Origin of the sequence: Bartonella sp. AA81SXKL (assembly GCF_042196945.1) — a bacterium.
Lineage (GTDB): Bacteria > Pseudomonadota > Alphaproteobacteria > Rhizobiales > Rhizobiaceae > Bartonella.
Genome location: NZ_JBHIRH010000014.1, coordinates 1 through 48,858, shown reverse-complemented (window position 1 = coordinate 48,858; position 48,858 = coordinate 1). Strand labels below are relative to the sequence as shown.

The 48,858-nt window shown below is 37.4% G+C and carries 49 protein-coding genes and 2 pseudogenes; 43 read left to right on the top strand and 8 right to left on the bottom strand.

The window, feature by feature from the left end; all coding sequences use genetic code 11:
• From ACFINZ_RS07275 to alaS, 32 genes and pseudogenes are all read left to right on the top strand, one after another.
• Positions 1–65: pseudogene (locus tag ACFINZ_RS07275) on the top strand (elongation factor Tu); the annotation flags it as partial.
• Between the two features lie 61 nt (positions 66–126).
• Positions 127–435 (top strand): 30S ribosomal protein S10, encoded by a 309-nt coding sequence (gene rpsJ / locus ACFINZ_RS07270; protein ID WP_005773267.1) that lies wholly within the window; start codon positions 127–129, stop codon positions 433–435.
• Positions 436–462: 27 nt separating this feature from the next.
• Entirely contained in the window at positions 463–1,200 is a 738-nt protein-coding gene (gene rplC, locus ACFINZ_RS07265; protein WP_273791404.1) for a 50S ribosomal protein L3, read from the top strand.
• Between the two features lie 2 nt (positions 1,201–1,202).
• A complete protein-coding gene (gene rplD / locus ACFINZ_RS07260; RefSeq protein WP_375613145.1) occupies positions 1,203–1,823 on the top strand; it encodes a 50S ribosomal protein L4 in 621 nt (206 codons plus the stop codon).
• Complete coding sequence (locus ACFINZ_RS07255; protein WP_273723987.1) at positions 1,820–2,113, top strand: 50S ribosomal protein L23; 294 nt, start codon at positions 1,820–1,822, stop codon at positions 2,111–2,113. The genes rplD and ACFINZ_RS07255 overlap by 4 nt, the downstream gene beginning before the upstream one ends.
• A 20-nt stretch (positions 2,114–2,133) precedes the next feature.
• Positions 2,134–2,967 carry a 50S ribosomal protein L2 gene (gene rplB, locus ACFINZ_RS07250; protein ID WP_375611474.1) on the top strand — a complete coding sequence of 278 codons (834 nt, stop codon included), beginning with the start codon at positions 2,134–2,136 and terminating at the stop codon, positions 2,965–2,967.
• Between the two features lie 15 nt (positions 2,968–2,982).
• Positions 2,983–3,261 (top strand): 30S ribosomal protein S19, encoded by a 279-nt coding sequence (gene rpsS, locus ACFINZ_RS07245; RefSeq protein ID WP_375617719.1) that lies wholly within the window; start codon positions 2,983–2,985, stop codon positions 3,259–3,261.
• Between the two features lie 2 nt (positions 3,262–3,263).
• Positions 3,264–3,653, top strand: coding sequence for a 50S ribosomal protein L22 (rplV, locus tag ACFINZ_RS07240; RefSeq protein WP_375701278.1), 390 nt, complete (start codon positions 3,264–3,266; stop codon positions 3,651–3,653).
• Complete coding sequence (rpsC, locus tag ACFINZ_RS07235) at positions 3,653–4,363, top strand: 30S ribosomal protein S3 (RefSeq protein WP_273791408.1); 711 nt, start codon at positions 3,653–3,655, stop codon at positions 4,361–4,363. Before rplV ends, rpsC begins: the two co-directional genes overlap by 1 nt.
• 36 nt (positions 4,364–4,399) lie before the next feature.
• Positions 4,400–4,813: a 50S ribosomal protein L16 gene (gene rplP, locus ACFINZ_RS07230; protein WP_375611475.1), complete on the top strand. Its 414-nt coding sequence runs from the start codon at positions 4,400–4,402 to the stop codon at positions 4,811–4,813.
• 12 nt (positions 4,814–4,825) lie between these two features.
• A complete protein-coding gene (rpmC, locus tag ACFINZ_RS07225; protein ID WP_375606714.1) occupies positions 4,826–5,026 on the top strand; it encodes a 50S ribosomal protein L29 in 201 nt (66 codons plus the stop codon).
• An 11-nt stretch (positions 5,027–5,037) separates the two neighbouring features.
• On the top strand, positions 5,038–5,277 hold the full coding sequence (gene rpsQ / locus ACFINZ_RS07220) for a 30S ribosomal protein S17 (RefSeq protein WP_012231991.1): 240 nt from the start codon (positions 5,038–5,040) through the stop codon (positions 5,275–5,277).
• A gap of 144 nt (positions 5,278–5,421) precedes the next feature.
• Positions 5,422–5,790, top strand: coding sequence for a 50S ribosomal protein L14 (rplN, locus tag ACFINZ_RS07215; protein ID WP_004855715.1), 369 nt, complete (start codon positions 5,422–5,424; stop codon positions 5,788–5,790).
• Positions 5,791–5,802: 12 nt separating this feature from the next.
• Positions 5,803–6,117, top strand: a complete 315-nt coding sequence (rplX, locus tag ACFINZ_RS07210) for a 50S ribosomal protein L24 (protein WP_375701277.1) — start codon at positions 5,803–5,805, stop codon at positions 6,115–6,117.
• Positions 6,110–6,667, top strand: coding sequence for a 50S ribosomal protein L5 (gene rplE / locus ACFINZ_RS07205; RefSeq protein ID WP_375611477.1), 558 nt, complete (start codon positions 6,110–6,112; stop codon positions 6,665–6,667). Before rplX ends, rplE begins: the two co-directional genes overlap by 8 nt.
• Positions 6,668–6,691: 24 nt before the next feature.
• Positions 6,692–6,997, top strand: coding sequence for a 30S ribosomal protein S14 (gene rpsN, locus ACFINZ_RS07200; protein WP_273791412.1), 306 nt, complete (start codon positions 6,692–6,694; stop codon positions 6,995–6,997).
• Between the two features lie 14 nt (positions 6,998–7,011).
• Entirely contained in the window at positions 7,012–7,410 is a 399-nt protein-coding gene (gene rpsH, locus ACFINZ_RS07195; protein ID WP_375629006.1) for a 30S ribosomal protein S8, read from the top strand.
• A gap of 39 nt (positions 7,411–7,449) precedes the next feature.
• On the top strand, positions 7,450–7,983 hold the full coding sequence (gene rplF, locus ACFINZ_RS07190) for a 50S ribosomal protein L6 (protein ID WP_273791413.1): 534 nt from the start codon (positions 7,450–7,452) through the stop codon (positions 7,981–7,983).
• A 12-nt stretch (positions 7,984–7,995) separates the two neighbouring features.
• The gene (gene rplR / locus ACFINZ_RS07185) at positions 7,996–8,358 is read left to right on the top strand and encodes a 50S ribosomal protein L18 (RefSeq protein ID WP_273791414.1); all 363 of its coding nucleotides are present in this window, start codon (positions 7,996–7,998) and stop codon (positions 8,356–8,358) included.
• A 111-nt stretch (positions 8,359–8,469) separates the two neighbouring features.
• Complete coding sequence (rpsE, locus tag ACFINZ_RS07180) at positions 8,470–9,018, top strand: 30S ribosomal protein S5 (RefSeq protein WP_375617727.1); 549 nt, start codon at positions 8,470–8,472, stop codon at positions 9,016–9,018.
• Between the two features lie 31 nt (positions 9,019–9,049).
• Positions 9,050–9,256, top strand: a complete 207-nt coding sequence (gene rpmD / locus ACFINZ_RS07175) for a 50S ribosomal protein L30 (protein ID WP_375611481.1) — start codon at positions 9,050–9,052, stop codon at positions 9,254–9,256.
• Positions 9,257–9,276: 20 nt separating this feature from the next.
• Positions 9,277–9,744, top strand: coding sequence for a 50S ribosomal protein L15 (gene rplO, locus ACFINZ_RS07170; RefSeq protein WP_375617728.1), 468 nt, complete (start codon positions 9,277–9,279; stop codon positions 9,742–9,744).
• 161 nt (positions 9,745–9,905) lie between these two features.
• The gene (gene secY / locus ACFINZ_RS07165) at positions 9,906–11,252 is read left to right on the top strand and encodes a preprotein translocase subunit SecY (RefSeq protein ID WP_375617729.1); all 1,347 of its coding nucleotides are present in this window, start codon (positions 9,906–9,908) and stop codon (positions 11,250–11,252) included.
• Positions 11,249–11,827 (top strand): adenylate kinase, encoded by a 579-nt coding sequence (locus ACFINZ_RS07160; RefSeq protein ID WP_375617730.1) that lies wholly within the window; start codon positions 11,249–11,251, stop codon positions 11,825–11,827. The genes secY and ACFINZ_RS07160 overlap by 4 nt, the downstream gene beginning before the upstream one ends.
• A gap of 180 nt (positions 11,828–12,007) precedes the next feature.
• The gene (gene rpsM / locus ACFINZ_RS07155; RefSeq protein WP_026500557.1) at positions 12,008–12,376 is read left to right on the top strand and encodes a 30S ribosomal protein S13; all 369 of its coding nucleotides are present in this window, start codon (positions 12,008–12,010) and stop codon (positions 12,374–12,376) included.
• 114 nt (positions 12,377–12,490) lie between these two features.
• Positions 12,491–12,880: a 30S ribosomal protein S11 gene (gene rpsK, locus ACFINZ_RS07150; RefSeq protein ID WP_007347762.1), complete on the top strand. Its 390-nt coding sequence runs from the start codon at positions 12,491–12,493 to the stop codon at positions 12,878–12,880.
• Positions 12,881–12,974: 94 nt separating this feature from the next.
• Entirely contained in the window at positions 12,975–13,988 is a 1,014-nt protein-coding gene (locus ACFINZ_RS07145) for a DNA-directed RNA polymerase subunit alpha (RefSeq protein ID WP_375611485.1), read from the top strand.
• A 24-nt stretch (positions 13,989–14,012) separates the two neighbouring features.
• Positions 14,013–14,441 (top strand): 50S ribosomal protein L17, encoded by a 429-nt coding sequence (rplQ, locus tag ACFINZ_RS07140; RefSeq protein ID WP_273791421.1) that lies wholly within the window; start codon positions 14,013–14,015, stop codon positions 14,439–14,441.
• Positions 14,442–14,708: 267 nt separating this feature from the next.
• A complete protein-coding gene (locus ACFINZ_RS07135) occupies positions 14,709–16,103 on the top strand; it encodes a DegQ family serine endoprotease (RefSeq protein ID WP_375617731.1) in 1,395 nt (464 codons plus the stop codon).
• Between the two features lie 8 nt (positions 16,104–16,111).
• On the top strand, positions 16,112–17,437 hold the full coding sequence (locus tag ACFINZ_RS07130; protein ID WP_375633791.1) for a replication-associated recombination protein A: 1,326 nt from the start codon (positions 16,112–16,114) through the stop codon (positions 17,435–17,437).
• 970 nt (positions 17,438–18,407) lie between these two features.
• On the top strand, positions 18,408–19,451 hold the full coding sequence (recA, locus tag ACFINZ_RS07125; RefSeq protein WP_273791424.1) for a recombinase RecA: 1,044 nt from the start codon (positions 18,408–18,410) through the stop codon (positions 19,449–19,451).
• A 206-nt stretch (positions 19,452–19,657) separates the two neighbouring features.
• On the top strand, positions 19,658–22,324 hold the full coding sequence (alaS, locus tag ACFINZ_RS07120) for an alanine--tRNA ligase (protein WP_375697141.1): 2,667 nt from the start codon (positions 19,658–19,660) through the stop codon (positions 22,322–22,324).
• Between the two features lie 1,239 nt (positions 22,325–23,563).
• Here alaS and ACFINZ_RS07115 read toward each other — a convergent pair.
• Entirely contained in the window at positions 23,564–25,345 is a 1,782-nt protein-coding gene (locus ACFINZ_RS07115; RefSeq protein ID WP_375701276.1) for a glucan ABC transporter ATP-binding protein/ permease, read from the bottom strand.
• A gap of 206 nt (positions 25,346–25,551) precedes the next feature.
• On the opposite strand from ACFINZ_RS07115, the gene ACFINZ_RS07110 reads away from it, so the two are divergent.
• From ACFINZ_RS07110 to ACFINZ_RS07085, 6 genes are all read left to right on the top strand, one after another.
• A complete protein-coding gene (locus ACFINZ_RS07110; protein ID WP_375633788.1) occupies positions 25,552–26,535 on the top strand; it encodes an RluA family pseudouridine synthase in 984 nt (327 codons plus the stop codon).
• Positions 26,536–27,332: 797 nt separating this feature from the next.
• On the top strand, positions 27,333–28,352 hold the full coding sequence (locus ACFINZ_RS07105; protein WP_375636967.1) for an ATP-binding cassette domain-containing protein: 1,020 nt from the start codon (positions 27,333–27,335) through the stop codon (positions 28,350–28,352).
• Positions 28,327–29,151: an ABC-2 family transporter protein gene (locus ACFINZ_RS07100; RefSeq protein ID WP_375701275.1), complete on the top strand. Its 825-nt coding sequence runs from the start codon at positions 28,327–28,329 to the stop codon at positions 29,149–29,151. Before ACFINZ_RS07105 ends, ACFINZ_RS07100 begins: the two co-directional genes overlap by 26 nt.
• Positions 29,135–29,923 carry an ABC-2 family transporter protein gene (locus tag ACFINZ_RS07095; RefSeq protein ID WP_375633785.1) on the top strand — a complete coding sequence of 263 codons (789 nt, stop codon included), beginning with the start codon at positions 29,135–29,137 and terminating at the stop codon, positions 29,921–29,923. The genes ACFINZ_RS07100 and ACFINZ_RS07095 overlap by 17 nt, the downstream gene beginning before the upstream one ends.
• A 2,197-nt stretch (positions 29,924–32,120) precedes the next feature.
• Entirely contained in the window at positions 32,121–32,480 is a 360-nt protein-coding gene (locus ACFINZ_RS07090; RefSeq protein WP_375701279.1) for a hypothetical protein, read from the top strand.
• Positions 32,481–33,024: 544 nt separating this feature from the next.
• Complete coding sequence (locus ACFINZ_RS07085) at positions 33,025–33,390, top strand: response regulator (protein ID WP_345096953.1); 366 nt, start codon at positions 33,025–33,027, stop codon at positions 33,388–33,390.
• Between the two features lie 312 nt (positions 33,391–33,702).
• Here ACFINZ_RS07085 and rpsI read toward each other — a convergent pair whose 3' ends face one another.
• Both rpsI and rplM read right to left on the bottom strand, forming a co-directional pair.
• Positions 33,703–34,188 (bottom strand): 30S ribosomal protein S9, encoded by a 486-nt coding sequence (gene rpsI, locus ACFINZ_RS07080; protein WP_015856545.1) that lies wholly within the window; start codon positions 34,186–34,188, stop codon positions 33,703–33,705.
• 2 nt (positions 34,189–34,190) lie between these two features.
• Positions 34,191–34,655: a 50S ribosomal protein L13 gene (gene rplM / locus ACFINZ_RS07075; RefSeq protein ID WP_015856544.1), complete on the bottom strand. Its 465-nt coding sequence runs from the start codon at positions 34,653–34,655 to the stop codon at positions 34,191–34,193.
• A gap of 295 nt (positions 34,656–34,950) precedes the next feature.
• Between rplM and recJ the strand changes: the two genes are divergently transcribed.
• Positions 34,951–36,735 carry a single-stranded-DNA-specific exonuclease RecJ gene (recJ, locus tag ACFINZ_RS07070; protein WP_375684005.1) on the top strand — a complete coding sequence of 595 codons (1,785 nt, stop codon included), beginning with the start codon at positions 34,951–34,953 and terminating at the stop codon, positions 36,733–36,735.
• 17 nt (positions 36,736–36,752) lie between these two features.
• Here the strand turns inward: recJ and parE are convergent, their stop codons facing one another.
• From parE to ACFINZ_RS07050, 4 genes are all read right to left on the bottom strand, one after another.
• Positions 36,753–38,819 (bottom strand): DNA topoisomerase IV subunit B, encoded by a 2,067-nt coding sequence (gene parE / locus ACFINZ_RS07065; protein WP_375633783.1) that lies wholly within the window; start codon positions 38,817–38,819, stop codon positions 36,753–36,755.
• Positions 38,820–38,899: 80 nt separating this feature from the next.
• A complete protein-coding gene (lipB, locus tag ACFINZ_RS07060; protein WP_375633782.1) occupies positions 38,900–39,637 on the bottom strand; it encodes a lipoyl(octanoyl) transferase LipB in 738 nt (245 codons plus the stop codon).
• A gap of 146 nt (positions 39,638–39,783) precedes the next feature.
• Positions 39,784–40,635: a TPM domain-containing protein gene (locus ACFINZ_RS07055; protein ID WP_375633781.1), complete on the bottom strand. Its 852-nt coding sequence runs from the start codon at positions 40,633–40,635 to the stop codon at positions 39,784–39,786.
• The gene (locus ACFINZ_RS07050) at positions 40,635–41,261 is read right to left on the bottom strand and encodes a LemA family protein (protein WP_375633780.1); all 627 of its coding nucleotides are present in this window, start codon (positions 41,259–41,261) and stop codon (positions 40,635–40,637) included. The genes ACFINZ_RS07055 and ACFINZ_RS07050 overlap by 1 nt, the downstream gene beginning before the upstream one ends.
• A 417-nt stretch (positions 41,262–41,678) precedes the next feature.
• Here ACFINZ_RS07050 and ACFINZ_RS07045 point away from each other — a divergent pair, with 417 nt between their 5' ends.
• The 4 genes from ACFINZ_RS07045 to ACFINZ_RS07030 all read left to right on the top strand — a co-directional run bounded on the left by ACFINZ_RS07045 (position 41,679) and on the right by ACFINZ_RS07030 (position 47,888).
• Positions 41,679–42,455 carry a class I SAM-dependent methyltransferase gene (locus ACFINZ_RS07045; protein ID WP_375633779.1) on the top strand — a complete coding sequence of 259 codons (777 nt, stop codon included), beginning with the start codon at positions 41,679–41,681 and terminating at the stop codon, positions 42,453–42,455.
• A 1,319-nt stretch (positions 42,456–43,774) separates the two neighbouring features.
• Positions 43,775–45,313: a histidine ammonia-lyase gene (gene hutH, locus ACFINZ_RS07040; RefSeq protein ID WP_375633778.1), complete on the top strand. Its 1,539-nt coding sequence runs from the start codon at positions 43,775–43,777 to the stop codon at positions 45,311–45,313.
• A gap of 398 nt (positions 45,314–45,711) precedes the next feature.
• Entirely contained in the window at positions 45,712–46,071 is a 360-nt protein-coding gene (locus ACFINZ_RS07035; protein WP_375701274.1) for a hypothetical protein, read from the top strand.
• Positions 46,072–46,520: 449 nt separating this feature from the next.
• Positions 46,521–47,888 (top strand): amino acid permease, encoded by a 1,368-nt coding sequence (locus tag ACFINZ_RS07030; RefSeq protein ID WP_375634743.1) that lies wholly within the window; start codon positions 46,521–46,523, stop codon positions 47,886–47,888.
• Between the two features lie 84 nt (positions 47,889–47,972).
• On the opposite strand, the pseudogene ACFINZ_RS07025 reads toward ACFINZ_RS07030, so the two are convergent.
• A pseudogene (locus ACFINZ_RS07025) lies at positions 47,973–48,858 on the bottom strand (tyrosine-type recombinase/integrase); the annotation flags it as partial.

Genomic DNA, 48,858 nt, shown 5'->3' with positions numbered 1-48,858 from the left:
GTTTTGCTATTCGTGAAGGTGGTCGTACTGTTGGTGCCGGTATCGTCTCTAAGATCATTGAATAAATAATGCTTGTTGAGTGCTTTGATTATTGAAGGCACTTTGTATAACAGGGAAATAAAGAGCATGAACAGTCAGAATATTCGCATTCGCTTGAAAGCGTTTGATCATAGAATTCTTGATACGTCGACGCGTGAGATCGTATCGACTGCTAAACGTACCGGTGCAAATGTCCGTGGTCCCATTCCGCTTCCGACGCGGATTGAGAAGTTTACGGTCAATCGTGGACCGCATATCGATAAGAAAAGTCGTGAGCAGTTTGAGATGCGAACACATAAGCGTCTTCTTGACATTGTTGATCCAACGCCGCAAACAGTGGATGCGCTTATGAAGCTCGATCTTTCTGCTGGTGTGGATGTAGAAATTAAGCTCTGAGGTTTGAGGACAGAAGGAACAGACCCGATGCGTTCAGGTGTAATAGCACAGAAGCTGGGCATGACCCGTATTTATAATGATGCTGGTGAGCATGTGCCGGTGACGGTACTTCGTTTGGAGAATTGTCAAGTCGTTGCTCAGCGTACAGTTGAAAAGAATGGTTATACTGCTGTTCAATTAGGTGTAGGCTTTGCTAAGGTTAAGAATACTTCACAAGCTCTTCGTGGACATTTTGCTAAGGCTTCTGTTGAGCCTAAAGCCAAAATAGCAGAGTTTCGTGTGAGTCCCGACAATCTTCTTGATGTTGGTACTGAGATTACAGTGGAACATTTTGTTCCAGGACAAAGAGTTGATGTGACTGGTACCAGTATTGGTAAGGGGTTTGCTGGTGTTATGAAACGACATAACTTTGGTGGGCATCGTGCTTCTCATGGTAATTCGATTACACATCGTGCTCATGGTTCTACAGGGCAGTGCCAAGATCCTGGTAAAGTTTTTAAAGGTAAAAAAATGGCTGGCCATATGGGGCAAGTGCGTGTAACAACACAGAATATTGAAGTTATTTCCACTGATAGTGAGCGTGGTTTAATTTTAGTGCGTGGTGCTGTTTCTGGTTCTAAAGGTTCTTGGATTTTGATACGGGATGCTGTGAAGAAGCGTCTTCCTGATAATGCTCCAAAGCCTGCTGGTATTCGCCGTCTTGTGAAGGAGAAAGCGGAAATGGTTACTCCGGTGACGGAAACCTCTGAGGTTGAGGGAGCCTAATAATGGATCTTGTAATTAAAACTCTTGATGGTAATGAAGCTGGCAAATTAAAGGTTTCTGAAGCTATTTTTGATCTTGTTCCGCGTGAGGATATTTTGCAACGTGTTGTTCGTTGGCAGCTTGCACGTCGTCAGCAGGGAAGTCATCAATCCCAAGGTCGTTCTGATGTGTCGCGAACAGGGGCAAAAATGTTTAAACAGAAAGGAACTGGGCGTGCTCGACATTCATCTGCACGTGCACCGCAGTTTAGGGGTGGGGGTAAGGCACATGGACCGGTGGTTCGTAGCCATGCGCATGATCTTCCTAAAAAGATTCGTGCTCTTGGGTTACGTCTTGCTTTATCTGCAAAATTAAAAGCAAAAGATTTAATTATTGTGGATGAGTTGACTGTTAAGGATGCTAAAACGAAAATGCTTGTTTCTCATTTTTCTAAGCTTGGATTTAATAACGCTCTCTTGATTGATGGTAAAGAGATTGATATTAACTTTTTTCGTGCAGCCTCTAATATCCCTAATATTGACATTTTGCCTATTCAGGGAATTAATGTTTATGATATTTTGCGTCGCAGCAAACTTGTTTTATCAAAAGCAGCTGTTGAGGCTCTTGAGGAGCGTTTTAAATGACAGATCTTCGCCATTATGATATAATTATTAGTCCAGTTATTACTGAAAAGGCGACTATGATTTCTGAATATAATCAAGTTGCTTTTAATGTCGCGCCGAAAGCGACGAAGCCTGAGATTAAGGCTGCTATTGAAGCGCTTTTTAGCGTAAAAGTTAAAGCAGTTAACACGATAGTCCGTAAGGGTAAAGTGAAGCGTTTCAAAGGTATAGTTGGTCGGCAGAGTGATGTCAAAAAAGCGATCGTAACTCTGGCCAGTGGTCAGACTATCGACGTTTCGACAGGTCTTTAAGAGGCTCGGAGATAGGAATAATGGCACTTAAGCAGTTTAATCCAACGACACCTGGGCAGCGTCAGCTTGTTATTGTGGAACGTTCTTGTCTTTATAAGGGAAAACCTGTAAAGATGTTAACTGAAGGTTTGTCTTCAAAGGGTGGACGTAATAATCGCGGTCGTGTTACTGCTCGTTTTCAGGGTGGTGGACATAAACGTAGTTATCGGTTTGTCGACTTTAAGCGTCTTAAACGTGATGTTTCAGCAAAAGTTGAGCGTTTAGAATACGATCCTAATCGTACCGCTTTTATTGCTTTAATCCGCTATGAGGATGGGCAATTGAGTTATATTCTTGCACCACAGCGTCTTGGTGTTGGTGATTCTGTTATGGCTGGTTTAAATGTGGATGTTAAACCAGGTAATGCTATGCCTCTTGCTAATATGCCTGTAGGTACAATTATTCATAATGTTGAGATGAAGCCAGGGAAAGGCGGACAGATTGCACGTTCAGCAGGTGCTTATGCGCAGTTGGTTGGACGAGATCATGGTATGGCTATTCTTCGTTTAAATTCTGGTGAGCAGCGTTTGGTTCCGAGTAGCTGTTTTGCAACTGTTGGCGCTGTTTCAAATCCTGATCATGGGAATATTAATGATGGTAAAGCAGGTCGGTCACGTTGGCGTGGTAAGCGTCCACATGTTCGTGGTGTTGCTATGAACCCCGTTGATCATCCACACGGTGGCGGTGAAGGTCGTACATCGGGGGGGCGCCATCCAGTATCTCCTTGGGGTAAACCTACGAAAGGTAAGCGTACGCGCTCCAATAAAGCTACTGATAAATTTATTATGCGTACGCGTCATCAACGCAAGAAATGAGAAAGGTAGTCTGAGGTGGTTCGTTCAGTGTGGAAAGGTCCGTTTGTTGACGGCTATCTTCTTGGTAAAGCAGAGAAGGTACGTTCAAGTGGGCGCAACGAAGTTATAAAAATATGGAGTCGTCGCTCTACTATTTTACCGCAATTTGTTGGTTTAACTTTTGGTGTTTACAACGGTAATAAGCATATTCCTGTTTCTGTTTCTGAAGAGATGGTTGGGCATAAGTTTGGTGAGTTCGCTCCTACCCGAACTTATTATGGTCATGGTGCCGATAAGAAAGCGAAGAGGAAGTAGGAATGGGAAAAGCTAAAGTTTCGCGCCAGCTTAAAGATAATGAAGCAAGAGCTGTCACGCGGACAATTCGTGTTAGTCCGCAGAAGCTTAATTTAGTTGCTGCAATGATTCGTGGTAAAAGAGTTAATGTAGCGCTCGCTGATTTGATGTTTTCACGCAAGCGTATTGCTGCTACTGTGAAAAAAACGCTTGAATCAGCAATTGCAAATGCAGAAAATAACCACGATCTTGATATTGATTCGCTTGTTGTGGCGGAAGCTTATGTTGGTAAGTCGATAGTGATGAAGCGCTTTCATGTTCGTGGTCGAGGGCGTGCTAGTAGAATTGAACGTCCATTTTCGCATCTTACTGTTATTGTTCGTGAAGTTACCAAAAAAGTGGAGGCCGCGTAATGGGGCAGAAGATCAATCCAATAGGACTTCGTCTTGGTGTTAATCGGACTTGGGACTCTCGTTGGTATGCTGATAGTGGTGAATATGGGCGCCTTCTTCATGAAGATTTGAAAATTCGTTCATATGTGCTTGAGGAGCTTAAACAGGCAGCTATTTCTAAGGTTGTTATTGAGCGTCCTCATAAAAAGTGTCGTATTACGATTCATTCTGCACGTCCTGGTTTGATTATTGGTAAAAAGGGTGCTGATATCGAAAAGCTTCGTCGTAAGCTATCAGAAATGACGGATGCTGAAACTTCATTGAATATTGTGGAGATTCGTAAACCGGAGATTGATGCGACAATTATTGCGCAATCAATTGCTCAACAGTTAGAGCGTCGTGTTGCTTTTCGTCGTGCAATGAAGCGTGCTGTTCAGTCTGCTATGCGTCTTGGTGCGGAAGGTATTCGTATCAATTGTTCTGGCCGTCTTGGTGGTGCTGAAATTGCTCGTATGGAATGGTATCGTGAAGGTCGTGTTCCACTTCATACCTTGCGTTCTGATGTTGATTACGGTACAGCAGAAGCTAAGACCGCTTATGGTATTTGTGGTATTAAAGTTTGGGTCTTTAAGGGTGAGATTCTTGAGCATGATCCGATGGCTTCAGAACGTCGTGCTACGGAAGCTGATCAATCTGGTTCTTCATCGAATCGTCGCCGCGAAAATGCTTAGTTTTTGAGATTGAACTAAAATTTGGAGTAGAGAACAATGTTGCAGCCAAAGCGCACAAAGTTCCGTAAACAGTTCAAAGGCCGTATTCACGGTTTTGCGAAGGGTGGTACGGATTTGAATTTCGGTGCCTACGGTTTGAAGGCTGTTGAGCCGGAGCGGGTCACTGCTCGTCAAATTGAAGCGGCGCGTCGTGCGATTACACGTTATATGAAGCGTTCTGGTCGTGTGTGGATTCGTATTTTTCCAGATCTTCCGGTTACATCTAAACCGACTGAAGTTCGTATGGGTAAAGGTAAGGGAAGTGTTGATTATTGGGCTGCACGTGTTGCTCCTGGGCGCGTCATGTTTGAGCTTGATGGAGTTCCGGAGGATGTTGCACGTGAAGCACTAAGATTGGGTGCTGCAAAGTTGCCTATAAAAACGCGTTTCATCCAGCGTATTGCTGAATAGTGAGGTTAAGCGATGAGAGCCACAGAATTACGGGCGCAAACGCTCGACCAAATGAAAGATGAATTGGCTAAGTTAAAGAAAGAGCAATTTAATTTGCGTTTTCAAAAAGCAACAGGTCAATTAGAAAAGACTGCGCGCGTTAGACAAGTTCGTCGTGATATTGCGCGTATTAAAACTTTTCTTCGTCAAAAGATAAGTGAAAGTAAGGTTTAAGGAAATAAGAGATGCCTAAACGCGTTTTGCAGGGTGTTGTTATTAGCGACAAAAGTGATAAGACTGTTGTTGTCAAAGTTGAACGCCGTTATTCTCATCCGCTTCTTAAGAAGACTGTTCGGCAGTCTAAAAATTATAAAGCGCATGACGAAAACAACCAATTTAAGATTGGGGATCAAGTTTCTATTCAAGAATCTAGACCAATTTCGAAAGATAAATGTTGGATTGTTGTAAAAGACAATGTAGCGTAATGAGTTAAGCTTATTGTTTTAGAATTTAACAGTGTGGTTATCATTGATAAATTTGAAGGCGATAACTTTATCGTTATTTGGCAGGCAAATCCGAGTGTGTAAAAGGTACAATCGGATATATGTGTTAAGAGAAGGTGGCCAGTCATGATTCAGATGCAAACAAACCTCGACGTTGCTGATAATTCTGGAGCGCGTCGTGTCATGTGCATCAAAGTGTTAGGCGGTTCAAAGCGGAAATATGCTTCGGTCGGTGACATTATTGTTGTTTCGGTTAAGGATGCAATTCCTCGTGGCCGTGTTAAAAAAGGTGATGTTATGAAAGCTGTTGTGGTTCGTACTGCTAAGGATATTCGTCGCGCAGATGGTAGTGTCATTCGTTTTGATAGTAATGCTGCGGTTTTAGTGGATAACAAAAAAGAGCCGATCGGTACTCGTATCTTTGGACCTGTTCCCCGTGAATTGCGTGGTAGGAATCATATGAAGATCATCTCGCTTGCTCCTGAAGTTCTGTAAGGAGTAAATGTTATGCAAAAGATTCGAAAAGGTGATAAAGTTGTTGTTTTGTCCGGTAAGGATAAAGGATGTAGTGGTGAAGTAATTAAGGTTAGTCCAAAAGAGAATAAGGCTTTTGTTCGTGGGATTAATATGATTAAACGTCATCAACGTCAAACGCAGAAGCGAGAAGCTGGAATTATTTCTAAAGAAGCTCCGATTCATCTGTCTAATTTGGCGATTGCTGATCCTAAAGATGGTAAGCCTACACGTGTAGGCTTTCGTATGAATGCAGATGGTAATAAAGTTCGTTTTGCCAAGCGTTCGGGAGAGTTGATTAATGGCTGAGGAAAGACAAATACCGCGTATGAAAGCGCATTATTTCGAAGTGATTCGTAAAGTGCTTCAAGAGAAGTTTAATTACAGAAATGCGATGCAAATTCCACGGATTGATAAAGTTGTAATAAATATGGGGATAGGTGAAGCAACTGCTGATTCCAAGAAACCTTCCCTTGCCGCTGAGGATTTAGGGCTAATAACGGGTCAGAAGGCTGTTGTTACGCGTGCGCGTAATTCTATTGCGACCTTTAAGGTTCGTGAAGGAATGCCTCTTGGGGCTAAAGTTACATTGCGTAAAGATCGTATGTTTGAGTTTTTAGATCGTCTTGTGACGATTGCTCTTCCGCGGGTTCGTGACTTTCGTGGTTTAAATCCAAAGAGTTTTGATGGTCGTGGCAATTTTGCTATGGGTATTAAAGAACACATTGTGTTTCCAGAAATCAACTATGATAAAGTTGATCAAATTTGGGGCATGGATATTATCGTTTGTACGACAGCAAAAACGGATGATGAAGCTCGTGAGTTATTGCGTGCTTTTAATTTTCCTTTTCGTTCGTAACGGCAAACGTAGTGAGGTGAAATTATGGCCAAAGTAAGTGCCGTTGAAAAAAATAAGCGTCGTGAGGTGATGGTAAAGCGCTATGCTGCCCGTCGTGCACGTTTGAAAGCAATAGTTATGGATCAGAAGGTTTCTCTTGAAGAACGTTTTAAAGCTTCTGTTCAGTTGGCAGAGTTGCCGCGTAATTCTTCGAAAGTTCGTATTCGTAATCGCTGTGAGGTTTCAGGTCGTCCGCGGGCTTATTATCGTAAATTAAAAATGTCGCGAATTGCGTTGCGTGAGCTTGGTTCTATTGGCTATATTCCTGGTATTGTAAAGTCTAGTTGGTAAGAGGAGATTATTTAATGTCTATGTCAGATCCTCTTGGTGATATGCTAACACGTATTCGTAATGCACTTGGTCGTAAAAAAGGTAAAGTAGTTACTCCAGCTTCGAAGCTTCGTGCGCACGTTCTTGATGTTCTTCAGTCGGAAGGTTATATTCGCGGATATAATCAAATTGATTTAGGTGATGGGAAAGCTGAGATTGAAATCGAATTGAAGTATTTTGAAGGGCTGGCTGCTATTCGTGAGATTTCACGTGTATCAAAACCAGGGCGTCGTGTATATGTTTCTGCTAAGTCACTTCCTCAGGTGGCAAATGGCCTTGGTATTTCGATTTTATCGACTCCTAAAGGTGTCATGGCAGATCATAAGGCGCGTGAACAGAATGTTGGTGGAGAACTCCTTTGTCGTGTTTTCTAAGTTATGTCAAGAAAACGGAAGAAAAAGTAGGTTAGAACAATGTCTCGTATTGGAAAGAAACCCATTTCAATTCCTTCTGGAGTTACTGCTACTGTTGAAGGTCAGCTGGTTAAGGCAAAAGGTCCAAAAGGTGAGCTGAGTTACGTCGTCAATGATGAAGTCTTAGTCAAACTTGAGGAAAATATCATATCAGTTATGCCGCGGGATCAGTCAAAAGATGCGCGTTCTAAATGGGGTATGTCGCGCTCAATGATTGAGAACATTTTTTGTGGTGTGAAAGATGGTTTTGAAAAGAGGTTGGAGATTAATGGGGTTGGTTATCGTGCTGCTTTGCAGGGTAAGGATGTTCAACTATCTCTGGGCTTTTCGCATGATGTGGTTTATAAAGTTCCGTCGGGTGTTACTGTGACTGTTCCTAAGCCAACGGAAATTGTTGTTTCTGGAATTGATAAACAGCAAGTTGGACAAGTTGCAGCGGAGATTCGTGAGTATCGTAGGCCTGAGCCTTATAAAGGTAAAGGTGTTAAGCATGCAGATGAACGTATCTTCCGTAAAGAAGGTAAGAAGAAATAAGGATTTTGTATTATGGTTTCATCTAAGGACATTATCCAACGTCGTGCAAGGCGTGTTCGTCGTAGAATTAAAATGGTTTCTCATGATCGTCCTCGGCTTAGTGTTTATCGTTCAAATCAGAACATTTATGCTCAAGTTATCGATGATTTGCGGGGATGTACACTTGTTTCAGCCTCTACTCTTGAAAGTGATTTGAAAAAATCGTTAAAGAGTGGTGCTGATAAAAAGGCGGCCTTTGCTGTTGGTAAGTTAATTGCTGAGCGTGCGAAGAAAGCGGGTGTTAATGAGGTGGTTTTTGATCGTGGAGCGTATGTGTACCATGGTCGCGTCAAAGCTTTAGCTGAAGCTGCTCGTGAAGGTGGTTTGAATTTCTAAAATTTCTTATTTATGAATGAGTAAGGAGAGTTTAGAGTATTTCGTTTAAGTTCTTCCAGTTTGATGAGGGACTTTGTTATCGTGCTTCCGGAAAAGAAAAAGGAATGAGGAATGGCACAAAAAGAACGTGGTGAGAGAGAAGAACGCGATAATGAATTTGTCGATAGGCTCGTTCATATCAATCGTGTTGCTAAAGTTGTAAAGGGTGGTCGGCGTTTTGGTTTTGCCGCTCTTGTTGTCGTTGGAGATCAAAAAGGGCGTGTGGGTTTTGGACATGGTAAAGCCCGTGAAGTTCCAGAAGCCGTTCGTAAAGCAACGGAATCTGCAAAACGTGGGATGATTTATGTTCCGCTTCGGTCTGGGCGTACATTGCATCATGATCTTGAAGGTCGTCACGGAGCTGGGCGTGTTTTGCTACGTTCGGCTTCTGCTGGTACTGGTATTATTGCTGGGGGACCGATGCGTGCTATTTTTGAAGCTCTTGGTATGCAGGATGTCGTTGCAAAATCACTAGGATCGTCGAATCCTTATAACATGGTTCGTGCAACATTTGATGCATTGAAACATCAAGTGCATCCTAGAGATATTGCTGCTCAACGTGGTATAAAGTATTCGACTTTGCAGGCGCGTCGTCGCCATTTAGTCGACCTAGAAGGGTAGTTTCTGAGATTATCAGAAAAGGAATTAGGAAATGGTTCAGAAAAAATCTCAGAGTGGTAAAACTGTGACTGTGGAACAAATTGGAAGCCCTATTCGAAACTCACAGATTCAGCGTGCAACCTTAAAGGGGCTTGGACTAAATAAAATGCGTCGTCGGCGCGTTTTAGATGATACACTTTGTGTGCGGGGTATGATTGCTCGGGTTCGGCATCTTGTTCGCGTTATAGATGAAGGTTAAGGGTTGCGGGAGTATTAGATATGAAACTCAATGAACTGCGTGATTGCGAAGGCGCAACAAAAAATCGTAAGCGTGTTGGGCGTGGTATTGGTTCCGGTATGGGTAAGACTGGTGGTCGTGGTGTAAAAGGGCAAAAGTCACGTTCTGGTGTTTCCCTTAATGGTTTTGAAGGTGGGCAAATGCCTATCTATCGTCGTTTGCCAAAACGTGGATTTAGGAATTTCTTTGCTAAAACCTACAATGAAGTTTCACTAGGACGTATTCAGTTGGCAGTTGATGCAGGTAAGTTGAATATTGAAAAGCCTGTTGATATGGTTTCTTTGAAAGAGGCTGGTATTATTCGTCGTGAAAAAGATGGGGTTCGTCTTCTTTCTGCTGGTGATTTGAAAACTAAGATTACCTTTCATGTTTCTGGTGCTTCACAAGCTGCTCGTGTTAAGATTGAAAAAGTGGGTGGTCAGGTTATTCTTCCTGATATTGCTCGATAATTTTTTAATATGAATAGAGACCTAAAGAAGAATGATATCTGTTTTGTGGGATCTTTTGTGGAGAATTGTTTAAGTTCTGCATTTGTTTATGTATGCATATATGAATTTTAGGATTATACTTCTGTGATTTAAAGAACTGGAGTGTAAAGTGGAGACGTTTTATGGCATCAGCAGCAGAGCAATTTGCTTCCAATATAAACTTCGGCACCTTTTCGCGTGCAACTGAATTAAAGAAACGTATCTGGTTTACTCTGTTGGCGCTTCTTGTATATCGTTTTGGCACTTACATCTCTCTTCCAGGTATCAATATCGATGCTTTGCGGCAAACATTTGAACATCACGCGTCGGGTGTATTAGGACTCTTTAATATGTTTGCTGGAGGTGCCGTTGGGCGTATGGCTATTTTTGCGCTGGGTATCATGCCTTATATATCGGCATCTATTATTGTGCAATTGTTAACATCTATTATTCCTTCTTTGGAAACTCTTAAAAAAGAAGGGGATTTAGGTCGTAAGATTATCAATCAATATACGCGTTATGTAACAGTCGTATTGGCAATCCTACAAGCTTTTGGTATTGCGGTTGCGCTTGAAAGCGGTATAGGGTCGGGGCTTCAAATTGTTTTAGAACCAGGTCTTATGTTTCGTATTTCTTCTGTTATTACGCTTGTTGGCGGAACGATGTTTCTTATGTGGCTTGGCGAGCAAATTACGTCACGTGGTATTGGTAATGGGGTTTCTCTTATCATTTTTACAGGGATTGTAGCCAACTTTCCTTCTACTTTTGCTCAGCTTTTGACAGCTCATAGTCAGGCTGATTTATCAACTTTTCTTTTAATAGGAATCGTTCTTATTGCTGTTTTGGTTATTGGGCTTATTGTTTTTATAGAGCGTGCGCAACGGCGAATTCTTATCCAATACCCGAAACGTCAGGTCGGTAATCAAATGTTTCAAGGAGATATGTCGCATCTTCCTTTAAAGTTGAATACTGCTGGTGTTATTCCACCTATTTTTGCTTCATCTTTATTATTATTACCTGCCACTATTAATAATTTTTCTGATAAAATGCCACAATGGGTTCAGGAGATTTCTTATGCTCTTGGTCATGGACAGCCACTTTATATGATTGTTTATGCATTTTTAATGGCGTTTTTTTGCTTTTTTTATACAGCTATTGTGTTTAATCCAAGTGATACTGCAGATCAGTTGAAAAAACATTCTGGTTTTATTCCAGGGATTCGTCCAGGTGAGCGTACAGCCGAATATATTGATTACGTTTTGACGCGTATTACTGTTGTGGGGGCACTTTATATTATCTTGGTTTGTTTGTTACCTGAATTTATGATATCTGCATTACAGGTTCCTTTTTATCTTGGGGGAACATCCTTGTTGATTGTTGTTACTGTTACACTTGATACGGTTGCTCAAATTCAGGGGCATCTTGTTGCCCACCAATATGAAGGGTTGATAAAAAAATCAAAACTTCGTGGAGGTAGAAGGAATCGATGAGAGTTATTCTTTTAGGTCCTCCTGGAGCGGGAAAAGGTACGCAAGCAAAAATGTTGACTGAGGAATATAGCATTCCTCATTTATCAACAGGGGATATGTTGCGTGAGGTGATTGCCAAAGAAACGGAGATTGGTAAAAAAGCTAAAGCTATTATAAGTTCTGGTGCTTTGGTACCTGATAGTATTGTTAATCAAATCGTATCAGATCGGATTGATGAAGCTGATTGTGTAAACGGTTTTGTTTTGGATGGATATCCGCGAACTGTAGGGCAGGCAGAAGCGTTGCAACAGATACTGGATTCAAAAAATACGCAGCTTAATGCTGTTATTGAGTTGTGTGTTGATGAAGACGTGTTGATTGAACGTATGAAGAAGCGCGTTGAAGAAACAATAGCGGCTGGTGGACAGGTTCGTTTAGATGACAATCCTGTTGCTTTTGCAAAAAGATTAGTAGAATATCGTGAAAAAACAGCTCCCTTATCAAAATTTTATTCAGAGAGGGGAATGTTGAAGGTTATTGATGGAATGATTGGTGTTGCTGAAGTGACACGTATGATTAGAGGGTTTCTTTCATGAGATTTTTTTAGAAATAAATGAAAAGAGTTGACTTTTGAGATGAAATCTATCAAAAGTGAATTTAATTTATTTTAGTGAAATAATAGGATTCGGAAGAATTTTTTTCTGAGTCTATTTTTTTCTATAAGGTATATCAGGTATTTTATAACAATTTGTCAAAAATAACTAAGGAGAGTAGGCGTGGCTCGTATTGCTGGCGTCAATATCCCGACAAATAAGCGTGTAATTATTGCGCTTCAATATATCCACGGGATTGGACCAAAATTTGCTCAAGAAATTATTGAAAGAGTTGGCATTCCTTTGGGGCGTCGTGTGCATGAGCTTTCAGATGCTGAGGTGCTGCAGATTCGTGAGGCAATAGATCAGGGGTATCAAGTTGAAGGTGATCTTCGTCGTGAGGTTGCTATGAATGTTAAGCGTTTGATGGATCTTGGTTGTTATCGAGGATTGCGTCATCGCCGGTCTTTGCCTGTCCGAGGACAGCGTACACATACGAATGCTCGTACGCGTAAAGGTCCGGCTAAGGCAATCGCCGGTAAGAAGAAATAAGGGCCTTTGTGGAAGGTTTTTATATATTCTTTTTCTTGTTTGATTTGTTTGACAAGGAAAAAAAGGTGGAGCTGCTGATGTTACGGCAGTGATGAGATCGTTGAAAGGGAAATTATGGCCAAGGAAGCCACACGTGTTCGTCGTCGCGAACGTAAAAATATTTCATCGGGTGTTGTTCATATTAATTCAACATTTAATAACACAATGATTACTATTACTGATGCTCAGGGTAATGCAATTGCTTGGTCATCTGCGGGAGCTCAGGGGTTTAAAGGTGCGCGTAAATCGACACCTTTTGCTGCTCAAGTTGCTGCGGAGGATTGTGCAAGAAAAGCGCAAGAGCATGGTATGCGTTCTTTGGAAGTTGAAGTTTGTGGACCTGGATCAGGGCGTGAATCTGCTCTACGAGCATTGCAATCTGTTGGTTTTGTCATTACTTCTATTCGCGATGTAACACCAATTCCTCATAATGGATGTCGTCCGCGGAAAAGGCGGCGTGTTTAATTGGGTGTTGTTTTTTGTTGTCGGAGATTTCTCTGATGTTCACATTGGTCGTTACGATTGAATGGTAACGGAACTAAAGAACGGGAATAAAAATATGATCCAGAAAAACTGGCAGGAACTTATTAAACCCAATAAGGTTGAATCATGTGCACATGATAATCCAAATATTATAAGTGTGATTGCTGAACCTCTTGAGCGTGGTTTTGGTTTAACGTTAGGAAATGCGCTTCGTCGCGTTTTGTTATCTTCGCTTCGTGGTGCTGCTATTACTGCTGTGCAGATTGACGGTGTCTTGCATGAATTTTCATCGATTCCAGGTGTGCGTGAGGATGTTACGGATATTATTCTGAATATAAAAGAAATTGCGCTTCGTATGGAAGAAGAAGGTCCTAAACGTGTCGTCGTTTATAAAGAGGGGCCTGGTGTCGTGAAAGCGGGAGATATCAGTACAGTTGGGGATATGGAAATTCTAAATCCAGATCATGTTATTTGTACTCTTGATGAAGAAGCTGAAATTCGTATGGAATTTATTGTCAACACAGGAAAGGGGTATGTTCCATCTGATCGTAATTGTGTTGATGATGCACGTATAGGGCTTATTCCAATTGATAGTCTTTATTCACCGATCCGTAAGGTATCTTATAAAGTAGAAAATACACGCGAAGGTCAAGTTCTCGATTATGATAAATTAACGCTCACGATTGAAACAAACGGTGCTGTTAATGGTGAGGATGCTGTTGCTTTTGCAGCACGCATTCTTCAGGATCAATTATCGTTATTTATTAACTTTGAAGAGCCACAGAAGGAGCCTGTTGAAGAGGCTGATTCTGAGCTTTCTTTTAATCCTGCTCTTCTCAAAAAAGTGGATGAATTAGAACTTTCAGTTCGTTCGGCAAATTGTCTTAAGAATGATAATATTGTCTATATTGGTGATCTGATTCAGAAAACAGAATCTGAAATGCTTCGGACACCGAACTTTGGTCGAAAATCGTTGAATGAGATTAAAGAAGTTTTGGCGTGTATGGGTTTACATCTTGGGATGGAGATTCCTGCGTGGCCGCCTGAAAACATTGATGATCTTGCAAAACGTTATGAAGATCAATATTAAAATTAGAATTTAAGGAGAGGGCTTATGCGCCATAGTAAGTCAGGACGCAAGTTGAACCGTACTGCCAGTCACCGTAAAGCGATGTTTGCAAATATGGCAACTTCGTTGATCGAGCATGAGCAGATTGTGACAACGCTTCCAAAAGCTAAAGAAATTCGTCCTATTGTTGAAAAACTTGTTACTCTTGGTAAGCGTGGTGGTTTGCATGCGCGTCGGCAAGCTATTGCAGCACTTCGTGATGCAGGAAAGGTTGCGAAATTATTTGATACGCTTGCGCCACGTTATGCATCACGCAACGGTGGGTATTTGCGTATTATGAAAGCGGGGTTTCGTACCGGTGATAATGCGCCCATGGCTGTTATAGAATTTGTTGATCGTGATGTTGAAGCGAAGGGTGCTGGGGATCGTGCTCGCATGGAAGCTTCTGAGAATGAAAAGGGAACATCTTCGTAGAGTTTTTTATTCTGTTGGATTTTTAAAGGCCGCCTTGTCTTGGGCGGTTTTTTTGTGAGCATTTTTAAGTTTGTTTTAGTTGAGAAATAGGTGCAGAGAGAAAATTATAGAATATTGAATTATCTTATTTTTATAATATTTATTGTTCAAATAGGTTGTTTTTATTCTCTATTATGAAATATTAATAGAGGTCCTTAATTTGCGGGGATACGTTTTTTTATTCTATTAATCTTCAACAGAATGTGCTGATTTTATAAGGAGTGGATTATGAGGTGTTCTTTTTGGGTGCGGATTTTTTTTGTAATTATGATGCAGATATCATTTGATCATGTATATGCTCATGTTCCTCAAACACAAACAGAAATCACTCTTTCATTTGCTCCTTTAGTTAAAAAGACAGTTCCATCTGTTGTAAATATTTATGCAGCTCGACAAATTAGAGCTAGATCACCTTTTGAAGGCGATCCATTTTTTGAGCAATTTTTTGGTCGTTTTCAAAATAAATTTCCTGTTCGTAAGCAATCGTCATTAGGATCAGGGGTGATTGTTGATGCACGTGGTTTGATCGTTACAAATTACCACGTCATTAAAGATGCAAGCGAAATTAAAGTGGCTTTTTCTGATGGACGGGAGTTTGAGAGTAAGGTCGTGCTCAAAGATGAAGCAACTGATATTGCAATTCTTGAAGTTAAGGAAAAAGATGCTCAATTTCCGGTTCTTTCTTTGGGAAATTCTGATACTGTTGAAGTTGGTGATCTTGTTCTTGCTATTGGTAATCCTTTTGGTGTTGGTCAAACAGTTACAAGTGGTATTGTTTCAGCGCAAGCGCGTACACGTGTTGGGATTTCTGATTTTGACTTTTTTATTCAAACAGACGCAGCCATTAATCCAGGGAATTCTGGTGGCGCTTTAATTGATATGAAAGGTCAGTTAATCGGAATTAATACGGCTATTTATTCGCGTTCCGGTGGTTCTGTAGGGATTGGTTTTGCTATTCCAGTTAATCTTGTAAAAGTAATGCTTGATACTGTTAAACGCGGTGGAAAATATTTTGTGCCGCCTTATATTGGGGCTTCTTTTCAAAATGTTACACCTGATATTGCTGGTGGTTTAGGTTTAGAACGTCCCTATGGTGCTCTGATTATTGAAGTTATCAAAGATAGTCCTGCTGAAAAAGCTGGATTGAAAGTAGGTGATGTTATTTTGAGTGTGCAGGGGGTACGCGTTGACAGCCCAGATAGTCTTGGGTATCGTTTGATGACAGCTGACGTTGAGCATAGTCTTGCTTTGGAATATTTACGAAGTGGAAAAACTTTAAAAACACAAATAACAGTTTCATCGATATCAGAAACTGCATTTTTAAAATCTGAAAAAATTACGGGTGACAGTCCTCTTGCTGGTGCTGAGGTGTTAGATTTAACACCGCAAAATAGTCGACGTTTTCATCTTCCTATATCTGCAAAAGGGGTTGTGATTACCAATCTTGAGGAAATGAGCAATGCTGCTGGAATTTTTCAGTCAGGAGATATTCTACGTGTTGTAAATGGCCATAAAATTCAAACAGTTCATCAGTTGAAAAAGGTTCTTATGCAAGGTCGCTCAAATATGTGGCAATTGGAATATGAACGTGATGGTATGTATATTCGCCAATTTATTCGTTGAGGTTTTTTTTGAAGAAAGATTTTTTTACTTCGTCGTTTGATTTTCAAGTTAATAAAAATCAGCCACTAGCAGAAAGAATGCGCCCTTGTTCTCTCAATGATGTTGTGGGACAAAAGCATTTGATTGGAGAGGATGGTTTGCTTTCACGTATGGCGGCAACAGGCTCAATTGGATCGATGATTTTTTGGGGACCTCCAGGGACGGGAAAAACGACCGTTGCACGTTTGTTAGCCCTTGAAACAAATTTCGCGTTTGAACAGGTTTCTGCTATTTTTACAGGAGTTTCTGAACTTAAAAAGATTTTTGAAGTTGCGCAGAGGCGTTTTATATCTGGGGATAAAACACTTCTCTTTGTTGATGAAATTCATCGGTTTAATCGTGCACAGCAGGATAGTTTTCTTTCTGTGATGGAAGAGGGTACTGTGGTACTTATAGGTGCAACAACCGAAAATCCTTCTTTTGAACTGAATGCTGCCCTTCTTTCGCGTGCACGTGTTTTAACATTTCTTTCTCATGATCATGAAAGTTTGGACATGCTTTTGAGGCGTGCTGAAGAAGTGGAGGGAAAAACTCTTCCCTTGGATAATGATGCCAGAGACGTTTTGATAGAGATGTCTGATGGTGATGCGAGGGTTGCGTTAACATTGGCAGAGGAAGTTTGGTCTATTGCACCATTGGGAGAGATTCTTGATGTTGTTGCTTTGCAAAAAGTTATTCAGCGTCGTGCGCCTATTTATGATAAAGGACGAGATGGGCATTATAATCTCATTTCAGCGTTGCATAAATCCGTTCGTGGATCTGATCCTGATGCTGCGCTTTATTATTTGGCACGTATGTTGGATGCTGGTGAAGATCCTCTCTATATTGGGCGAAGATTGGTTCGTATAGCCGTTGAAGATGTTGGTTTGGCGGATCCTCAAGCTCTTGTCATTTGTAATGCAGCAAAAGATGCCTATGATTATTTAGGATCACCAGAAGGAGAATTGGCTTTGGCGCAAGCATGTCTTTATGTTGCGACTGCGCCAAAGTCAAATGCAGCATATCTTGCGTATAAAGCAGCACTGCGTTGTGCACGCAAAAATGGCTCTTTACCACCTCCTAAGCATATTCTTAATGCTCCTACGAAATTTATGAAGGAAGAAGGGTATGGAAGTGGTTATTGTTATGACCATGATGAACCAGATGCTTTTTCAGGACAAGAATATTTTCCCGAAAAACTTGGGCGTCAGAGTTATTATAAACCAGTTGAGCGTGGTTTTGAGCGTGAAATTGTGAAACGTCTTGAGTGGTGGCAACAGTTGCGCAAAAAACGTAAAGATCAAAATAAAATTTGAGTTGAAATACGTTTTTTATTGATCTCTTATGTTATTGTATGAGAAATTTAGCTTATATTTTAAACATTTATTGCATTGCTTGTAGAGATTTTTTTTTGATATCTCCAAAATTGCATATTTTTTCAAATTTAAATATGTCATTCAACTTTTAAGCTGCTTTATTTTTTTTGGTTTTTATTAAATAATATATTGACTTATAATGATAATTGACTGTTTCGTAAGTTGAATGAAAGTTTCAAATACCGTAAATTTCTCTCATTCCAAGTCTGTTATTTGTTGAAGCAATCAAGTTATTCGCTTGCATGTTACAAGCAGGATTAGCGTGTGATAAAAACTGTACAAGAAAGGACTAAAAATCCCTCTTATGAATCGTCTCAAGTGCCGAGAGCTGTCGCAACATTGGGGGATGATAAATAGTGTGATGGTGCCGGCTTGCTCCTTCTATAGAGTAAAGATGGTGGTGCCTAAAGGGTTTTGCAGTATACCACATTCATAGGTGTTGTCACAAAATGAGCTTGGAAGTTTTGAGAGATGTTTCTTAAATCAAGTGCATGAATATGCAACACAATAGCGTTTTGTTCTTCGATGCAATAGGGTATGAGGTTGATTGATGATGCGTTTTTTGTGTGATCAATAGTGGGAGAATTCTTAGTCTCTCAAGTATTTAATCAAAGGGATAAGCAGAAGGGTTGTAGAACATTGTGTTTAAAATTAAATTGTTCCTTTTCTAGAGAGATATAAATATGTTAACTATGCTTCCATAGAGATATTACTTTATTGAAGTTTATTATGTGTCATAAGATAAGCAATGCCAATTCTTTATTGTGATGGTCATGAATGTTTATGGACATAATGTGGAGATAGGAATGGAAATAGTCTGTGAAAATCTAAACTCAAGCCTTTAGTTAAATTAAAAGTACAGTGTACACTAAAGTTTTAGGTTATTATGGATTCGGTCAAGGATATAATCGTGGATAAAACAAAAGCTCTCGATGCTGCTCTCTCACAAATTGAACGTTCTTTTGGTAAAGGCTCGATTATGCGTCTTGGGCAAAAAGAGCAGGTTGTTGAAATTGAAACAATTCCAACAGGGTCGTTATCCTTGGATATTGCTTTAGGGATTGGTGGATTACCGAAGGGGCGTATTGTTGAGATTTATGGACCAGAAAGTTCTGGGAAAACAACATTGGCTCTCCATGCTATTGCTGAGGCACAGAAAGGTGGTGGGATTTGTGCTTTTATTGATGCAGAGCATGCGCTTGATCCTATTTATGCGCGTAAGCTTGGTGTTGATTTAGAAAACTTGTTCATTTCTCAGCCAGATACCGGTGAACAGGCATTGGAAATTACAGAAACGTTGGTTCGTTCTGGTGCCGTTGATGTGCTTGTTGTGGATTCTGTCGCAGCTTTAACACCGCGAGCAGAAATTGACGGTGAAATGGGTGATGCTTTGCCCGGATTGCAAGCTCGGTTAATGAGTAAAGCGTTACGAAAATTAACCGCAGCAATTTTTCGCTCTAACTGTATGGTTGTTTTTATTAATCAAATTCGCATGAAAATTGGTGTGATGTTTGGTTCTCCTGAAACGACAACGGGTGGAAACGCTTTAAAGTTTTATGCTTCTGTTCGTTTAGATATTCGTCGCATTGGATCCATTAAAGATAGGGATTCAATCGTTGGTAATCAGACGCGCGTTAAAGTGGTGAAAAATAAATTGGCACCTCCATTCAAACAGGTTGAGTTTGATATTATTTATGGTGAAGGTATTTCCAAAGTAGGTGAATTGATTGATTTGGGTGTCAAGGTTGGTGTTGTGGAAAAATCTGGTGCATGGTTTTCTTATAATTCTCAGCGTTTAGGGCAGGGGCGTGAGAATGCAAAGCAGTTTTTACGTGAACATGTGGAAATAGCTACAGAGATTGAAGCAGCTTTGCGCCAAAATGCTGGTTTGATTGCGATTGAATTGTTAGAAAATGCAGGGTCAGAAAATATAGAAAGTGATGAAGCCATTTGATGGGGCGTTTTTTTTCGTTTATAATTTTTTTCCTTTAAGATTTTTCTGTTTTTTTGTTTGAGTTTTTAAATACGCAGTCGTTTTTTTCTCAATTTTTTAAAACAAATATTCCATTTTTGATTAAATTGACTCCATGCGTGGCGAAGAGGATTTAATGAGGGGGATTTTTCTTTTATGGTTTTGTGCTGTATTGAGCAGGTGTCAACATGAATAGTGTTAATAATATTCGGTCAATATTTTTGGATTATTTTCATCGTAATGGGCATAAAGTTCTTTCTTCTAGTCCGCTTGTTCCGCGGAATGATCCTACACTTATGTTTACAAATGCAGGGATGGTGCAGTTTAAAAATGTTTTTACTGGACTTGAACAACCTTCTTATACGCAGGCAACAACGGCACAAAAATGTGTTCGTGCGGGTGGAAAGCATAATGATCTTGATAATGTTGGTTATACGGCGCGCCATCATACATTTTTTGAAATGCTGGGTAATTTTTCTTTCGGTGATTATTTCAAGGAAGAAGCTATTTTTTTATCATGGAATCTTTTAACAAAGGAATTTTGCCTGCCAAAAGATAAATTGTTGGTGACAGTTTATCAGAGTGATGATGTTGCTGCTGAACTGTGGCGTAAAATTTCTGGTCTTCCAGATGAAAAAATTGTCCGTATTGCGACGGCTGATAATTTTTGGTCGATGGGAGAAACAGGCCCTTGTGGGCCTTGTTCGGAGATTTTTTATGATCATGGTGATGAAATCTGGGGCGGTCCTCCTGGAAGTGCTAATGAAGATGGGGATCGCTTTATTGAGATTTGGAATCTTGTTTTTATGCAGTATGAGCAAGTTTCCAAGGAAGAACGTGTTAACTTACCTCATCCTTCTATTGATACCGGTATGGGGTTAGAGCGTATTGCAGCTGTTTTACAGAGCGTTCATGATAATTATGACATTGATCTTTTTCGTGCATTAATTGACGCGTCAGAAGAAATTACAGGGATTGAGGCAAAGGGTGATTTTATTGCCAGCCATCGTGTCATTGCTGATCATCTTCGCTCATCTGCATTTTTGATTGCTGATGGTGTGCTTCCTTCTAATGAAGGAAGAGGATATGTTTTACGTCGTATTATGCGTCGTGCTATGCGTCATGCGCATCTTCTTGGTGCTAAAGAGCCCTTAATGTGGCGACTTTTGCCTGCTTTAATTCGCGAAATGGGACAAGCTTATCCTGAGTTGGTGCGTGCTGAATCTTTGGTTTCAGAAACTTTAAGGTTAGAAGAAATACGTTTTCGTAAAACGCTTGAACGAGGACTTGGTTTGTTGAACGAAGCAAGTACCGATCTTAAAGAAGGGGACTATTTGAATGGTGAAGTTGCTTTCAAGCTCTATGATACCTATGGTTTTCCGCTTGATTTGACGCAAGATGTTCTTCGTCGTCGAGGAATCTCTGTTGATGTTGGTGCTTTTGATAAAGCGATGGAACGCCAAAAAGAGGAAGCACGTGCCAATTGGTCTGGTTCTGGAGAAGCTGTAACAGAGAAAATCTGGTTTTCTGTTCGTGATCAAGTGGGGGCCACAGAATTTTTAGGTTATGAAACTGAGACAGCGAAAGGTATTCTTACAGCTCTTGTGTGTGATGGTAAAATTGTTGATCATATTTTTTCAGGTCAGAAAGCTATGCTTGTTGTTAATCAGACACCTTTTTATGGTGAATCTGGTGGGCAAATTGGTGATAGCGGTATCATTTCTGGTGAAAATTTTATTTTTACGGTGCATGATACCCAAAGAAAGGGCGATGGTGTTTTTATCCATATTGGGGAGGTGAAATCTGGTCAGGCATCGAGGTCTGATTGTGTAGAATTAACGGTTGATATTGTTCGTCGTAAGAAAATTCGCGCGAATCACTCTGCTACTCATTTGTTACACGAAGCTTTACGCCAAACATTGGGGGACCATGTTACACAAAAGGGCTCTCTTGTATCGCCAGATCGGTTGCGTTTTGATTTTTCACATCCAAAATCTGTTTCACCAAAAGAATTGAAAAAAATAGAAGATTTAGCCAATGAGATTATTTTGCAAAATAGTAGAGTGATAACGCGCCTCATGGCTGTAGATGATGCCATTTCTGAAGGAGCCATGGCATTGTTTGGTGAAAAATATGGTGATGAAGTTCGTGTTGTTTCTATGGGGGAGCCACTTGAACAGGGAAGATTAAAAAAGCGTTGGTCAATTGAGCTTTGTGGAGGGACACATGTGGAGCGAACAGGTGATATCGGTTTGATTCATATTGTTTCTGAAAGTTCTGTTTCAGCTGGAGTGCGGCGTATTGAAGCTTTAACAGGCAAAGAAGCACGTCTTTATCTTAGCCGCCAAGATGAACGTATTCATGAAATTGCTGATCTTTTAAAAACTTCTTCTGTTGGCGTGGAAGAACGGGTGCGAATTTTGCTTGATGATCGTCGTAAACTTGAAAAAGAATTGAATGATGTACGCAAGAAAATGATGTTGAGTGGTGGAATAACAGAAAGGAGCCAAGATGATATTATCATCATCAATGGGTTTTCTTTTACCGGACGCGTTGTTAAAAATATTTTACCACGGGATCTTAAGGCGCTTGTCGATTCTGAGAAAAAACAAATTGGATCTGGAGTGGTTGCTTTTATTAGTGTCTCGGAGGATGGAAAAGGGAGTGCTGTTGTCGGTGTTACGGATGATTTAACGGATAAATTAAATGCTGTAGATCTCGTTCGTATTCTTTCAGCGATGCTTGGTGGTAAAGGTGGAGGTGGCCGTCCTGATATGGCGCAGGCTGGTGGTCCTGAGGGGAACAAAGCTGATGAGGCATTTGTGGCACTAAAAGATTTTCTTGAAAAAAATTAAAGAATGAAATCATTCTGCATAGGTGTTTTTCACATTGTTATATTTGGTTGGCATCTATGTATCATGAATATCTGTCTGGTGTATTTCTGAAATGCAGATACAGCGTAATTGGGGAAAATACAATTGTAAAGATAAAGACAGTGTTTGTCTTTATCACCACTTTATCATTTGGCTTTATAGCTTCCAAGCGTTTCAGGAATCACCTTTTTAAGATAAGATAGATTATGCAGCACTTCATGCTTTGCTGTGTATTCTTTTACTAGGGAGACTAGTTATTATGTTGCTCTTATAGATTTTTTGAAGAAACATCTCTTTTTATGAAAGAAAAATATAAGATTTATTGCATACGATTATCCTTATAAAGTTATAAGCTGTCATTATTCGATTAGTTTTCAAATGAATAAAATCTCTTTCCTTGAAAAGGCTTATAAAAGCGTTGTTATATCTTAGAGCTATTGTTTTCATTTTGCTTGTTATGTACAAAAAAACAGTTTTTTGGTTTATTATTAAAAGGTCTTGAAAGGAATATTCTCCTATCTTTATAAATCTTTATTTCATATTATAAAGTAATGAATTATCAATATGAATCAAAGGAATATCACATAAATCTAAAGATTTAGATTAACATCTAATTTATTTATGATAAAATTGCTTTAATACATTGAGTTATAATGATAATTTATCGTTTTATCTTTTGAATAAGAGCTACGAATATTCGTAGGATTTTATTATTTCAAATTCTGTGTATGTTAAATTAATCAAAACCACTCACGAATGTCGTTGTGAAATGGGCTTAAGAGCATTGAGAAATGTTTCTTAAAAAAAGTCATATGAATGTGCAAAACAATGATGTTCTGTTCTTTATGAGAGGACTATAAAGAAAGTGATAAACAAAGTGCAACGCAATACATAATATTCATTATTTAAAAGATATTTCTTTAGTTCGTTTTGAAATTCGTAAAGCTGAGTAAAAAGAAGACGGTAAAACTAGAAATTGTTTTTACCTTTACATTTTCCCTAAATGAGAATGTATACTCGTCAATATTCACAGATATAGGGAAATATTTTTGTCCCAATCTAGTAAAATTGCAATAGCAGAGAAAATACTAGACTGTTTTAATATTTTTCTTAAATACCTAAAATGGATTGTGGTATTTTTAGAAATCTTTTTACTTGTATCATATATAAGCACTCTTGTTATTCTGAGGAGGATTTTTTTGCTTGAAAAGAGTGTCAATTTTATGATGCTATGGCTTCATGTAAGGGGATAACATTTTCTCCTTCTCTTTTTGGTGGTTTGATTGTTAAACCACTTGCCTTTAAAAATTTAGAGAAACGTCCCCCTCTATCGATTAATTCTTGAAAGTTTCCTTTTTCCATTAAGTGACCATGATCCAGAAAGAGTATCACATCAGCATTGCGTACTGTTGAGAGGCGATGTGCTATAATAAAAGTAGTACGGTTATGGCTTATACAATCGAGAGCATCTTTGACTCGTGCTTCTGTTTCAACATCAAGAGCGCTTGTTGCTTCATCTAGAATGAGAATAGGGGCATTTTTTAAAACAGCGCGTGCAATTGCTAGTCGTTGTTTTTCTCCACCTGATAATTGAGATCCTCGTTCGCCCACTATTGTGTTATAACAATCAGCTTTTTTTAGAATAAAATCGTGAGCTTCTGCTATTTTTGCTGCTTCATAAAGTTCTTCATTCGTTGCGCTCGCTTTTCCTATTGAAATATTGTCATGAATAGTACGGTTGAAAAGACCCGAGTCTTGAAATACTGTTGCTAGAGATTTGCGTAAAGATTCGCGATTGATTGAGCATATATTTATTCCATCAATGGAGATATGCCCAAGGGTAGGGTCGTATACGCGCTGCAACAGATTGATCAATGTTGTTTTTCCAGCCCCTGTTGGTCCTACAATCGCAACAGTTTGTCCTGCTTTAACTTCAAAGGAAATATCAAAAACACCTTGAGAAGAATTTTGGAATTGATAGGTCACGTGATGAAATTGTATGGCGCCTTTAACATTTTGGAGGGAAGGAAGATTTTGCGGTTCGTTGATATGAAAGGTTGAGTCTTCCATTTCAAAAAATTCTTGCAGTTTTGCTTGTGAGGATATTGCACAATTAATAAAACTGCTCATTTGGTCTAGGCGGCTAATCATGAGTTGTGCAAATCCAACAAAAGCAACGACTTCACCTACTCGTAATTGATCTTTTGCAACAAAAAAAGCTCCAAGGAGAAGAACACAAACGATTGAAATTGTTGAAGCCATTCGATTTAAGCCACTGGCGAGCGCCCACCAATTGAGAACAGGATTTTGTGCTTTAAGAAGAGCATTTGTATGTTGATGCAGTATGGAAGTTTCTTCTTTTATTCGGTTATAACTTTGTACAATGGAAACATTAGAGATTGAATCACTGACATGCTTAAAAAGGTTATGATGATAGCATTCTACAGCGGCTTGTCCGTCTTTTGTTTTTCGCATCACTAAACGTGCAATTAATACATAAATGATGGCAAGCACAACCAAGACTATTGAAAGACGCCAATTCATATTAAACGCTATGGGGATGAGAATCAATAAGGCGACAAGCGTTGAGAGATGTTGGCGCATAAAATCAAGCCATATGGTTAACATGGAATCTATTGCGCGCAAAAGTGTATGGAGTGCGTTGGAAGTTCCACGTTGTTGATGCCAAATTAAAGGCATGGCAATGATACGTTCGAAAGATTCCGTTAAAACCGTTAAGCGGCGTCTATGGGCTAAGCGGTCAGCACCGCGAGCAACAAGGACATAAGCAATAATATGTGAAAGTCCAAAACAAACCCAAATGGCAAGAGTAGGGATGATAGCTGTTTTGTCTGTAATAGAATCAATAACTTGTCCAAATAAAATAGGTTCTGCAATAGTGATAATAGCTAATATAACATTAGCGGTACAGATTAAAAGGGATGCATTTTTTTCTCTATTTAGGTAAGTGAGAACACGTGCATAGGTTTTGAATAAGGACACGGTTAATTATCTCCATTCGCTATTAAGCGTAAAGGCTGTTGATTTTTACAACGCTTAGTTTTTAGCTAATAAAATTTGGACGTTAAGAAAAGGAAATTTTGGATACTAACTGTAATATGGTGTGATAAAACCAACTAAAATATGAATTTTTGTGTTTATAAAGGCGCAAAAATAGATCAATAAAATTAGCAGGTAAGGGAATTTTCATGGCAGGCATAGAAATAAAAAAAGTTGAGGCAGATGAAAATGGAATGCGCTTAGATCGCTGGTTTAAAGTGCATTATCCAGGACTTGGTTTTGGAGCTTTGCAAAAATTGTTGCGTTCTGGTCAGATACGGGTTGATAGTGGACGTGTTAAAGCCGATACGCGTCTTTGTATAGGGCAAGCTGTTCGTATTCCACCTCTCCCTATTAATGACAAGGAAAATCTTTCAATAACGGATAAAACACTTCGTGGGCAGGATGATGGGACCGTTTTGAAAAAAATGCTGCTTTATGAAGATCCAAAGGTATTTGTTTTTAATAAACCAGCTGGGTTGGCTGTACAAGGAGGCTCTGGTTTAACACGTCATATGGATAGTATGCTTGAGGTATGGCGCAATAAAAAAGGTGAAAAGCCGCGTTTGGTTCATCGTCTTGATCGTGAGACGTCGGGTGTGCTTATTGTTGCGCGATCAAGGGGAGCTGCTCAGTCCTTAACTGCTGCTTTTAGAGCGCGAGAAACAAAAAAGACTTATTGGGCGTTGGTTCGGGGTGTGCCTAAAAAAAAGCAGGACAAAATTTCAACGTGGATGGTTAAGGAAATGACTGCACAAGGTGACAAAATGCGTGTTTGTGAACATGGGGAGCCAGATTCACATCATGCGGTTTCCTACTATCGCGTTTTAGATACGCGAGGGCGGGCTCTTTCGTGGCTTGAAATGGAACCCTATACAGGGAGAACACATCAGCTTCGTGTGCATGCTGCCCATATGGATCATCCTATCATTGGCGATACAAAGTATTTTTTTTCTGATAGTAATTGGACATTACCAGGAGGAATTCAAAATCGTCTTCATCTTCATGCACGTCGTATTCGTATTCCTCATCCTTCAGGAGGAATATTGGACATTGTTGCACCTTTACCACCTCATATGGTCCAAAGTTTTAATCTTTTATCTTTTAATGAGAGTGATGCTGAAACCAACTAAACAAACTTCATTTGTTCTTTTTGATTGATACAAATTTTGTCTATAAATTTTATAAGATGAATAGGGCATTATTTGAAGAAAGTTTTTGATAAGTCAATTGCTATGAGAAAATTGTGTTTTTGAGTGATGAAATTTTCGAATATCATGGCTTTCTTTCTACAGATCTTTATCCATAATTGATTGTATTGTTATTTTTGGATATGATGTATCGTTTAATAATCTGAGTTTATGAAGCTGCTCCTTTGAATTATCTACAGAGGTCATATATTGGGGAGGCGTGTCTGTTGAGGGAGATGAGTTAGATAAAATCTGAAAGATATTTACTAAAATAGTGAAAGCAATTTTAGTTTTTTCATGGGGAATAATGGAGGCATTTTATAGTAATGCTGAGGGAAAGTAGCCTCTCAAAAAATTCCTGTTGTCAAGGATTTTTGTTTTGTTATCAATGTGGTTTGATATGCTTATAGTATAGATTTATGCTTTGTATCTTTGCTTACACAATGAAGCCTTCTTAGCAAAGCTCTCCTTTCAATGACCAATTATTTTTCTACTTACTTAGTTTATCCAAAAGATTATCTTTCATAAAAGAAGAAATAAGTTTTTAGTATCTTAATGCTTCATTGAAGTGAACTCATCACATTGAAAAAATATCTAGACAAAAAATTGGAGATAAAACGTCAGGTGCGTTTTATTGCTCTAGGGAGGGCTTGAACACTTTTGTTTTTTCTAGTGAACAAAAACAGATATTTATTATGGGAACATTCAAAGGGGAGATAAGTTGAAATTAGGAGTGACTGATGGGATCATTATTGATTGACGTTAATAACGTCTCAAAAATATATCGCAACATTGACAGAGAAATTGGTTTTAAAAACAAGGTGTTTTCTCTCTTCAAGCCGGATTATACAAATCATTATGTGTTAAAAGATATGAGTTTCACCCTCTTTTCAGGGCAATCGTTAGCAATTCTTGGCCCTAACGGAGCGGGTAAATCGACACTGATTAAAATACTTTCTGGTATACAATACGCTGATGAGGGATGTGTTAAAGTCCTTGGTGTTGATCCTTATAAAGCGAAGAAAAATCTGTTCAAGTCTTTGGGTGTGGTCTTTGGTCATAAGAATTGTTTATGGTGGGATTTGCCCTTACGCTACAGTCTGGATATGGTTCAACCATTATATGGTCTTGAACGCGCCTCTTTTACCCGTGATCTTAAAGAGATCGCTGAGTTACTGGGTCTTGAGCATATTATGGATAAGCCAGTGCGGATACTTAGTCTGGGTGAGAGAGTGAAAAGTGAATTGGCATTTAATCTCTCCTTTAGACCTAAACTGTTGTTTCTCGATGAGCCAAGTATTGGTCTTGATCTTACATCTAAGCATGAAATCAGGGAGCTTCTTAAAAAACTGAAAAGGGAGCGTGGCACTGGGTATATCATCACAAGTCATGATATGGGAGATATTGATGGATACGTCGATGATATTATTCTCTTGCATAAAGGAAAGAAACAGTTTCATGGTAATCTTCATGCGCTTAAAAATGTCATTCCTTCTTTGGTGAGAATGACACTTTTTTGTGAACACTTGGCGGCACCTTCAGCTGTTGTAGAAAAAATTGATGAGATTGCGTTGAAATTATCTACTCCTTTAAAAGATAAGTACTTTAACGCTGAAGAATGCTCGCTGGAGGTTTCGTTGCCCCGTGAGGATTTTGCGCGTTTTGTACGCGAAATTACAACCAAATTGAACTGTACGTTCTCTGTATCCACTCCCTCGCTTGAAGAGATGCTCCGTGTTAAATTTAAAGAATTTATCTAACCACTGCTTTGGTATGTTTCTTTTTGCCAAGAATGGATTACTGAATGTTCTAAGTGATAGAGCAATGTTTTTTACCGATATTATCATTGGGACACTTTCGCCATTTGTTATTCAACTTCTATTATGGAATGCACTTTTCTCTGATACGGGCAACACCATAAATGGCTTTAGCTTTTATGATATGATGTATTATTATGCTTTTGCTTTAGTCCTAGGTCGCTTAAATAATGGTTATAATGTGATTAAGTTTTTCTCTCATCATGTTAAAGAAGGTCAATTAGAAGTATATCTTACAAAGCCCTTTAGTTATATGACACAAATGCTTTTTACTTTTTTAGGGGAGAGTGTATTATATAGCATTCCCTTATTGGCTCTTTTTGTTGTTAAGCTTGTTTTATCCTATGAAAATATTCTGGGATTGGTCATCGCTTTTCTGTTCTTTTTTTTGGTTGTTATTCTATCACAATTGCTTTGTTTTTTAATCTCTTTTGGAATTGCCTTATTAAGCTTTTGGGTGATTGAGTACAATATATTACTTTCTTTCAGTATTCTCAGTTCAGCGCTTCTTGGGGGTGTTCTTTTACCACCATCTTTTTGGCCGGTGTGGCTTATTCCGCTTATGCAATTTAATCCTTATCGTTTCATGATATCAGCTCCTGCCGAGTTTTTCGCGACGCAAAATTTAGCGTTGTTTCAGCAGTTTATTTTCGGAAGTTTTACTTATATTTTGTGTTTTTTATTCTTAATTTATATTGCTTGGAATAAAGGGATGAAAGCATATAATGGAGCAGGTGGTTGAGATGAAAATCATCCTTCATTTTATCAGTCTGAATATCCGCCGACAGATTGTTTATGGTAAGAATTTGGCTGGGGAGTTTATGCTTTCTCTATGCTATTATTTTATTCAATTCATATTTATTGATAGAATATCTTCTTTTTCAGGAAAGATCGGTAACTATAGCAGAGATGAAATCCATTTTATCTTTGTTGTCTTTGTTTTACTTGGAATATTTTTGAATATTTTTACTAATTCTATTGAAACGTTTTTTGAAAAAGTAGCGGATGGTAAAATTGAACCATACTTGATAAAGCCCGTTTCAATCTGGTTGTTGATGTTGTTTGGTTGGTGTAAACCTCTTAATTTGATCAAGCTCTTTGTCCTTTATGTTAGTGCCTATTTATTTGTATCATTACCGAATATTTCTGATCTTAAGCTAAGATGGATCTCTTTTATTGTTGCAATATTTTGTGTTTTTATCGTCAATATTTGTTTTTTCATGATGTTCAATTTTATAACATTTATTATTAGCCGTAAGATGCCTGTCGAATATTTTCATGAAATGATTTACGAGCTTTCATTTGTGCCAATAGGAATTTATCCTTTAAGCATTGTAAAATGGCTTTTGTTTATGCTTCCCATGGCTTTTTCTGCTTCCTTGCCTGTGTCATTGTTGCTTGGTAAAGACGAATGGAATATTGGATATCTTCTGTTGAGCGCTTTTCTTTCCATGGTCATGACTTTCATAAGTTATAAGAAAACAATGCGTAAATTTAATGGATTAGGGGGATAATATAAAAGTCATCATGATTATAAAAATAAAAAATTGAGTGAAAATTCTATCGTACTGTAAAATATCGTTATTTATCCTGGCGGTATAGGGTATGTAAAATTTACACATGAGGATTTTTATTAGACATATTCATGCATAAAATCGGTCGTATTTCTATAGCTATGAGCAAAGAATTTACAACAGAAATCATAGAGTTAAATTTCTTGGTTTTAGATCAGTTTTAGTTTGAGTTTGGATGGCTGCTTGATGACACAAGCCAATTGTAAGATGGTGTACAATATTAGTAGTGCTTTCTCCTCCGAGCAAAATTTACTTTTGTTGCGTTTATAGTGCTAAAAAACTGTCAAAGATGGGTAATTTTTATATGTGCAAAATGTGGTTATTCGTGCGGATTTTGTTGGTACATTCAATATATTATTACGTGGATGAGTTTTTGCTTAAACAATAAGAAAATTGACAGAATAAAGCTTTTAAGTTGCCCGATAGAAAGCTAAGAGCTTCGCCAAACAACATGATAGCAATTATCAAGACAACAATCACATAGAGATTTTTCAGCATGCTGAGCAGTCAAAATTCAGTTAATAATTGCTTGGAAATAAAAGGATTCACCAATCCAAGCAGGCAAAAACGATGGCAACGCAACTGAGTTCAATAACATAATTAAATATATTTCTTTGTTGTTCTTGTAAACAAAGAGAATTATACTTTATTTTCTTGTGAATTTCTTATTCTATTTAATAGAAAGATAATTATTATGTAATATTTTAGTATTATTATAAATATTATTATTTAATTAAAAATATACAATTTAAACACATAAAATATAAACATAATATATTTATATTATTTTAAATAGGTTATTTTAAAAAGTAATTAAATAAGATATTATTTTGTAAAAAAATATTTTCTATTTTTTAAATATTAATAAGCTCATTTTTCAATTTTTCTTAACAATGATAAGAGTAAAATGGAGTTTTACATCCTCTTTTACAATAAATAAAAATTATACTTTAATCTGGTGTTACTCTCTAAGCTTAGAGCTATACAGATGTTATTGCTTATCATTAATAAAACTAATGTGATTGATGGCGTAGAGATTACAAAGGGCTAAATTTTTTTGCATGTAATTCATATCTTTTACAAGACTTTAAAAATAACACAGAAAAAATGAGAGAGGAAGGGATAGTGAACAAGAGTGATAAGCTTTTTCATTTTCTAGTGTTATGATTACTTTTGTATTTTACGGTTCATTCATTGTATGTATGATCAATTCCAAAATTTTTATTTTAAGCTTATAGTGAATCTATATTTTAGTCTGTTATTGAAGTGTTGTAGTGATTGAGATTAAAATATCACAATAGTGAACACTCTGATTTAATAGAGAAGATTGTTTGCTAGCAAATAATCTATCCATATCAACGTTATTTAAATTTTTTATGATTTATATTTTTAATCATTTTATCTTAGTTAGAAAGAAGGTGTATTCATTTTTATTTCTCTATTTTATCTTAAAGTCGTGGAATTATATTAATGTTAGAAAGTTATAATTCTGGAAGACAATGAACTTTATTAAAATTATTCCACGTTCTTGTAGAAACGCATGGCTGTGAAATTGTTGAAATGTGTAATAGCATATGGCATTAGATTTGGCGCATTCACCAAAGTTATCCCTTATCTTACCTAATTTAGCTTTTTCAATCAAAGAGTTAAGCTGGTTCTTACGCTAATTGTAGCTGGGGCAAATATTTTTTCTCAATCTATACTAAGGAAAAATTATTTTATAAAAATATTTATTTTACTATATTATACAAAAAATAAAAATATTATGTGTAACAAAAAAACAACATATTGATATTTTTTATATTATAAAATCATAATAATATTTATAACAATAAAGCTAAATTTATAATAAAAACAATAAAATAATTTTATTTTAATATATTTTTATCATTAAACATACATAATGTAAATTACAAATAAAATAATTGACAATTATTAAATAAACATGTAGCGGATATATTATAAGTTTAATATAACACAAAAATAACAATAAAATAAAATTATTAATTAAATTTTGTATTATATTTTTATTATCAGAAGATAAATATACTTTATCGATAGATAACGGAATGTTTTCTATTTAGAGGGGGCGGTAAAGAAAATTTATTTTACTAAATATTGTAATTAGGTGGTTATGATGAAAATATTCAAGCATTGTATAGTATGTTTTGTTGCAGTAGCGATTTTCTTTTCACAGATTTTAAGAGCCAATGCTGATTCTTTAAATGGCAGATTTCAAAATGCTGGTTTTATTTCTGTAATGACACAGGAAAATAGAATTATTAAAGCTGTTGATATGATTATTAGCCAGTTTGGAGGACAAGGGGCTGAGAAAAATGTCCAAAAAGTTGCGGGTTTAATGGGGTTGGAGACAGCGATTTTTGGTCTCATCGCATATCTTGTATATTTCTTTACTAGAAAGCCACCGAGTCCTAACAGAGAGACAGGTGGAAGAACATTCGATGCTTTTGCTCATAGTTCATGGGCTTTGAATTAAAAGATATTATCCTTGATAAACTTTGAATTATGCTGTTATTGAATGTTTTATATTAAATAAACCGTGATATTTAATCACGGTTTATTTATTTTTTTTAATCTTAATGACCTTGATAAGTTTATCCTTTTATATCATTAAGATATTGTTTTGTGGATGCCTGTATATGGTGCATTAAATTCAGCTAATCAGTTGCTTTTTAAATTTACTTAAATTTTTTTCTCTTCAAAATGCGCATTTGAGCTAAGTTTGTGGTTGATATTTTTTTATGATGAAAACGCGAATGCATTAATTGAGATATCCATAAACTTTGTATATCAACTCGAAAAATACAAGGTCACACAATCTTACGACTATTTGTGGGTTTTATGTTGATGAACTGAATAAGTATAGCGATGCGTCTTACAAATATTTGCAAAAATGCTTTTATTGGAATCTTTTAATCTCTTTGTGGTTTACAATTCATTTTATCATTTTATCTTAAGCAAAGAGAATGTGGATTCATTTCTATTTCTCTATTTTATCTGAGAAGGGTGGAGTTATACGAATGTCAAAAAAAGTCATGATCGTGGAAGATAATGAGCTTAATATGAAGTTATTTCGCGATCTTGTAGAAGCGAGTGGTTATGAAACCGTTGAAACGCGTAATGGTCTTATGGCATTAGATTTGGCGCGTTCATCAATGCCATCTCTTATTCTTGTGGATATCCAGTTGCCAGAGGTCTCTGGAATAGATGTTATTAAACAATTAAAAGAAGATGAAAAACTTCGATCAATCCCCGTTGTTGCTGTAACAGCTTTTGCTATGAAAGGCGATGAGGAGCGAATTCGTGCCAGTGGATGTGAAGAATATATGTCAAAGCCTATTTCTGTCCCTCATTTTATCACAATGGTAAAGCATTTCTTGGACTAAAGCTTGTTAAGTGATAATAGAAAAAACATTGAAAAGCTTATAAGATTGCTAAAGTCGTCGCGTAAATGTTTTTATGCTTCAGCACGTGGATATATTCAAGTTAGTAAAACAGATTTTAAAAATTGAAACTGAAGTTTTGAATTTTTTCGGTCTATTTTTCTTGCCTTTTATCTTAAGAGAAGAGGTTGTTTTGCATTCTTGTTTTTTCTAATCGGTATAGATTTGTTCCTACATTCATCTAAAAGTCTGTTTTAGCAGTTTAAAAAAGCCCCGTTTTTGTCCGAGGCTTTATGCATTGTACAAAAAATGAAATTAACGCTTTGAGAATTGGAAAGAACGACGTGCTTTTGCTTTACCGTATTTCTTACGTTCAACAACACGGCTATCACGGGTAAGAAAACCACCTTTTTTTAAGATTGAGCGAAGTTCTGGTTCGTAATAGGTTAAAGCTTTGGAAATGCCATGGCGCACTGCACCGGCTTGTCCGGAAAGCCCCCCACCAGCAACGGTTGCAATAATATCAAACTGGGTATCCCTGTTTGTTGCAACAATTGGTTGACGAAGAATCATTCTAAGAACAGGACGAGCAAAATATTTGTCAAATTCCTTATTGTTGATCGTGATTTTTCCAGAACCTGGTTTAATCCATACGCGTGCAACAGCGTCTTTACGCTTTCCTGTTGCATAAGCACGTCCTTGTGAATCAAGCTTTTGCACGTGGACAGGAACAACATTTTCATGTGTTTCTGTAATACTTGTTACTATGCTAAGCTCAGAAAGAGAATTAATTTCAGCCATAATCAAGCAATCCTTTTGTTTTTGCGGTTTAAAGCACCAACGTCAAGAGATTCAGGCTGTTGTGCTTCATGTGGATGTTGGCTTCCAGCGTAAACACGTAGATTCTTCAATTGACGGCGACCAAGGGGACCCCGAGGAATCATGCGCTCTACCGCTTTTTCAATAACGCGTTCGGGAAAACGCCCCTCAAGAAGTTGACGTGCTGTACGTTGTTTGATTCCACCAATATAGCCGGTATGCCAATAATATTTTTTATCCGTATATTTTTTGCCAGTGAGAGCTATTTTATCTGCATTAATGACAATAACGTTGTCACCATCATCAACATGTGGAGTAAATGTAGCTTTATGTTTGCCACGTAAGCGGTTAGCAACAAATGTGGCAAGACGACCTAAAACAAGGTTTTCTGCGTCAATAATAACCCATTTTTTCACCACTTCAGTTGGCTTTTGTGAAAAAGTTGCCATAGAAGTATCCTTTATTAGAACCCTTTTAATATAAGGGAATTTTTACTGTTTTGCGTTGAAAATTGTTACCATAGCGAAATATTTAACGCATACCACTTGTTCTGATATAATGTCTTTTGATTGACGTCAAGAGAAAATAAAAAATTTATAAAACAACATGTTATGAGAAAGGTATTATAATACTACATTAAAGAAGTTTGTGGACCATTTAAATTTAAAATGAATGTTGCAAAAGACTATTTTATCTTTAACGCATGATTGTATTTTATCGTTCTTCATTATAAAATAAGTAATAATGCAGTGGTCTCGTTATTTTCTTAATGTTGAATCTTCTGCTTGTGGTCAAGCTTGGTTAGATGCCCTTGATGTTCAAGGGATAAATAATGCGCGCGCTATTTCTCAAAAATTTGGTTTTCCAGATCAGTTAGCTCGAGTACTTTCAGCAAGAGATGTGGATGAAGCTGAGGCTGTTGCTTTTATTAATCCAACATTGCGTACACTTATGCCGGATCCAGAAAGTTTTAGGGATATGCAATGCGCTGCAGAGCGTATTGTTAAGGCTCTTCTCAATCAAGAACAGGTTGCTGTTTTTGGTGATTATGATGTTGATGGTGCTTGTTCTTCAGCACTCATAGCGCGTTTTTTTCGTTATTTTGGTATTGAAGTCAAAATTTATATTCCTGATCGTATTGTTGAAGGCTATGGTCCGAATGAACAAGCAATGAGGATGCTTGTGCAAGAAGGTGCTCGGTTAATTATCACTGTTGATTGTGGCGCAAATAGTCCAGATGCGGTAAAAGCAGCGAGGCTTGCTGGTGCTGATGTTGTGATTTTAGATCATCATCAAATGTCAGAGATTCATCAAGAAGCCGTTGCTCTTGTCAATCCTAATCGCCCTGATGATTTTTCTAAACAGGGGCATTTATGTGCAGCGGGCGTTGTTTTTGTTACGTTAGCTTGGGTTCATCATTTGCTGCGGAAAAAACAATTCCAAGGGCAGCTGCCTGATCTTTTAAGTATGCTTGATCTTGTTGCATTGGCAACCATATGTGATGTCGTTCCATTACAGGGGGTTAACCGTGCTTTTGTGATAAAAGGGCTTCAAGTTGCTCGTTCTATGCATAATCCAGGAATAACAGCTTTAACAAAGGTTTCACGAATAGGGGAGCCGCTTAATAGTTTTCATTTAGGTTTTTTATTAGGTCCTAGAATTAATGCAGGAGGGCGCATTGGTGATCAAGCTTTGGGAGCACGTTTGCTTAGCTGTGAGAATAAAGATGAAGCGGACAGAATAGCAGAACAATTAGATCAGCTTAATCAAGAACGCCAAGAAATGGAGAACATTCAATTAGCACAAGCGGAATCTTACATTGCATCTCTTTATCAAGATCAAGAAATACCCTTGTCACTTGTAATTTCTCATAAAGAATGGCATCCGGGAATTATTGGTATTCTTGCTTCCCGTCTCAAAGAGCGTTTTTTTTGTCCTGTTTTTGCTATTGCTTTGAAAGAAGATGGAAATGGCGTAGGGTCGGGACGCTCAATTAATGGTATAGATTTAGGAGCACTCGTTCGTGAAGCTGTTACATTAAATTTATTAGAAAAAGGAGGGGGACATAGTATGGCCGCAGGAATTATAATTCAATCAACAAAAATTGAAATCTTTCGAAAATGGCTAGAAGAAAAAGTTTCTTTAATGGTTTCACAGTTGCGTGCAAAAAAATCTCTTAGTATAGATGGTTCTCTTTCTGCTTCTGGTGTTAATGAAGCACTGTTTGAATTGCTTGAAAAAGCAGGGCCATTTGGAGCAGGGAATGCAACACCTGTTTTTGTTCTTCCCTCTCATAGACTGGTGAATCTATCTGAAGTTGGTAAAGGACATCTTCGCCTCGTTGTATCTAATGTTGAAGGAAAAAAATTGCAAGGAATAGCTTTTCGTGCTGTAGGGACATCGCTAGGTGATTTTCTTTTTGAAAATATTGGTGAAATGATTCATTTAGCTGGTCATCTTAGTTTGAATTATTGGAATGGAACGATCAATCCGCAACTGCGCGTGATTGACGCAGCTGCAGTGGTTTGAAAGGGATGTTTTTTACATTAGATGTCTAGATTAGAAGCAAAAGTAGAGTTTTCTTGTATGAAACGAAATCGTGCTTCTGGTTTTGTTCCCATGAGACTTTCTACAGTCTTTTTCGTTTCTTGCATTTCCACGGCATCAATAGAAACACGAAGCAATGTACGTTTTTGAGGATGCATAGTCGTTTCTTTAAGTTGTTCTGCGCGCATTTCACCCAGCCCTTTAAAACGCCCGATTTCGATTTTAGCTTTTCCAGTAAATTCAGTTTTGAGCAATTCATCCTTATGAATGTCGTCACGAGCATAAGCAACTTTTCCTCCTTGCGATATTCTATAAAGGGGAGGGACGGCAAGATATAAATGTCCCTGATGAATAAGGTCAGGCATTTCTTGAAAGAAGAAGGTAATGAGCAGTGACGCAATATGAGCACCATCAACATCAGCATCTGTCATGATGATAATACGTTCATATCTGAGATCTTTTTCACGATACTTGGAGCGTGTTCCACATCCAAGAGCAAGGATAAGATCGCTAATTGTTTGGCTTGAGTTCATTTTTTCATGTGCAGCATTGGCGACATTTAAGATTTTACCACGAAGAGGTAAAATTGCTTGGTTTGCTCTATTTCTTGCTTGTTTAGCAGATCCTCCTGCAGAATCCCCTTCAACAATGAATAGTTCAGCACCCAAAGCATGGTTCTGGCTACAATCTGCAAGTTTACCGGGCAGACGTAATTTACGGACAGCAGTTTTTCGACTTATTTCTCTATCTTGGCGTCGTTTAACACGTTCTTCAGCACGTTCAATAACCCAATCGAGAAGTTTTGTTGCTTCTTGTGGGGAATTTGCTAACCAATGATCAAAAGGATCGCGGATTGCATTCTCAACGATACGCTGTGCTTCAATGGTTGCTAATCGATCTTTTGTTTGTCCAACAAATTCAGGGTTACTGATAAAGACTGAAAGTATTGCGGCTGTTGAAATCATAATATCGTCAGACGTAATAATCGTTGCGCGCTTGTTTCCTATTAACTCAGCGTAGGATTTCAATCCACGCAAAAGAGCTTGACGTAATCCTATTTCATGTGTTCCGCCTTCTCCTGTAGGAATCGTATTGCAGTAAGATTGCACACAAGAATCACCACCATGCCAAGCGATAGCCCACTCAACGGAGCCATGGCCATTATTGTGTTGTGTTTTGCCAGAAAAAATTTCTGACGTTACTCGATATTCATCTTTTAGTGACGAAAGTAAATAGTCTTTAAGCCCATCGGGAAAATGAAAAACAGCTTTTTCAGGAATATTTTTTGCGCCTTCAAGTATGACGGGATCACAAGACCAGCGAATTTTTACGCCACCAAAAAGATAGGCTTTGGAGCATGTCATCTTATAGATTTTTTCTGGATCAAAAGCTGCTTTTTCACCAAAAATTTCATGATCAGGATGAAAACGAACGCGCGTACCACGACGATTATAAACATCTCCCAGATCTTCCAATCCAGATTGAGGAATACCACGTGAGAAACGTTGGCGGTAAAGTTTTCGTTCTCGTGCAACTTCAACTTCCATATCATCAGAAAGAGCATTGACGACAGAAATTCCTACTCCATGAAGTCCACCTGCAGTTTGATAAGCCTTTCCATCAAATTTTCCCCCTGAGTGGAGTTGTGTCATAATAACTTCAAGAGTCGATTTCTCAGGCATTTGAGGATGATTTTCAACAGGAATACCGCGTCCATTATCTGTAACGGTTATATAACCGTTCCTATCTAATGAGACCTCAATAGAATCTGCATAACCCGCAACAGCTTCATCCATCGCGTTATCAATAATTTCGGAAAATAAATGATGAAGCGCTTTACTGTCTGTTCCACCAATATACATTCCAGGGCGTAAACGTACAGGCTCTAAACCCTCAAGAACTCGAATAGAGAGGGCATTATAGTCATCTTCTTGCGTATCTTTTGCACTTTTTCTTGAAATCATCGCGTTTGATTTCATTGGAGACTGCAGAGTGTTTTCTTTTGTATTTACCCGAGATTGGGCTTTATTTAAAACACTAAAAAGATCCTTTTTGTTATCGCTCATAGCGTTTAACTATCCACCTCATAAAATCAAATATTATTAAAATAATTTTATGCCTGTTTTTTATTTAAAAATCAATGCACTTAGGAAACATCGATTGTTGGGCCAAAAATTTGTTCAAAAGCGTGTTTGAGAGCAATATCAACATCATGTATTGCTACATGGCAACCGAGATTAAGAAAGCTTGTTACACCGTGGTTTGTAATTCCACAAGGAACAATTCCTGAATAATGGGCTAAGTTAGGATTAACATTGATAGAAACTCCATGAAAACTTATCCATTTGCGCACTCGAATGCCAATAGCTGCAATTTTATCTTCGGAAGAAAGATCATTTTGTTTTGATGGGCAATGAGACTGTTTAACCCAGACACCAACGCGATCTTCTCTGCGTTCGCCTTTAATATTAAAGTTGGCAAGCATCTGTATGATCCATTCTTCTAATGCACTAATGAAAGCACGAATGTCTTGTTTTCGGCGTTTAAGATCAAGCATGATATAAGCAATACGCTGTCCTGGACCGTGATATGTAAATTCACCTCCACGTCCTGCTTCATAAACAGGGAATAAATTAGGCGCTAAAAGATCTTTTTTATTTGCACTCGTTCCCGCTGTATAAAGGGAAGGGTGTTCAAGAAGCCAAACTTGTTCATGCGCGGTTTTTGCAAGAATTTTTTCTACACGTTCTTGCATATAACGCAGAGCTTCAGGATACTCAACTAGATGATCACTTATCTTCCATTCAACGGGTGGATTTCCTAGAATTGCATTAAAATGATGTGATAAGTGATTACGATCCGTATGTTTCAATTCAAATGTCATTGGTAATATTTATCTTGATGTTTGAGTTTATTTTGTAATCAATAAAAGTGATTACAGAGTAAGGTATAGAATTGTTGAATAAAAGAGAATACGTTCATAAATTTTATCTTAAGAAGATTTGCTACGCTTAAAAATCCACGTTCCTTTTACCATCTTCCTGTTGCACCACCACCACCTGATGATCCACCACCACCCCTAAATCCCCCTCCACCTCGAGGACCACCGAACCTTCCACCAGGATATCTGCCACCGGCACTTAAGTTAAGAAACCAAGGTGTGAAGATGATCCCCAGCCAGAGATACTTTTGTGGACCCACTTTTTTACCAAAAATCATTGCAAGAATGGGCAAACCAACGACTATAAAGAGAATGAGAAACATGATTGTATTTATAATTATTTCTTCTTTTTCAGCTTGTTTACGTTGTTCTTCAACGATTTTAGCTTTTTCTTTGATGCGAAAAGTAAAATCAGAATCACTTTCTGTAATAACTTTGATAATTGCATCAACTGCTTCAGCAATTCCTTTTTGATAATTTCCTTCACGAAAATTAGGAATCATGAAGCTATTAATAATGACAGAGGAAAGAGCATCTGTTAGCTCTCCTTCCAAACCATATCCTACTTCGATACGTGCTGTGCGTTCATTCGGTGCAATGACCAGTAATACACCATTATTGATCTTCTTTTGGCCTAATCCCCATGTACGAAAAAGAGAATTGCTGTATGTTTCTATATCATTGCCAGAAAGAGTAGGGAGTGTCACAAGAACAATTTGATCTCCCGTTTTCTCTTCGAGTGCTGCCAGTTTTTTTGTCAAGTCTTCCTTGGTTGCATTATCGAGCAAATGAGCCACATCATTAACATAACCTGTTAAATGAGGAAATTTTATTTGCGAACAAGCGATACTTCCCAATGCAGCAACTAAATACAGAGAGCAGATAAAAGCCCATAATTTTGGAAATACAATACGTTGCAAAGAGTATCGAAATGATTTCATTAATTAAAATTAACCTTTGGTGTTTGTTGGCTATCAGTATCGATGGTAAAAGTTGGCATAGGTTTAGCATCACGAAACCATAATTTTGCCCAAATCATCGTCGGCATTGTTTTGAGTGCAGTATTGTAGGCACGTACTGTTTCAATATAATCGCGGCGCGCAACGGAAATACGGTTTTCTGTTCCTTCTAATTGTGATTGAAGAGCAAGAAAGTTTTGGTTTGCTTTAAGATCCGGATAGTTTTCAACAACAGCCATAAGCCGCGAAAGTGCACTTGATAAATTTGCTTGATTTTTGAGATATTGCTGCATAACTTCTGGATTATTCAACATATCTGCATTAATGTTGACTTGCGTTGCTTTGGCGCGTGCTTCAATTACATTTGTGAAAACGCTTTGTTCATGAGCTGCGTAAGCTTTAACTGTTTCTACAAGATTGGGAATGAGATCTGTACGACGTTGATATTGATTGAGCACTTCACTCCATGCTGCATGTGCTTTTTCTTCATTTGTTGGTATCGTATTAAATCCGCACCCACTTAAAAATGGCACTAACCATGCCAAAAAAATCACGATTGGAAATTTTTTTAATATTTTAAACATTGAAGAAGTTTGTACATTTAACATAAAGATGTCTCCACAGATATTTTATGTATTATATAGGGTTTATTTTCTTGGTGGAAAGTATTTTGAACTTTATAAACAGGCGTATTTATCAATAAATTGACATCTCTATGCGTTTTAGGTACGCTTAAGTGACTTGTTGATATTAAAATAATAATAGTAATATAGATGTCATCTTATAAAAGATCAATAATATTTATATCAATTATTATTACAGAAAATTATATTATTTTCGTAGGAGTTTGGATTTCGCAACGTGCAGATAACAATTGGAAAAGAGAAAAATGTAAGTATCAATCTTATGGAAAGATAGAAGGTCAGGGCAGTTCTTATTTTCCTCCTTTAGAAGTTTTAATACATTGGATAAAAAAGGCTTTTTTATTATGTATGGTAGTAATTGAGAAGGAGGGTGAAAGTCCTATGATAGAAAGTGTTCAGCGGCAAAGTGAAAAGTTTGATGGATTGGCTAATGATTATGATCGTTATCGTCCTCGCTATCCCCTTACTTTATTTAAAACCATGCTTCATCCTTTTAAGAACAAAAAGCATTTGTCCATTGTGGATGTGGGTGCTGGGACAGGCATCGCATTAGAGGGAATTGTTAAATTTTTAGGAAATGAGCACCAATATCATGCTATCGATGTATCGGCAGATATGATTAAGCAGGGGCGAAAAAAAATTCCTACGGTGCAGTGGTATCAGGGCCGTGCCGAAGACCTATTGCCTCAAATTGGCGAGGTTGATCTTGTCATTGCAGCGCAAGCGTTTCAGTGGATGGATCGTTCTAAGTTGCTTTGTTCTGTTTCAGATCAACTTCGGGTCAATGGTGTCATGGCGGTTATTCAAAATAATCGCGATTTCCAGCATAGCGAATTTCTAGAGGCTTATGAGACATTGTTAGAGAAAATGAGTCCGAACTATTCTCGGTATTATCGTAATTTTGATTTTTTACAGGAAATGAGTGATGGCTTTGGGGTAGATCCAGAAAAGATTTTTTTTCATACGCACAATTGGACGATGATGATCCCATCTGAAGCTTTTATTGGAATGAGCCGCTCTTCAACGCAAGCGCAACGCGCTATTGCTTTCTATGGGGAAGAATATTTGCGGCAATTGGTCGCATTGATAAAGAAATATGAAGTGCAAGGCAATTTGGAGCTTTTGTATCGAAGTGAGCTCTATATGTATGCAGGATAATCCGATATCGATGATTGCTTTTGCTCTTTTAGCACATCAGAGTGGGCGGTATTCAGGAAATTAACGCATTATTAAGGCAGACTTTGAGGGGGAAAGTTTTTTTCTTCAGCATTCACATTGACATCTTATTACCGCTGATTTTCATTGTTCATTTAATATGAGAGAGTTTAAATAGAAAATTTATGCACTGCATTATAGCATCGAAGCGCTTTCTTTACTGCAGTTTAACAACAGATTATTTTATAAAATGGAAAGAGGTAGATTGAATAGAAATGTTTGATAATTCTTTGTTTTTATGATTGCTTTTTATTATTAAATGAGAGTGTTTTTAATAAATTTTGACAAAAATAACTGAAAAAGTACAAAAAATTATCATAATCAGAAATTTGTAGTAAAAAAGGTAATGGCTTGGAAGAACCTTTAAAAAACAACTCATTTTGAATTTATCTCTAAATTCAGATTGAATATAACAAAAAGTAAAATATAAATATGCTATATGAAGCATTTCTCTTTTTAGAAGATATAATATAAAAACAATATATTAATTAATTTTTTTTTGATATAAGAAAACTTCTTTTATTTTCTATTTTAAATAACGGGTTAGTCCGAGTCTTATGTGGTTTTATTGAAGATGTGTTTTTCAAGGTTTAATCTGGCGCTTTAAATACAATTTTAGAAGTGGCAAATAAGCTCAATTTTTTCTCTGTTGTGATGTGTTGAATAAGTTTTTTAATTTTCTATAGAGTTTAATTTTTGCAATCATGATAGATTGTGGCAGCTATCTATTTAAGGTTTTTATAAGTTTAGTAGGAATAGCTTGATGATAAATCCATTGAGTTCTCCATCTTTACGCTTCATAAAAGAATAAGCCTGCACCATCACACACTTTGTCATTTTCCAATGTTGCGACAGCCCTTGACATGGTTTATAAGAGGAGTTTTTAGTCCTTTTTTGTACAGTTTTATCCATACGACAATCTCGCTTATGACGTGCAAGCGAATGGTTTTGATTGATTCAACATACACAGATTTGGAATGAAAGAATCTTAAGATATTCCGCTCTCTCATTTAATATTAATAATGCTAGATCATGATTATAAATTAATGTGTTGTCTATTTTTGAAATCCATGACCTTGGTTGAGCTTGTCAATATTTCATTTTCATTTATCGTAAACTATTCTACTTTTGAATAATGACTCCACTGTAAGGAATGTCTTTAAGAAAGCATTCTCGTTTTAAAGAGTCGTTATAGTTTTTTTGTTTTATAGAAGGATCAATAATGCTAAACATTATACTTTGATAAAAAAAGAAAGTAAATTATGACTATTATACTGAAACCGAGCGAAGTGACGCTTAGTGAACTTGCAGCTATTTATTTTAATGGTGAAGTGAGTAAACTTCATAATGACACGCATTTAGCTATCAAGAAAGGGGCTCAGCGCATTGCTGAAATTGCTGCTGGAAGTGAGCCTGTGTACGGTATTAATACTGGTTTTGGGAAGTTGGCTTCCATTAAAATTGATGCGGACGATGTCGCTGTTTTACAGAGAAACCTTATTTTGTCCCATTGTTGTGGGGTAGGAGAGCCTTTAGCTGAAAATATTGTGCGTTTGATAATGAGCTTAAAGCTTATCTCTTTAGGAAGAGGGGCTTCAGGAGTTCGTCTAGAATTAGTAAATTTGCTGGAAAATATGCTTGCAAAGGGCGTCATTCCTGTCATCCCTGAAAAAGGGTCTGTTGGTGCTTCAGGTGATCTAGCTCCACTTGCTCACATGGCGGCTGTTATGATGGGAGAAGGGGAAGCATTTTTTCAAAATATTCGTATGAGTGGGGCGGTTGCATTAGAGAAAGCGGGATTGTCCCCTATTATTTTAGAGGCAAAGGAAGGTCTAGCTCTTATTAATGGGACTCAAACATCAACAGCCCTTGCACTTGCTGGTCTTTTTCGAGGTTATCGGGCATTGTGTGGTGGATTGTTGGCAGGGGCTTTGACGACAGATGCTATCATGGGATCAACGGCGCCATTTCATCCTGATATCCATATTTTACGAGGACATTATGGGCAGATTGCTGTATCGAAAACATTAGAAAAGCTTGTAGAGGATTCAGAAATTCGTGCAGCACATTTACGGGGGGATGAGCGTGTACAAGATCCTTATTGTATACGTTGCCAGCCACAGGTCATGGGGGCATGTTTTGATATTTTGCTGGCAGCAGCAAAAACACTGATTATTGAAGCAAATGCTGTTACAGATAATCCATTGATTTTAAGGAATGGTGAAGTTGTATCAGGTGGGAATTTTCATGCTGAACCTGTAGCGTTTGCTGCTGATCAGATTGCTCTTGCTTTATGTGAAATAGGATCTATTTCTCAACGGCGTATTGCTCTTATGGTTGATCCAGCAGTTTCTTATGGACTTCCAGCCTTTTTAGCACATAATGCGGGTCTTAATTCAGGTTTTATGATTGCTGAAGTAACAGCGGCAGCTTTAATGTCTGAAAATAAGCAAATGGCCCATCCTGCTTCCGTTGATTCAACCCCAACTTCTGCCAATCAAGAAGATCATGTTTCAATGGCTTGCCATGGAGCGCGTCGGTTATTGGTAATGAGCGAAAATCTTTTTACACTTATTGGCATTGAAACGCTTGTTGCAGCACAAGGAATTGAATATCGTGCACCTTTAAAAACAAGTACTTTTTTGCAATCTGTTATGGAATGTCTACGAAAAAATGTTGCTTCTCTTAAGGAAGATCGCTATCTGGCTCCAGATCTTCATCAAGCACATATACTTGTGCGTGAAGGGCACTTATTATCTGTTTTACCAGAAACAATTTTTCCTTCATTAAGTTTTCAATAGTATTTGTTTTAAGGTCAATGCTGAAGGGGGGATATTGAATTTTGAAACTTCCTCATATGAAAATATAGAGGAGCAATACTATATTTGAATTATTTAATAAATTATATATTTATTACTGTATATATCTGATTTTTGTAGTTAACTAGATATTTTGTTATTTTATAGAAACTATAAAATTAAAGCACCTATATTTTCTGATTTATATCAGAAATTTTAATATAAGTTAAATAATATATACGAATTATATATTCGTGATATTGTATTTTTATAAATATAAATTATGATATATGTATTGTATCAAGTAAAAATAAAATTTTTATTTTATATTCTTCTTATTTTTAATACTTTATGAATTTTATAGTTCATTTTTGATATTTAAAATAAAAAAGGAGAAAAGAATGTTTAAAAGTGCTAAATTATGTGTTTCAATAACAGTTCTTTTTTTCTCTCAAATTTTTGAGATTCATGCAAATTTTAGGAGAGCTAGCTTTCCAGAGGAAGTTTTCATTATGATAGTGGCTCAAGAGAAAGAGCCTCTTATTTCAGCGAAAAACAAAGATTTTATTGCTATCTCAGGGCAAATTCCCAGAGGTAATGAGAACGCTATCATTGGACCAATAATCAAAGATGCTCTTTTTATCGTATATTTTTTTTTCATTGGAAAGCTTGTCGTTAAGGCAGCTGGAGTCCTTAAAAGATGGGTTGTAGATAAATTTTCTCATGCTTTTGAAAACTTGCGAGATTCGTATTATCATTGATTGAGCTATTCAATTGGCATAAAAAGTTTGTTTTATGGGCTCAAAGAAAGTTTGCTTAAAGTAACAAAAAATTAATTGTATGCATAGTTAATGTGTTTGTTATGAATTTTTAGGCTTCTATTTCAGTGCACCGAAATAGAAGCCTAAAGTTTAGATTACATTAAGGTTAATTTTCTCTGTAAAAAAACTAGAGAATACGAAATGAATTAAATGACAATTATGAAAAAATTCATTATCACTTTATTTGAATAAAATAATACGAAATTGCAGGCTATAAAAGCTGAATAATTCGTAATAAAAGTATTTTTTCATTGTTTAGAGCAAAGTGTTGGACTGGCTGGTCTTCGATGTTTTTTGAAATATATTTGTGAAAGAAACATGAGGCTTTATTTCTCATAGAGCTGTTATCGTGGTGTGGATTGTCAGCATTTCAAAAAGTAAGGAAAGAAATGGCAATAAATGAACTGAAAAGAGGGATGAGTAAACGCCAAGTTATTTTTTTAGCTCTTGGTTCTGCTATTGGAACAGGTCTTTTTTATGGGTCTGCACAGGCAATTAAGCTTGCGGGTCCCAGTGTTTTGATTGCCTATTGTATTGCTGGTTTAGCTATTTTTATGGTTATGCGGGCTCTAGGAGAGATGATACTTCATAATCCATTGCCTGGTTCTTTTGCTCGTTATGCGGCAAATTACATATCACCATTAGCAGGTTTTTTAACGGGATGGACATATGTATTTGAGATGATTCTTGTTGGTTTGGCTGATATTACAGCTTTTGCGACTTATATGGGGTTTTGGTATCCTGATGTTGCTCCTTGGGTATGGGCACTGAGTATTACATTAATCATCACAGGTATTAATTTAGCTGCTGTAGAAGTCTATGGTGAACTAGAGTTTTGGCTATCTTCTATTAAAGTTATCGCTATCATTGCGATGATTATTTTAGGAATAGCAATTATTTTTTGGGGGTGGGGTGAAGGTACAGATTTTTCTACCGTTACTGTTCATAATTTATGGAAAAATGGTGGACTTTTTCCCAATGGTTGGTTTGGTTTTTTAGCTTGCTTTAGTGTTGTTGTTTTTGCTTTTGGTGGCATAGAAATCATTGGCATGGCAGTCATGGAAGTTCAAAACCCTCATCAAACGATTTCAAAGGCAATTAATTCTACTCCAGTTCGTATTTTGCTTTTTTACGTCATGACGTTAGCTATTTTAATGTCTCTTTATCCTTGGAATGAGATTGGTCTCATGGATAGCCCTTTTGTATCCATTTTTGAAAATCTTGGGATTTCATATGCAGCAAATATTTTAAATATTGTTGTTGTTACAGCGGCTATTTCAGCAATGAATAGTGGAATGTATGGTGCTTGTCGTATGATCCATGGTTTATCGCAGGAAGGTTATGCTTTAAAAAAGTTTCAATATTTATCAAAAAACGGTATACCAGTTTTTGTTATTTTGATGATCTTTGGTATTTTTCTTCTTGGTGCTGTCCTTAATTATTTTTATCATGAAAAGCTTTTTTTTCTTATTGCTGCAATGGCAACATTTGCGACAGTTTTTGTTTGGATGATGATTCTACTTTCACAATTTTTTATGCGAATTAAGATGCCTAAAGAAGCTCAGAATGGTTTAAAATTTCCCATTCCATTTTGGCCAATAGGATCGATTTTTTCTATTTTATTTATGGTTTTTATTTTTATTCTCCTATGGTACTTTGATGAGACACGACCAGTTTTAATTATAGGTGTTAGTTGGATTGCTTGGCTTGTTATTTGTTTCTATGCACTTAAACTTTATAATTTTAAGCAACGGTAACAAATAATAATTAAATCAAAAAGTTATATTTGTAGTAAGGGATTAGGTGCTTATTGATTCTATTATGTTTTTTTATCTCTATCCCTAACTTTTTTGGAGCTTTTGTATCGATTCAAGAGCGAGTTTTTTACGGTCTGCGCTCTTTGTGTAAAGAGATGCCATAGCATCATTTGTCCAGCAAAAAATTGCTTTAAGTTGTGATACTGTTGCACCAGAATTAGCGGCCACGTTTTGCTGCTAATTTTCTCAATCCATGCGCTGATTTTTTGATACCTGCTTGGGTACAAGCATTATAAAATGTAATTCCGAAGCTTTTTTTGGGTATTTTTTTCCCGCGTTTACCACAAATGAATGTTTCTTCTCCAATAGGACCAACTTCAAGCGTTTTGGCTAATTCCGGTAAAATAGGTAGAAAGACATCTGTTTTAAATTGGCTCTTTTCTGTTTTGATGTGAATGATATTATCTTTGACGTCTTTCCAGCCAATTCGTACCGCATCATCACGACGCAAGCCCGTATATAAAAGAACATCAATCCAGACACGTTCATGGGTACCATGTGACCAGCGTTGGTAATATTTTTCAACATCTTCTTCTGTCCAAACGGGAAAGCCCTCTTTATTTTTAAGAGGAGGTCTTGTGATACCTAAAGTAGGGTTGCTTTCCAAAAGTCCTTGTTCAATTGCCCATTTAAAAAGCCCATTTAGGGATTGTAGAAAGTCTCTAGCCATTGCTAGTGTTTCTTTGCGCCGTTCAACACCGGCTATGATATGTTTCTTTTCAATTGCTTGGTATGGAATGTTTCCTATGCTATCACATACCTTCATAAGGATGAGTTCTTTTTGTTTTTGGGTGACTTTAGAAAGGCTATGCCAATTGGAGCTGTTAAAGTATTGTTTAAGGAGCCATGCGAATGAACCTTCGACTAGCTTACCAGTTTTTGATTTAGGAAGTATAAGCCCTTGTAACTC

What these genes read in the sequence shown, in the direction of transcription:
- rpsJ (WP_005773267.1), top strand. Translation starts at nt 127, where the DNA reads ATGAACAGTCAGAATATTCGCATTCGCTTGAAAGCGTTTGATCATAGA.
- rplC (WP_273791404.1), top strand. Translation starts at nt 463, where the DNA reads ATGCGTTCAGGTGTAATAGCACAGAAGCTGGGCATGACCCGTATTTAT.
- rplD (WP_375613145.1), top strand. Translation starts at nt 1,203, where the DNA reads ATGGATCTTGTAATTAAAACTCTTGATGGTAATGAAGCTGGCAAATTA.
- ACFINZ_RS07255 (WP_273723987.1), top strand. Translation starts at nt 1,820, where the DNA reads ATGACAGATCTTCGCCATTATGATATAATTATTAGTCCAGTTATTACT.
- rplB (WP_375611474.1), top strand. Translation starts at nt 2,134, where the DNA reads ATGGCACTTAAGCAGTTTAATCCAACGACACCTGGGCAGCGTCAGCTT.
- rplV (WP_375701278.1), top strand. Translation starts at nt 3,264, where the DNA reads ATGGGAAAAGCTAAAGTTTCGCGCCAGCTTAAAGATAATGAAGCAAGA.
- rpsC (WP_273791408.1), top strand. Translation starts at nt 3,653, where the DNA reads ATGGGGCAGAAGATCAATCCAATAGGACTTCGTCTTGGTGTTAATCGG.
- rplP (WP_375611475.1), top strand. Translation starts at nt 4,400, where the DNA reads ATGTTGCAGCCAAAGCGCACAAAGTTCCGTAAACAGTTCAAAGGCCGT.
- rpmC (WP_375606714.1), top strand. Translation starts at nt 4,826, where the DNA reads ATGAGAGCCACAGAATTACGGGCGCAAACGCTCGACCAAATGAAAGAT.
- rpsQ (WP_012231991.1), top strand. Translation starts at nt 5,038, where the DNA reads ATGCCTAAACGCGTTTTGCAGGGTGTTGTTATTAGCGACAAAAGTGAT.
- rplN (WP_004855715.1), top strand. Translation starts at nt 5,422, where the DNA reads ATGATTCAGATGCAAACAAACCTCGACGTTGCTGATAATTCTGGAGCG.
- rplX (WP_375701277.1), top strand. Translation starts at nt 5,803, where the DNA reads ATGCAAAAGATTCGAAAAGGTGATAAAGTTGTTGTTTTGTCCGGTAAG.
- rplE (WP_375611477.1), top strand. Translation starts at nt 6,110, where the DNA reads ATGGCTGAGGAAAGACAAATACCGCGTATGAAAGCGCATTATTTCGAA.
- rpsN (WP_273791412.1), top strand. Translation starts at nt 6,692, where the DNA reads ATGGCCAAAGTAAGTGCCGTTGAAAAAAATAAGCGTCGTGAGGTGATG.
- rpsH (WP_375629006.1), top strand. Translation starts at nt 7,012, where the DNA reads ATGTCTATGTCAGATCCTCTTGGTGATATGCTAACACGTATTCGTAAT.
- rplF (WP_273791413.1), top strand. Translation starts at nt 7,450, where the DNA reads ATGTCTCGTATTGGAAAGAAACCCATTTCAATTCCTTCTGGAGTTACT.
- rplR (WP_273791414.1), top strand. Translation starts at nt 7,996, where the DNA reads ATGGTTTCATCTAAGGACATTATCCAACGTCGTGCAAGGCGTGTTCGT.
- rpsE (WP_375617727.1), top strand. Translation starts at nt 8,470, where the DNA reads ATGGCACAAAAAGAACGTGGTGAGAGAGAAGAACGCGATAATGAATTT.
- rpmD (WP_375611481.1), top strand. Translation starts at nt 9,050, where the DNA reads ATGGTTCAGAAAAAATCTCAGAGTGGTAAAACTGTGACTGTGGAACAA.
- rplO (WP_375617728.1), top strand. Translation starts at nt 9,277, where the DNA reads ATGAAACTCAATGAACTGCGTGATTGCGAAGGCGCAACAAAAAATCGT.
- secY (WP_375617729.1), top strand. Translation starts at nt 9,906, where the DNA reads ATGGCATCAGCAGCAGAGCAATTTGCTTCCAATATAAACTTCGGCACC.
- ACFINZ_RS07160 (WP_375617730.1), top strand. Translation starts at nt 11,249, where the DNA reads ATGAGAGTTATTCTTTTAGGTCCTCCTGGAGCGGGAAAAGGTACGCAA.
- rpsK (WP_007347762.1), top strand. Translation starts at nt 12,491, where the DNA reads ATGGCCAAGGAAGCCACACGTGTTCGTCGTCGCGAACGTAAAAATATT.
- ACFINZ_RS07145 (WP_375611485.1), top strand. Translation starts at nt 12,975, where the DNA reads ATGATCCAGAAAAACTGGCAGGAACTTATTAAACCCAATAAGGTTGAA.
- rplQ (WP_273791421.1), top strand. Translation starts at nt 14,013, where the DNA reads ATGCGCCATAGTAAGTCAGGACGCAAGTTGAACCGTACTGCCAGTCAC.
- ACFINZ_RS07135 (WP_375617731.1), top strand. Translation starts at nt 14,709, where the DNA reads ATGAGGTGTTCTTTTTGGGTGCGGATTTTTTTTGTAATTATGATGCAG.
- alaS (WP_375697141.1), top strand. Translation starts at nt 19,658, where the DNA reads ATGAATAGTGTTAATAATATTCGGTCAATATTTTTGGATTATTTTCAT.
- ACFINZ_RS07110 (WP_375633788.1), top strand. Translation starts at nt 25,552, where the DNA reads ATGGCAGGCATAGAAATAAAAAAAGTTGAGGCAGATGAAAATGGAATG.
- ACFINZ_RS07105 (WP_375636967.1), top strand. Translation starts at nt 27,333, where the DNA reads ATGGGATCATTATTGATTGACGTTAATAACGTCTCAAAAATATATCGC.
- ACFINZ_RS07095 (WP_375633785.1), top strand. Translation starts at nt 29,135, where the DNA reads ATGGAGCAGGTGGTTGAGATGAAAATCATCCTTCATTTTATCAGTCTG.
- ACFINZ_RS07090 (WP_375701279.1), top strand. Translation starts at nt 32,121, where the DNA reads ATGAAAATATTCAAGCATTGTATAGTATGTTTTGTTGCAGTAGCGATT.
- ACFINZ_RS07085 (WP_345096953.1), top strand. Translation starts at nt 33,025, where the DNA reads ATGTCAAAAAAAGTCATGATCGTGGAAGATAATGAGCTTAATATGAAG.
- rpsI (WP_015856545.1), bottom strand. Translation starts at nt 34,188, where the DNA reads ATGGCTGAAATTAATTCTCTTTCTGAGCTTAGCATAGTAACAAGTATT.
- rplM (WP_015856544.1), bottom strand. Translation starts at nt 34,655, where the DNA reads ATGGCAACTTTTTCACAAAAGCCAACTGAAGTGGTGAAAAAATGGGTT.
- recJ (WP_375684005.1), top strand. Translation starts at nt 34,951, where the DNA reads ATGCAGTGGTCTCGTTATTTTCTTAATGTTGAATCTTCTGCTTGTGGT.
- parE (WP_375633783.1), bottom strand. Translation starts at nt 38,819, where the DNA reads ATGAGCGATAACAAAAAGGATCTTTTTAGTGTTTTAAATAAAGCCCAA.
- lipB (WP_375633782.1), bottom strand. Translation starts at nt 39,637, where the DNA reads ATGACATTTGAATTGAAACATACGGATCGTAATCACTTATCACATCAT.
- ACFINZ_RS07055 (WP_375633781.1), bottom strand. Translation starts at nt 40,635, where the DNA reads ATGAAATCATTTCGATACTCTTTGCAACGTATTGTATTTCCAAAATTA.
- ACFINZ_RS07050 (WP_375633780.1), bottom strand. Translation starts at nt 41,261, where the DNA reads ATGTTAAATGTACAAACTTCTTCAATGTTTAAAATATTAAAAAAATTT.
- ACFINZ_RS07045 (WP_375633779.1), top strand. Translation starts at nt 41,679, where the DNA reads ATGATAGAAAGTGTTCAGCGGCAAAGTGAAAAGTTTGATGGATTGGCT.
- hutH (WP_375633778.1), top strand. Translation starts at nt 43,775, where the DNA reads ATGACTATTATACTGAAACCGAGCGAAGTGACGCTTAGTGAACTTGCA.
- ACFINZ_RS07035 (WP_375701274.1), top strand. Translation starts at nt 45,712, where the DNA reads ATGTTTAAAAGTGCTAAATTATGTGTTTCAATAACAGTTCTTTTTTTC.
- ACFINZ_RS07030 (WP_375634743.1), top strand. Translation starts at nt 46,521, where the DNA reads ATGGCAATAAATGAACTGAAAAGAGGGATGAGTAAACGCCAAGTTATT.